This window comes from Rhodococcus sp. NFXS4 (assembly GCF_058139645.1).
This window is the reverse complement of sequence record NZ_CP192221.1, coordinates 1,302,713-1,360,383: the sequence shown is the minus strand read 5'-3', so window position 1 is coordinate 1,360,383 and position 57,671 is coordinate 1,302,713. Positions and strand designations below refer to the sequence as shown.

Annotated in this window: 48 protein-coding genes and 2 tRNA genes (1 of these 50 cut by a window edge); 19 read left to right on the top strand and 31 right to left on the bottom strand. The window is 68.6% G+C overall.

Annotated features, from left to right (window positions below):
- The 4 genes in view from J4E04_RS06265 to J4E04_RS06250 are tightly spaced (at most 53 nt apart) and all read right to left on the bottom strand, a layout consistent with a single transcriptional unit that may run on beyond the window.
- Positions 1 to 792: the 5' portion of an alpha/beta fold hydrolase gene (locus J4E04_RS06265; protein WP_490150176.1), read on the bottom strand. 75 nt of this gene lie to the left of the window's left edge; 792 of the gene's 867 nt are visible here — the first part of the coding sequence; the start codon lies at positions 790 to 792; its stop codon lies off the left edge, out of view.
- 53 nt (positions 793 to 845) lie between these two features.
- The gene (gene dmpG, locus J4E04_RS06260; RefSeq protein ID WP_490150175.1) at positions 846 to 1,892 is read right to left on the bottom strand and encodes a 4-hydroxy-2-oxovalerate aldolase; all 1,047 of its coding nucleotides are present in this window, start codon (positions 1,890 to 1,892) and stop codon (positions 846 to 848) included.
- Positions 1,889 to 2,836, bottom strand: coding sequence for an acetaldehyde dehydrogenase (acetylating) (locus tag J4E04_RS06255; protein WP_490150174.1), 948 nt, complete (start codon positions 2,834 to 2,836; stop codon positions 1,889 to 1,891). The genes dmpG and J4E04_RS06255 overlap by 4 nt, the downstream gene beginning before the upstream one ends.
- A 46-nt stretch (positions 2,837 to 2,882) precedes the next feature.
- Positions 2,883 to 3,689, bottom strand: a complete 807-nt coding sequence (locus J4E04_RS06250; protein WP_490150173.1) for a 2-keto-4-pentenoate hydratase — start codon at positions 3,687 to 3,689, stop codon at positions 2,883 to 2,885.
- Positions 3,690 to 3,736: 47 nt separating this feature from the next.
- Between J4E04_RS06250 and J4E04_RS06245 the strand changes: the two genes are divergently transcribed.
- Positions 3,737 to 4,495, top strand: a complete 759-nt coding sequence (locus J4E04_RS06245; protein WP_490150172.1) for an IclR family transcriptional regulator — start codon at positions 3,737 to 3,739, stop codon at positions 4,493 to 4,495.
- Positions 4,496 to 4,527: 32 nt separating this feature from the next.
- On the opposite strand, the gene J4E04_RS06240 is transcribed toward J4E04_RS06245, so the two are convergent.
- The 3 genes from J4E04_RS06240 to J4E04_RS06230 all read right to left on the bottom strand — a co-directional run bounded on the left by J4E04_RS06240 (position 4,528) and on the right by J4E04_RS06230 (position 7,767).
- Entirely contained in the window at positions 4,528 to 5,904 is a 1,377-nt protein-coding gene (locus J4E04_RS06240; RefSeq protein WP_490150171.1) for an MFS transporter, read from the bottom strand.
- A 70-nt stretch (positions 5,905 to 5,974) separates the two neighbouring features.
- A complete protein-coding gene (locus J4E04_RS06235) occupies positions 5,975 to 7,084 on the bottom strand; it encodes an alcohol dehydrogenase catalytic domain-containing protein (RefSeq protein ID WP_222638565.1) in 1,110 nt (369 codons plus the stop codon).
- A gap of 68 nt (positions 7,085 to 7,152) precedes the next feature.
- Positions 7,153 to 7,767 (bottom strand): cysteine hydrolase family protein, encoded by a 615-nt coding sequence (locus J4E04_RS06230; protein ID WP_490150170.1) that lies wholly within the window; start codon positions 7,765 to 7,767, stop codon positions 7,153 to 7,155.
- Between the two features lie 393 nt (positions 7,768 to 8,160).
- Here J4E04_RS06230 and J4E04_RS06225 point away from each other — a divergent pair, with 393 nt between their 5' ends.
- Positions 8,161 to 8,853 carry a GntR family transcriptional regulator gene (locus tag J4E04_RS06225; RefSeq protein WP_490150169.1) on the top strand — a complete coding sequence of 231 codons (693 nt, stop codon included), beginning with the start codon at positions 8,161 to 8,163 and terminating at the stop codon, positions 8,851 to 8,853.
- Here the strand turns inward: J4E04_RS06225 and J4E04_RS06220 are convergent.
- The 4 genes from J4E04_RS06220 to J4E04_RS06205 all read right to left on the bottom strand — a co-directional run bounded on the left by J4E04_RS06220 (position 8,843) and on the right by J4E04_RS06205 (position 13,723).
- Positions 8,843 to 9,607, bottom strand: coding sequence for a GntR family transcriptional regulator (locus tag J4E04_RS06220; protein WP_490150168.1), 765 nt, complete (start codon positions 9,605 to 9,607; stop codon positions 8,843 to 8,845). The genes J4E04_RS06225 and J4E04_RS06220 overlap by 11 nt on opposite strands.
- 131 nt (positions 9,608 to 9,738) lie before the next feature.
- Positions 9,739 to 10,680 (bottom strand): 3-carboxyethylcatechol 2,3-dioxygenase, encoded by a 942-nt coding sequence (locus J4E04_RS06215; RefSeq protein ID WP_490150167.1) that lies wholly within the window; start codon positions 10,678 to 10,680, stop codon positions 9,739 to 9,741.
- Positions 10,677 to 12,599 (bottom strand): FAD-dependent monooxygenase, encoded by a 1,923-nt coding sequence (locus tag J4E04_RS06210; protein WP_490150166.1) that lies wholly within the window; start codon positions 12,597 to 12,599, stop codon positions 10,677 to 10,679. The genes J4E04_RS06215 and J4E04_RS06210 overlap by 4 nt, the downstream gene beginning before the upstream one ends.
- A gap of 215 nt (positions 12,600 to 12,814) precedes the next feature.
- The gene (locus tag J4E04_RS06205) at positions 12,815 to 13,723 is read right to left on the bottom strand and encodes a LysR family transcriptional regulator (protein WP_490150165.1); all 909 of its coding nucleotides are present in this window, start codon (positions 13,721 to 13,723) and stop codon (positions 12,815 to 12,817) included.
- A gap of 79 nt (positions 13,724 to 13,802) precedes the next feature.
- On the opposite strand from J4E04_RS06205, the gene J4E04_RS06200 reads away from it, so the two are divergent.
- Together J4E04_RS06200 and J4E04_RS06195 are read left to right on the top strand one after the other, a co-directional pair.
- Positions 13,803 to 15,152 (top strand): aconitase X, encoded by a 1,350-nt coding sequence (locus tag J4E04_RS06200; RefSeq protein WP_490150164.1) that lies wholly within the window; start codon positions 13,803 to 13,805, stop codon positions 15,150 to 15,152.
- Positions 15,149 to 15,583, top strand: a complete 435-nt coding sequence (locus J4E04_RS06195) for an aconitase X swivel domain-containing protein (RefSeq protein WP_490150163.1) — start codon at positions 15,149 to 15,151, stop codon at positions 15,581 to 15,583. Before J4E04_RS06200 ends, J4E04_RS06195 begins: the two co-directional genes overlap by 4 nt.
- 159 nt (positions 15,584 to 15,742) lie before the next feature.
- Here J4E04_RS06195 and J4E04_RS06190 read toward each other — a convergent pair whose 3' ends face one another.
- The gene (locus J4E04_RS06190; protein WP_490150162.1) at positions 15,743 to 16,717 is read right to left on the bottom strand and encodes an NADPH:quinone reductase; all 975 of its coding nucleotides are present in this window, start codon (positions 16,715 to 16,717) and stop codon (positions 15,743 to 15,745) included.
- Between the two features lie 87 nt (positions 16,718 to 16,804).
- Here J4E04_RS06190 and J4E04_RS06185 point away from each other — a divergent pair, with 87 nt between their 5' ends.
- Entirely contained in the window at positions 16,805 to 17,320 is a 516-nt protein-coding gene (locus J4E04_RS06185; protein ID WP_374198292.1) for a PadR family transcriptional regulator, read from the top strand.
- Between the two features lie 617 nt (positions 17,321 to 17,937).
- On the opposite strand, the gene J4E04_RS06180 is transcribed toward J4E04_RS06185, so the two are convergent.
- Positions 17,938 to 18,013: transfer RNA gene (locus J4E04_RS06180), tRNA-Lys, on the bottom strand.
- A 92-nt stretch (positions 18,014 to 18,105) separates the two neighbouring features.
- Positions 18,106 to 18,327 carry a DUF3618 domain-containing protein gene (locus J4E04_RS06175; RefSeq protein WP_027505503.1) on the bottom strand — a complete coding sequence of 74 codons (222 nt, stop codon included), beginning with the start codon at positions 18,325 to 18,327 and terminating at the stop codon, positions 18,106 to 18,108.
- A gap of 112 nt (positions 18,328 to 18,439) precedes the next feature.
- Here J4E04_RS06175 and bcp point away from each other — a divergent pair, with 112 nt between their 5' ends.
- Positions 18,440 to 18,913, top strand: a complete 474-nt coding sequence (gene bcp / locus J4E04_RS06170) for a thioredoxin-dependent thiol peroxidase (RefSeq protein WP_285185942.1) — start codon at positions 18,440 to 18,442, stop codon at positions 18,911 to 18,913.
- On the opposite strand, the gene J4E04_RS06165 is transcribed toward bcp, so the two are convergent.
- Entirely contained in the window at positions 18,891 to 20,282 is a 1,392-nt protein-coding gene (locus J4E04_RS06165) for a dipeptidase (protein ID WP_328811518.1), read from the bottom strand. The genes bcp and J4E04_RS06165 overlap by 23 nt on opposite strands.
- A 31-nt stretch (positions 20,283 to 20,313) precedes the next feature.
- Positions 20,314 to 21,654, bottom strand: coding sequence for a hypothetical protein (locus J4E04_RS06160; RefSeq protein WP_027505500.1), 1,341 nt, complete (start codon positions 21,652 to 21,654; stop codon positions 20,314 to 20,316).
- 348 nt (positions 21,655 to 22,002) lie between these two features.
- On the opposite strand from J4E04_RS06160, the gene J4E04_RS06155 reads away from it, so the two are divergent.
- Positions 22,003 to 22,614 (top strand): TetR/AcrR family transcriptional regulator, encoded by a 612-nt coding sequence (locus tag J4E04_RS06155; RefSeq protein WP_027505499.1) that lies wholly within the window; start codon positions 22,003 to 22,005, stop codon positions 22,612 to 22,614.
- Positions 22,615 to 22,653: 39 nt separating this feature from the next.
- Here the strand turns inward: J4E04_RS06155 and acpS are convergent, their stop codons facing one another.
- A complete protein-coding gene (acpS, locus tag J4E04_RS06150; protein ID WP_027505498.1) occupies positions 22,654 to 23,046 on the bottom strand; it encodes a holo-ACP synthase AcpS in 393 nt (130 codons plus the stop codon).
- Entirely contained in the window at positions 23,043 to 32,243 is a 9,201-nt protein-coding gene (locus J4E04_RS06145) for a fatty acid synthase subunit beta domain-containing protein (protein ID WP_490150161.1), read from the bottom strand. The genes acpS and J4E04_RS06145 overlap by 4 nt, the downstream gene beginning before the upstream one ends.
- A 451-nt stretch (positions 32,244 to 32,694) precedes the next feature.
- Here J4E04_RS06145 and J4E04_RS06140 point away from each other — a divergent pair, with 451 nt between their 5' ends.
- From J4E04_RS06140 to J4E04_RS06125, 4 genes are all read left to right on the top strand, one after another.
- On the top strand, positions 32,695 to 33,378 hold the full coding sequence (locus J4E04_RS06140; RefSeq protein ID WP_328812414.1) for a DUF8548 family protein: 684 nt from the start codon (positions 32,695 to 32,697) through the stop codon (positions 33,376 to 33,378).
- A 12-nt stretch (positions 33,379 to 33,390) separates the two neighbouring features.
- Positions 33,391 to 33,475: transfer RNA gene (locus J4E04_RS06135), tRNA-Leu, on the top strand.
- 70 nt (positions 33,476 to 33,545) lie between these two features.
- Positions 33,546 to 33,959: a transcriptional regulator gene (locus tag J4E04_RS06130; RefSeq protein ID WP_204868612.1), complete on the top strand. Its 414-nt coding sequence runs from the start codon at positions 33,546 to 33,548 to the stop codon at positions 33,957 to 33,959.
- A 59-nt stretch (positions 33,960 to 34,018) separates the two neighbouring features.
- Positions 34,019 to 34,333: a DUF3817 domain-containing protein gene (locus J4E04_RS06125; protein ID WP_373428373.1), complete on the top strand. Its 315-nt coding sequence runs from the start codon at positions 34,019 to 34,021 to the stop codon at positions 34,331 to 34,333.
- Here the strand turns inward: J4E04_RS06125 and rdgB are convergent.
- The 7 genes from rdgB to clpS form a co-directional block, all read right to left on the bottom strand.
- Positions 34,323 to 34,934, bottom strand: coding sequence for an RdgB/HAM1 family non-canonical purine NTP pyrophosphatase (gene rdgB / locus J4E04_RS06120; protein WP_308115815.1), 612 nt, complete (start codon positions 34,932 to 34,934; stop codon positions 34,323 to 34,325). The two genes, J4E04_RS06125 and rdgB, sit on opposite strands and share 11 nt — an antisense overlap.
- Entirely contained in the window at positions 34,927 to 35,679 is a 753-nt protein-coding gene (gene rph, locus J4E04_RS06115) for a ribonuclease PH (RefSeq protein ID WP_027505493.1), read from the bottom strand. Before rph ends, rdgB begins: the two co-directional genes overlap by 8 nt.
- 72 nt (positions 35,680 to 35,751) lie before the next feature.
- Complete coding sequence (locus tag J4E04_RS06110; RefSeq protein ID WP_037185729.1) at positions 35,752 to 36,510, bottom strand: cyclic nucleotide-degrading phosphodiesterase; 759 nt, start codon at positions 36,508 to 36,510, stop codon at positions 35,752 to 35,754.
- Between the two features lie 91 nt (positions 36,511 to 36,601).
- Positions 36,602 to 37,246, bottom strand: a complete 645-nt coding sequence (locus J4E04_RS06105) for a rhomboid family intramembrane serine protease (protein WP_056448929.1) — start codon at positions 37,244 to 37,246, stop codon at positions 36,602 to 36,604.
- A 67-nt stretch (positions 37,247 to 37,313) separates the two neighbouring features.
- Positions 37,314 to 38,372, bottom strand: coding sequence for a P1 family peptidase (locus J4E04_RS06100; RefSeq protein ID WP_490150160.1), 1,059 nt, complete (start codon positions 38,370 to 38,372; stop codon positions 37,314 to 37,316).
- Positions 38,372 to 38,956, bottom strand: a complete 585-nt coding sequence (aosR, locus tag J4E04_RS06095) for an oxidative stress transcriptional regulator AosR (protein WP_056448931.1) — start codon at positions 38,954 to 38,956, stop codon at positions 38,372 to 38,374. The genes J4E04_RS06100 and aosR overlap by 1 nt, the downstream gene beginning before the upstream one ends.
- Positions 38,957 to 38,998: 42 nt before the next feature.
- A complete protein-coding gene (gene clpS / locus J4E04_RS06090; protein ID WP_027505488.1) occupies positions 38,999 to 39,310 on the bottom strand; it encodes an ATP-dependent Clp protease adapter ClpS in 312 nt (103 codons plus the stop codon).
- A gap of 60 nt (positions 39,311 to 39,370) precedes the next feature.
- Between clpS and J4E04_RS06085 the strand changes: the two genes are divergently transcribed.
- From J4E04_RS06085 to J4E04_RS06075, 3 genes are read left to right on the top strand one after another with little or no spacing between them, the layout of a single operon-like run.
- The gene (locus tag J4E04_RS06085; RefSeq protein WP_308115420.1) at positions 39,371 to 40,660 is read left to right on the top strand and encodes a nicotinate phosphoribosyltransferase; all 1,290 of its coding nucleotides are present in this window, start codon (positions 39,371 to 39,373) and stop codon (positions 40,658 to 40,660) included.
- Between the two features lie 2 nt (positions 40,661 to 40,662).
- A complete protein-coding gene (locus J4E04_RS06080; protein WP_056448937.1) occupies positions 40,663 to 41,217 on the top strand; it encodes an isochorismatase family protein in 555 nt (184 codons plus the stop codon).
- A 42-nt stretch (positions 41,218 to 41,259) separates the two neighbouring features.
- Positions 41,260 to 43,317: an ATP-dependent DNA helicase gene (locus J4E04_RS06075; protein WP_308115421.1), complete on the top strand. Its 2,058-nt coding sequence runs from the start codon at positions 41,260 to 41,262 to the stop codon at positions 43,315 to 43,317.
- 18 nt (positions 43,318 to 43,335) lie between these two features.
- Here J4E04_RS06075 and glgP read toward each other — a convergent pair whose 3' ends face one another.
- Positions 43,336 to 45,915, bottom strand: a complete 2,580-nt coding sequence (glgP, locus tag J4E04_RS06070) for an alpha-glucan family phosphorylase (RefSeq protein WP_490150159.1) — start codon at positions 45,913 to 45,915, stop codon at positions 43,336 to 43,338.
- A gap of 238 nt (positions 45,916 to 46,153) precedes the next feature.
- On the opposite strand from glgP, the gene J4E04_RS06065 reads away from it, so the two are divergent.
- The 3 genes from J4E04_RS06065 to J4E04_RS06055 are packed head-to-tail and all read left to right on the top strand — an operon-like array spanning position 46,154 to position 51,833.
- Positions 46,154 to 48,160 carry a maltotransferase domain-containing protein gene (locus J4E04_RS06065; protein ID WP_056448945.1) on the top strand — a complete coding sequence of 669 codons (2,007 nt, stop codon included), beginning with the start codon at positions 46,154 to 46,156 and terminating at the stop codon, positions 48,158 to 48,160.
- Positions 48,157 to 50,373, top strand: coding sequence for a 1,4-alpha-glucan branching protein GlgB (gene glgB, locus J4E04_RS06060; protein ID WP_490150158.1), 2,217 nt, complete (start codon positions 48,157 to 48,159; stop codon positions 50,371 to 50,373). Before J4E04_RS06065 ends, glgB begins: the two co-directional genes overlap by 4 nt.
- Positions 50,370 to 51,833, top strand: a complete 1,464-nt coding sequence (locus J4E04_RS06055) for a neutral zinc metallopeptidase (protein WP_490150157.1) — start codon at positions 50,370 to 50,372, stop codon at positions 51,831 to 51,833. Before glgB ends, J4E04_RS06055 begins: the two co-directional genes overlap by 4 nt.
- On the opposite strand, the gene J4E04_RS06050 is transcribed toward J4E04_RS06055, so the two are convergent.
- A complete protein-coding gene (locus J4E04_RS06050) occupies positions 51,830 to 52,711 on the bottom strand; it encodes a tetratricopeptide repeat protein (protein WP_056448951.1) in 882 nt (293 codons plus the stop codon). The genes J4E04_RS06055 and J4E04_RS06050 overlap by 4 nt on opposite strands.
- A 69-nt stretch (positions 52,712 to 52,780) precedes the next feature.
- Entirely contained in the window at positions 52,781 to 53,173 is a 393-nt protein-coding gene (locus tag J4E04_RS06045; RefSeq protein WP_082544701.1) for a DUF3817 domain-containing protein, read from the bottom strand.
- Positions 53,174 to 53,323: 150 nt separating this feature from the next.
- Here J4E04_RS06045 and mce point away from each other — a divergent pair, with 150 nt between their 5' ends.
- On the top strand, positions 53,324 to 53,800 hold the full coding sequence (mce, locus tag J4E04_RS06040; protein ID WP_056448954.1) for a methylmalonyl-CoA epimerase: 477 nt from the start codon (positions 53,324 to 53,326) through the stop codon (positions 53,798 to 53,800).
- A 70-nt stretch (positions 53,801 to 53,870) separates the two neighbouring features.
- Positions 53,871 to 54,839 carry a coiled-coil domain-containing protein gene (locus tag J4E04_RS06035; protein ID WP_056448957.1) on the top strand — a complete coding sequence of 323 codons (969 nt, stop codon included), beginning with the start codon at positions 53,871 to 53,873 and terminating at the stop codon, positions 54,837 to 54,839.
- 3 nt (positions 54,840 to 54,842) lie between these two features.
- Here J4E04_RS06035 and J4E04_RS06030 read toward each other — a convergent pair whose 3' ends face one another.
- From J4E04_RS06030 to J4E04_RS06020, 3 genes are read right to left on the bottom strand one after another with little or no spacing between them, the layout of a single operon-like run.
- Entirely contained in the window at positions 54,843 to 55,163 is a 321-nt protein-coding gene (locus J4E04_RS06030; RefSeq protein WP_082544702.1) for an Rv1322 family protein, read from the bottom strand.
- 23 nt (positions 55,164 to 55,186) lie between these two features.
- On the bottom strand, positions 55,187 to 55,891 hold the full coding sequence (nucS, locus tag J4E04_RS06025; RefSeq protein ID WP_027505475.1) for an endonuclease NucS: 705 nt from the start codon (positions 55,889 to 55,891) through the stop codon (positions 55,187 to 55,189).
- Positions 55,892 to 55,922: 31 nt separating this feature from the next.
- Positions 55,923 to 57,473, bottom strand: coding sequence for an adenylate/guanylate cyclase domain-containing protein (locus tag J4E04_RS06020; protein WP_490150156.1), 1,551 nt, complete (start codon positions 57,471 to 57,473; stop codon positions 55,923 to 55,925).
- Between the last annotated feature and the right edge of the window lie 198 nt (positions 57,474 to 57,671).

Genomic DNA, 57,671 nt, shown 5'->3' with positions numbered 1-57,671 from the left:
CCAGTGCCCGCATTGGCTGAAGATGTGGGCGTCCGCGTGCGGGATCACATTGAGCAGCTCCCACGTTCGCGACACCGGGATGACCACGTCCTGCACCCCGTGGATCAAGAGCACCGGGATCTCGAGCTTGCCGAGGACGTCGAAGTCGAGGGGCAATTCGGTGCGGTCCCGGTCGCGGGCGGCGACGACGTCGGCGAGTCGGTCGGACGCGGTGTCGTTCAGGGCGGACTGGTAGCGCAGTGTCACGAGCTCGTCGGTGACCAGTGAGGTGTCGACGACGAACTGCTCGAGGGTGTGACGGATGCCCTCCTCGCTGAGTTGAGGGTTCGAGTGTCCCTTCAGTGCTCCGGTCAGCTTCGCACCTCCCGTGCCCATGGAGACTATTCCGAGGAGACGTTCGGGGAAGTCGATGGCGAACTGGAACGCCAACCATCCGCCGAGTGAGTTCCCGACGATCCAGGTCTTCTCGATTCCGAGTGCATCGAGGACACGTACTGCGTGGCGGACCCACTCGCGGATTCCGTACTCGGTGCCCTCGGCGACGACGCTCTGGCCGTAGCCGATGGAGTCGATGGCGATGCAGCGACCGTGCTCGGCGAGTTGAGGGAGATTGAGCCACCAGTTCGCGGCGGCAGTGACGCCGGTGCCCGACCCGTGCAGGAACAGGATCGGTGTGCCTTCTCCGAGTTCGTGGTAGTGGGTGAGTTCGCCTGGGGCGGTGGGCAACCACTTGTCCTCGAGGCCGAAGAAGGCGTCGGTGGTGTACGAGGGAACGTCGACGGTGGCACTCATGGGGATCTCCTGTGTCGGTCGAAAGGGTCGGTTCGGTGCGCTGCGTGGGCGAGTCAGGCCCGTGCGGCGACGAGGTCGAGCGCGATGTCGGTGATCAGGTCTTCCTGGCCACCGACCAGGCCGCGCTCACCCACGGCGAGCAGGATGGCGCGGGTGTCGAGTCCGTACTGCCGCGCAGCGGTTTCGGCGTGCCGGAGGAAGCTCGAATAGACCCCTGCGTAGCCGAGGGTCAGGGTCTCGCGGTCGACCTGGACGGGGCGGTCCTGCAGGGGGCGCACGATGTCATCCGCGGCGTCCTGGAGGCCGAAGAGGTCGCATCCGTGCTTCCATCCGTGGAGGTCGGCCACGGCGATGAACGGCTCGATCGGGCAGTTGCCGGCGCCGGCGCCGTGACCTGCGAGTGAGGCGTCGACGCGGGTGACGCCTTCTTCGACGGCGACGACGGAGTTCGCGACGGACAGAGACAGGTTCTGGTGGGCGTGGATGCCGATCTGGGTGTTCGGGTCGAGGACGTCGCGGTAGGCCCGCACACGCTCTCGGACGCCGTTCATCGTCAGACGCCCACCGGAGTCGGTGACGTACACGCAGTGTGCGCCATACGATTCCATGAGGCGCGCCTGCTCGGCGAGCTGTGCCGGCTCCGCCAGATGCGACATCATCAGGAACCCGGAGACGTCCATGCCGAGTTCGCGGGCTTTGTCGATGTGCTGGGCGGAGACATCGGCTTCGGTGCAGTGTGTGGCCACGCGGACGGAGGTGACGCCCAGGTCGTGGGCTTTGGTCAACTCGGCCACCGTGCCGACTCCGGGCAGGAGGAGAGTGGTGAGCTTCGCGCGGTGGACAGCAGACGCCGCAGCTTCGATCCATTCCCAGTCGGTGTTGCTTCCGGGCCCATAGGTAAGGCTGTGGCCGGCGAGGCCGTCTCCGTGGGTGACTTCGATGGCGTCGACACCGGCGGCGTCGAGGGCGCCGGCGACGCGGGCGACGGTGGCGGGATCGATCCGATGTCGCATGGCGTGCATGCCGTCTCGGAGAGTGACGTCCTGGATGTAGAGGGCGGCGCCGTCGGCGGCGAAGGCGCGCGTGGTGGTCTCGGTCATCGGGCTGTCTCCAGTGCTGCGTCGGTGGCCATCTTCTCCGCGACCTGCAGGGCGGCGGAGGTCATGATGTCGAGATTTCCGGCGTACGCGGGCAGGTAGTGCGCGGCGCCCTCGACCTCGAGGAACACCGACACCTTCCACAGGCCCGGTCCCTTCTCGACACCGCCGGTGAGGGTGGCGACCGATTCGGCGTCGTCGAGGGCGGTGAACTGGACGTCCTGCTTGAGGCGGTAGCCGGGAACGTAGGCCGACACGTCGGCGACCATGTCGTGAATCGACCGCCGGACGGCGTCCTGGTCGGGATCGGTGACGAGGGCGAGGACGGTGTCGCGCATGATGAGCGGCGGTTCGGCGGGGTTGAGAACGATGATGGCCTTGCCGTGGGCTGCTCCCCCGACCTTCTCGATCGCCTCGGCGGTCGTCTCGGTGAACTCGTCGATGTTCGCGCGGGTGCCGGGTCCCGCGGACTTCGAGGCGATCGAGGCGACGATCTCGGCGTAGTGCACCGCGGTGACGCGGGAGATCGCTGCCACGATGGGAATCGTGGCTTGTCCGCCGCAGGTCACCATGTTGACGTCGGGAGCGTCGAGATGCTCGTCGAGATTGACGGCCGGCACGACGTACGGGCCCAGCGCGGCCGGGGTCAGGTCGATCAACCGCTTACCGTGGGGTCGCAGGGCCTCCGCGTTCGCGACATGCGCCTTCGCCGAGGTGGAGTCGAAGATGATGTCGATGTCCGCGAACTCGGGGTGGTCGATCAGGCCCTGGACACCGGAATCGACTGTGCTGATGCCCATTCGGCGTGCGCGGGCCAGACCGTCGGAGCTCGGGTCGATGCCGACCAGCACGGCGATCTCGACGTTCTTCGCGACTCTCCTCAGTTTGATGACAAGGTCGGTTCCGATGTTGCCGGAACCGATGACAGCGGCTTTGGTGGGCGCCATGGTGTCTCGTTTCGTCGTGGTTCTGGTGTCGGGTGGGACGTGCTGCTCAGGCCGTGAAGGTGGCGGTGACCGTCCCGATGCCGGAGATGGTTGCTTCATAGGTCGATCCGGCGGTGACCGGAACCATCGGTCCGAGTGCGCCGGAGAGGATGACTTCACCTGCCTGCAGGGGCGATCCGTAGGCCAGGCTGGTGTTGGCCAGCCACACCAGTGCGTTCCACGGGCTGCCCAGGCAGTCCGATCCCCGGCCGGTGGACACCTGGTCGCCGTCGGCAGTCATGGTCATGCCGACGTCGGCGAGTTCTGGTGCGGCGGTGCGGGTGACGGTGTCGCCGAGGACATAGAGGCCGGAGGAGGCGTTGTCGGCGACGGTGTCGGCGAGGGTGATGTCCCAGCCGGCGATTCGGCTGTCGACGATCTCGAAGGCTGCGGCGACCGTGTCGACGTAATCGGGGGCGTTGTCGACGGTGATCTCTCGGTCGATGGTGCTGGAGAGGACGAAGGCGATCTCGGCTTCGATCCGTGGCTGCAGCAGCCGGGTGGAATCGATCTGATCGTCGGCGGAGACGTCGAAGTCGTCGAACAGGACCCCGAAATCAGGGCGATCGACGCCCAGTTGCTTCTGCACCGCCGGAGAGGTCAGGCCGATCTTGCGGCCGACGATGCGGCGACCCGAGGCGATGCGCGCCTGCACGTTTCGCGACGCGATGCGGTACGCGGTGTCGACGTCATCGCTGGCGACGAGGTCGCGGACGGGGGCGCAGGGCGTCTTCGACGTCGACGCCTCAGCGAGACGGTCGGCGGCGACGGCGACGGGGTTCGGCATCGAGGTCACGGGGGGAACGGAAGTCATGAAGGGAACGCTATCGACGTGCCGCGCGCTGCACTAGGATCTGTCCCATGTCGCGGGATGTGGTGTCGGTGTTGCAGCGAGCGGCGTGGGTGCTCGACTCGTTTCCGGGGGGTACGGCACTGACGCTGACGGAGGTCGCCACCCGCACCGGACTGCCTCGGTCCACCGCTCACCGATTGCTGGTCGATCTGACGAACCTGGGCTGGTTGACACGCCGCGACAACACTTTCGAGCTCGGGTTGACCTTGTTCGAGTTGGGTGAGCGGGTGGGCCTGAAGCATCGCCTGCGCAGTGCCGCGCTGCCGTTCATGCAGGACCTCTTCGCGGTGACCGGGCAGACCGTGCATCTCGCGGTCAGAGACGGCGCCGACGCGGTGTACGCGGAGAAGATCCACGGGCATGCCGCGTTGCCCTTCCCCTCTCAGATCGGCGGCCGGATGCCGCTCACGTGCACCGCCGTGGGGAAGGCGCTCCTGGCCCCCGAAGATCCAAACGTTCGCGCCCGCATCCTGGCTGGTCCCCTGCGCCGATACACCACGCACTCGATCACCGACGCCGACGTGCTCGCCCGCGAACTCGACGGTGTCCGGCGCACCGGGGTGGCCACCGAGCGCGAGGAGGCCGCCCTCGGGGGGTGCTGCCTCGCGTCGCCGGTGATCTCTCTCGGCAAACCCGTTGCAGCGCTGTCGGTGTCGGTGCCTGCCGAGCTGTTCGAGCCGCAACTGCTCGCGCCCGCAGTGCGGACCGCAGCGCTGGCGCTGGGCCGAGTGCTCAACCGTGCGGACCCCCACGGGCGCGACGAGTGACCTCGCCGCGCTCGTGAGGGCCGCACATCGGGTCACTTGCTGACCAGTCCCGTCCGCTCGGCCGGCACGGTGGCCGAGCGTCCGCTGTCTGCCGCGAGTTGCAGCGAGGCGCCCTTGCGGCCCCAGCCGCCGGGCAGCAGGATCACCGACACCACGGAGATGATCGAGACCACGATCAGGTAGATCACGATCGACGCGCTCGAGTCGGTGGCTGCGTAGAGGGCGGTGGCGATGGTGGGCGCGAAGGCGGAGCCGACGACCTGGGAGAGGGTGTAGCCGATGGAGACTCCGGAGTAGCGGACGTCGGCGTCGAAGACCATCGAGAACAGTGAGCCCGTCACGCCGGCCGCCGGTGCCATCGCGATACCGAATACCAGCACCAGCGCCACCATGAACAGCCAGGGGTTGCCGGTGTTGATGAGAGCGAAGGCGGGTCCGATGACGATGCCCATCGCTGCGGCGCCGGCCAGGTAGAGCGTCTTGCGGCCGAAAGTGTCGGACATGGACCCGAACACCGGGTACAGGACGACCGCGACCAGTCCGGCGACGAACACTCCGGCCAGCGCCTGGGTGCGGCTGATCTCCGCCACCGACGTCGCGTAGGACACCAGGTAAGCCATGCAGATGTAGGCGAAGACGCCCTGGCTGAGATAGGTACCGGCGATGAGGAGGATCTCGCGTCGGTGCTTGCGGAAGGCTTCGACGATCGGCATCTTCGTCACCGCCTTCTCGTCGACGACCTTGGCGAAGTCGGGGCTTTCTTCGAGGGTGAGTCGAATGATCAGTCCGACGACGATGAGCACTGAGCTGACGAGGAAGGGGATGCGCCAGCCCCAGGAGAGGAATTGCTCGTCGGGCAGTTGGGAGACCGCGAAGAAGGCGAGGGTGGCGAGGCTGACGCCGGCGGGGGCGCCCATCTGGGAGAAGGACCCGTAGAAGCCCTTGCGGTTCTTCGGTGCGTGTTCGACGGCCATGAGGGTGGCGCCGCCCCATTCGCCGCCGACGGCGAAGCCCTGCAGCAGCCGCAGCAGGGTCAGCAGGATCGGTGCGGCGATGCCGATGCTGGCGTAGCTGGGGAGCAGGCCCATCAGGAAGGTGGCCACTCCCATGCCGACGAGGGAGAGCACGAGCATCTTCTTGCGACCCAGTCGATCACCGTAGTGGCCGAAGACCACTCCGCCGAGTGGGCGGGCGAGGAAGCCGACTCCGAAGGTGGCGAAGGACAGCAGCACCCCCATCAGGGGTGAGGCGTCGGGGAAGAAGAGCCTGGGGAACACCAGGGCGGCGGCGGTGCCGTAGATGAAGAAGTCGTAGTACTCGACGGTGGTCCCGATGAAACTGGCCATCGCCACCCGCAACGGGGAGCTCTTCGGCCGCGCCTCGGGGGACGCCGCAGGGTCGGCGATCATGAGTATCCAATCATTGAACGTCTAGAACGCTAGAAAGGGGCGTGCGGGACCGTTGGCCCCGCACGGCAGGTCAGGGAACGCTGATGAAATTGGTGAAGCCGCCGTGGCGGGCGGGGAGGCTGTCCAGTGCTTCGTTGATCTTCTCCAGCGGGAAGGTGTGGTGTTCGAGGACGGACAGGTCGAGCACGCCGGCGGCTGCGAGGTCGGCCATGTCCTGTGCTTCGGCGGTGGAGAACCACAAGCTGCCGAGGACGGAGATCTGGGAGCACATCATCGAGAACAGGTCCAGCGCGGGGCGTTCCATCATGCCGCCGATGTCGACGGCCGTGCCGCCTCGGCGCAGCGTCGCCAGGGCGTCGATGATCGATTCCGCCGGCGCTCCGGGTCCGACGGAGCTGATGACGATGTCGACGCCGTCGCCGCCGGTGCGTCCGCGCAGCCACTCGTTCACCTCACCGTCGCCCAGGGCGTGCACCTCGATGCGGTCGGGTGCGATGGCGCGGACGTCCTCGAGCAGTTCGGCGTTGCGCCCGGTGCCGTAGATCTTACCGACCCCCAGGGCGAGCGCGTTGAGGCAAGCGCCCAGTCCAAGGGTGCCGGAGATTCCGTCGATGAGAACGGTGGTGCCGGGTCCGGCGCCGGCCTTGCGGAGCGCGGAGAACGCGGTGCCGAGGTAGCCGAACCGGGCCGCTTCTTCGAAGCTGACCGAGTCGGCGATCTTGACCAGGTTGCGCTGCGGAGCGGTGAGGTACTCGCTCAGTCCGCCGTAGGGGTAGGCGTCGAACAACTTCTGGCCTTCGGGGCCGAAAGCGAAGTAGCCCATGAAGGTGTACTTGTCGCAGTTCTGGTCGATGCCGTTGCGGCAGGCGCGGCACGCCCCGCAGGACAGTCCCGGGTTGACGTAGACGCGATCGCCCACTGCGACGTCGGTGACCTGCTCCCCCACGGCGGTCACGACGCCGGAGGAGTCGAGACCGAACACCGCCGGCAGCTGCGGGAGGGGCAGGTAGGGGAACCATTCGGCGTAGGTGGCGAGAACGTTGCGGAGGTTGGGAACGATGTTGCAGGCCTTGACCTGTACCACGACGTCGGTCGCGCGGGGGGTGGGGATCGGCAGCTGTTCGAGCTGCATCGGCTGGTCGATCTCGTGGAGGCGAGCGGCGAGCATGGTGTCGGTCATGGTGGTGGCTCCTGTTGTGTAGTGACTGCGCCGTTGCGCAGTGCGGGTGATCGGGTCGGGGTACGCGCTCACGCGCTGGGCGCGGCGGCGGTCATTGCTGCGGCGAACTCGTCGATGGTGGTGATCTCGGCGAGCAGTCCGAGCGAGTCGATGCTCGCGGCGTGTGCTTCCTGGGACGCTGCGGAGCAGGCGTCCTCGACCACGACGGTGCGGTATCCGAGGTCGCTGGCGGTGCGCGCCGTTCCTTCGATTGAGAAATTCGTGGCCACCCCGGCGAAGGCGACGGTGGTGGCGTTCGCAGCGTCCAGGACCGAGGCGAGGGCGCTGTTCTGGAAGCCGCCGACGCGCTGGTGGGTGACGACGGTGTCTCCGTCGTGGGGAGTGAGTTCGGGGACGATGTCGGCCAGCGGCGACCCGTCCTGCAGGCAACCGGACTGCTGGACGATGCCCAGGATGGGCGAGTTGACCGTCAGGTCGGACAGGTCCGGCTTCCAGGCCACTCGCGTGAAGATCACGGTGCCGCCGGCGCCGCGGACGGTATCGGCCAACGCGGCGATCTTCGCGACGACATCGCGTTCGACGACCTGGGCGTGAAAGAAGTCGGCGAACGCTCCGTCGGGTCCGATGACGTCGCCCTGGCAGTGGACGACGACGAGAGCGGTGGTGCGGGGGTCGAGCTCCATGGGAGGTCTCCTGAGTGAGGCGGTCGCGGTCGACCGACGGAGCCTGCTGGACCATCGGTCGAACCCCGATCGGAGTGACCAGACGAACAGGACTGGAATGCTAGCGTTCCAGATCACGGTAACCGATGGTGACGTGGACCACAAGCCTTCTTCTGGCGATGGCCTGCTCGGTACCACCGAGGAGCGGCGGAAGTCGGCCCGGGAACGTGAGTGATGTGCTGTAGATAGCGCGGGTGTCGACACCGAAGGCCGGCAGCGCTGGAATGCTAGCCTTCGTAGCTGTGGCCGGTGCCACCGTCAGGTGACGCGGACGGTCACGGCGAGACGACCAGTGCGGCACCGAGACACGAATCGAGATCCGTGGGTCGAGCCCCCGCGCAGGAAGGAAATGCTGTGTCCACCAACGCTCACCTGTCCGGTGCGAGGCTGTCCACAGTCCTCTACGACACACTCAAGGGCCGACTCCTCGACGGTCGATACCGAGCCGGCGAGAAGATCGTCGTCGAGTCGGTGCGCCACGAGTTCGGGGTGAGCAAGCAACCGGTGATGGATGCGCTGCGTCGACTCTCGAGCGACGGACTGGTGTCCATCGTCCCCCAGGTCGGCATTCAGGTCGTCTCCTACACCCGCCACGAGGTGGAGGACTTCTTCACCTTGTTCGGCGGATTCGAGGGAACCATCGCCGGGGTGGCTGCGCTACGCCGCACCGACGAGCAGCTGCGTGCACTCGACGCGGTGTCCGAGGCGGTCGACGAGTTGATCGGCTCGCACGACGGTGCCGAACGTTCCCGCGGCTACCGGGCTCGCAACCGCGAGTTCCACGCCGTCATCCACGACATGGCGCACTCGCGGATCATGGCCGAGACCTCCCACCGGATGTGGGATCTGTCGGACTTCTTGATCAACACCGCCGGAGCGGACGACCCGCTGTCGAGCGCGCTGGTGGAGCGCCAACACGATCATCGCAGCATCACCGATGCCATCCGTATGGGTGACGCACGTCTGGCCCGGGTGACGATGGAACAGCACATCGTCGACACGGTGGCAGTGATCGGCACCGAAGAGCCCGGTTCGCTCACCGGGTGAGGTAAGTGGTGGGGGCGGGCACCGCGGGCGGCATCGACCTACCGCCTCGGCGGTAGCCGCCGTCGACGCCCGATCGATGCGACCGCTCAGGCTCGGCCGACGCCGTGATGTGGCCGACCATTGCCGCTCGCGCGACCTCGACACGTCGTTGACGGATCGCCGCCCGGATGACGTCGTGGTCGTGGTTACGGTCGGCGATCATTCCCGATGTGAGGGACGCACTTCCGCTCGTGCTGATGAGGAAGTCAGACAGATCCCACATCCGCTCACTCTGCTCGGCCATGATCCGCGAGTGCGCCATCCGGTGGATCACCAGGTGAAACTCGCGGTTGAGTTGGCGATACCGTCTCGCCCGCTCGGTATCGTCGGCGATCGCGTGCACACCCTCGATGGCCGTCCAGGCGGCGTCGAGTTCGCCCACTTGGGCGTCCGTGCGCCGTACGGCGGCCGCGGCAGCGATCTCGGACTCGAAACTGCCGAACAGCCGGAAGAAATCCTCGACCTCCACAGCGGTGTAGGACTGGACCCGGCACCCACTCTGCGGAACGATCTCCACGATTCCCGTGGCCTCGAGCCTGCGCATAGCGTCCATCACCGGCTGCTTGCTCACCCCGAACTCCACCCGCACCTCGTCGATCGAGATGCGCGATCCCGACGTGATCCGGCCGTCGAGAATCCGCTCCTTGAGTCGGTCGAGCACCACTCGGGCCAGGCCCGGCCCTGCCGGGCGTCTCGATCCGTCGGGCTCGCTCATCCGCTCACTCCTCGTCGCCGCGCGGCAATTCTAGAACTCTGGACGCAGGCCGGCGTCGCTCGGACTGCGAGAACCCGGTGCGGCAGGGCATGGGTGCCGCGGAGAACCAATCGATGCGGCACCCGCGGCCCTCAGGCTCCCACGACCGTGGTCAACCCGAACCCGGCGATGAGTTCGCGAATCGGCCGGTAGTAGCTGTAGGTGACGTCGAACCCGCCGCATGCGGACATGGCGGCGTATCCGGCGATCCAGGTACGGACCTCGTGGGAGGAGTTGCCGGCGACTCTGGTCATCTCGCTCGGTGACCACTGATCCAGTTCGGTGAGATCGCCGGAGGCGAGGATCGACATCAGGGTGCGGTCCCACTCGGGTGCCAGATCCTGGATGTTCGCGGTTCCGGCGGCGAAGTCGCGGGCGGCGTCGATCACGCGTTGCTGCCGGGCGGCGCGGGCTTCCGCCGTGATGGGACCGCCCTGACCGAGCAAGGCGCGCCGTTGCTCGGCGGTCGCGGTGGCCAACCGAGGGACCGGCGGGTCGTGCGAGAGCCCCCCGGACGCGATGAGCAGCACTTTGCGGTCGAGCGTGGAGACGTATCGTCCGATCGCCTCACCGAGCAGTCGGACGCGCTGCACCGGAGTGAACGGCGGCGCGACGGAGTTGACGAAGATCGGGATCACCGGCTTGGCGGCGATGTCGTCGTAGAGCAGTTCCATAGGTTGCACGGCGCCGTGGTCGACCTGCATCTCCAGCGACACGGCCAGGTCGATGCCCTGATCGATCACATACTCGGCGAGCTCACGCGCGAGGTCTTCGGGGACGTCGAGCCGGCCGGCCTGGCTGCCGTAATCGCCGATGCTCTCCGCGGCGTACCCGACGCAGAACGGCGGCATCAGGTTGTAGAAGAAGCCGTTGTAGTGATCGGGCGCGATGTTGACGACCACGTCGGGGTCGTACTCGTGGACGAAACGTCGAGCCTGACCGAAGGCGGTCTCGAGTTCGGCGGTCACCTCCGAGGGCAGCTCGGCGTGTTCGAGGAGGGGACTGTGGCTCATGGCAAGCAGCGCGACGGTCACGACTGGTTCCTTCCGGTCTCGACTCCGGCGAGCGCAGGCTCGGTGTCGGGTGCCGCTGGGGGAACGGTGATCGGCACCTGCGCGGTGCTGAACTGTGGGGCACCGGTGTCCTCGCCAGACGCGGTGCGTGCAGTGGACACGGCCAGCACTGCGTCGAGGGCCGCATCGAGTGCGGACGACGCCTCGGCGTCATCCCAGACCGGACCCTGGTGGCGCCAGGCGACGTATCCGTCCGGACGCACCAGAATGGCCCCGGCCTCGTGGATCTCGCTGACCGCGCGCCAGTACCCGTACGGATCCGCCGCTCCGGGCTCTCCGATCACCACAGTGCGCAGGTACGGCAGGTCCAGGTTTTCGGCGGCGTTCTTCCACGCCTGCCCGCCCAGTCCGGTGAGCAGCGTCATCATGCCCTTCCCGGTCACGTCGAGCGTCGACGTGCGGACGCCGTCCCGTCCGACCAACCAAGCATGGGGCAGCTTCGCGCCGGGTCGGGTGGTGGCCTGGAGGTAGAGCTGCTTGTCGCGGGCCCAGTGCTCGGGTTCGTCGGCCTCGACGACGGCGCCGGATTCGTAGCGTTGGTTCAGCTCGACGCCGTGGGCGTTGAACTCCGTGTTCTTCAGCTCCAGCGCCTCGTACAGACGATCGCGAAGCGCCACCCCCTCGGGCGTGCCCTCCTTCAGCTTGGCCAGACCGGCCGCCACGGGGTCGTCGGTGTCGGTGTCGAACCATTCCCGCAGTCCCGCATAGTCTTTCCTCGACTGGTTCGCGCGGGCCACGATCTGCCGACCGACCGGAACGCGCTCGGGTGAGTAACTGTCCAGCAGAGCCGTACCGGCGTGCCCCTTGACGACGAACGCCACCTTCCACGCGAGGTTGAACGCGTCCTGCATCGAGGTGTTCGAGCCCAGGCCACTGCTCGGTGGGTGGCGATGCACGGCGTCACCACCGCAGAACACTCGACGGTCCTGATAGTGCTCGGCGTACTGCTGATTGACGTACCAGAACGACCGGGAGACGATGTCGAGCTCCAGCTCGGGGTCGCCGACCAGGGTGCGGATGCGCTCGACGACGGTGGCGTCGGAGACGTCCGGCTCACCGGCGGCCATGTCGAACCCCCAGCCGGCGATCCACTGATCCCACGGGCGGATCGCGCGCAGAAGCCCCATGCCGATCTCGCCGAATCCGGCCTTGGAGTTCATGATCCAGTGCAGGATGCTCGGCCGATGCGCGACGTACTTGCTCAGATCCGCGTCGAACCGGATGTAGGCGGTTCCCGCGCGGGCCAGTTCGCCTTGGAACGGGAGCTGCAGCTGTTCGGCGATCTTGGAGCGCGCACCGTCGAACCCCAGCAGGTACCGAGCCCGTTGGGTGAACACCGACCCGGAACGGACATCACGGAAACGGACGGTGACGCCGTCGTCGTCCTGGGTGTGGTCGAGGTACTCGGTGTGGAAGCTGATGATCGCCCCGCGCTCGGCGGCGTTCTTGACCAACACCGGCTCCATCAGCGGCTGCGGGATGTCGAGCATCGAGCACGGGCTGCCGGCGAGGTAGTCACCGAAGCGCGGGTCGCCGGTGCCCCAGGTCTGCAACCGAACGATCTCCTCCCCCGCCAAGCTCGTGGTGAACAAGGTGTCGCCCATCTGGTCCCACGGTGTGGCGTAACGGCGCGCCTCGTCTTCCACGCCGAGGTCCCGCAGCACCTCCGCCGCACGCTGATTGGTGATGTGCGCCCGTGGTGAATTGGCCACCCACGGGAAGATCGACACCGCGTGGACACGCACGCCGTAGCTGGCCAACGCCAACGCGGCCACGCCTCCTGCTGGGCCGAGGCCTACAACCACTACATCGGTGTCGTAGCCGCTGCCGTCGGAGGGGAACGGGCGGAAGATCGGTTCGGGCAACTGTGAGTTCTGCATGGCACCTTCTCGACGTCGAGAGACCCCGGGGCCACAAACGGCCACGTCGGGTGATCGGGGTCACTGTAACTAGCATGCCAGTTGATTCTCGATATGGGAAGAGCGACCTCGGCCTCATGACAAGATTTTTGCATTTCTCCTGGACACAGCCATCGATGGCACCCCGCGCTCGCAAGGCTTGAACGCCAGTACCAGGCGTCTGGAACTCTAGAAGTTCACTCTGCGGCGGTTGGTTGCGGGACGAACTCGTCCCAGAACGCTTCCAGCAGCAGAGAGGTGCGGCTGTGGTGACGGGCGATGGCGATCGACCACCTCAGGGGCGGTCCGACGATGTCGAGTATCTGCACGTCCCGCCGATGCGCGGCGATGAAGTCGGGCACCACGGCGATGCCGATGCCTGCAGCGACGTAGTTCGGGACCTGAGCCGGCTCCGCCACTTCCAGATTGACCACCCGGTGCAGACCCCCGGCGGTGAAGACCTCATCGGTGACCATGCGATTGGTCTGGCCGGTCGGCGACTCGATCCACGTTTCCGACGCCACGTCCGACAGGTCGAGTCCCGAACGGCCGGCCAGGGGATGGTCCGGTGCCGCAATGATCACCAACGGCCCCTCGGCGAGAATCTCCAGGATGATCTTTCTGTGGGCATCGGCAGGCACTGCTCCCGGGAATCGGCCTGCGAGGAACGCGACGTCGACCTCGGACCGTAGGAGCCGTTCGACCAAACCTGCTGTTCCCACTGCATCGGAGAGCACATGCAGTGTCACATGAGGGTTCGCGTCGCCGAACCGCTTGAGTGCCGCAGGCAGGCCGATCGGCTCCGTCGACCCGATCGTACCCACTCTGAGAACGCCGTTCAGTCCGGATGCTATGTCCTGCAACGACGTCCGTGTCAGTTCGAGCTCGTCGAGGATGGCGCGCGCCCGCGGTACAAGTGCTTGTCCCGCGGGGGTGAGCCGCGCCGTTCGAGCCGACCTGTCGAACAGCTGCACCCGAAGATCGTGCTCGAGGGCTTTGATCGACGCGCTGACCGTCGACTGCACCGTCAGCGTCTGCGTTGCGGCGGCCGCAAAGGTTCCGGTCTCGACGACCGCCAGGAAGGTAGCGAGCAAACGCGAGTCCATCGTCACATCGTAGTTATCGATGATATCGATCGGTAATCATCGTTAGACGCAATAGCTGCGGTGCGGTCATGCTCATGCCATGACTAGAGACACAGGTCACATCGGCGTTCCGTCATCGATGATTCTGACCGAGCACCAACACTCCGTACTCGCCGGCGCTGAGGGCGAGGCGATGCGCAAGGTCATGCTCACTTTGGTTCACTACGGAGCCATCTTCGGTGCCCGCCGACTGGTCGCCCTGGACGGACCCGCGCACGTGGTCACCTCGATGGGCATGGCCGGACTCGATGCTGCCTTCGACCTCCTCGACACCCTGGTGGCCGCCGGTGTGAGGACCGTCCACCCCTTCACCGTCGACCCCCGCCCGTACGACCTGGACAACGTCGATTACACCGATACCGAACTCGGCGACCTCCGAGCTCTCTACCCCCATCAGGACCGCTACGAAAATCAACTCCGGGCACTCGGACTCGAGGACGACGACGCCTACTCCTGCACCGCCTACCTGCCGGAGACAGGTAACACCCCGCAGGAGGGGCAGATCCTCTCTTGGGCCGAATCTTCGGCAGTGGTATTCGCGAACTCTGTCCTGGGCGCCCGGACCAATCGCAACTCCGGACTGATCGAGCTGATGGGCGCGATCGCCGGTTATGCACCGGAGTTCGGTCTCCTCCTCGATTCCGGTCGCAAAGCGACCTGGAACATCGAGATCCGGACCACCTCACTTCCCTCCCCGACGCTCCTGGGAGCCGTGATCGGCGCGCGGATCACCGACGGTGTGCCGTACATCAGAGGCCTCGACGGTGAGCTCACAGCGCTCGGGTCCGAAGCCCGACGGGACTATCTCAAAGACTTCGGCGCGGCAGCCGCCGCAGCGGGGGCCGTGGGCCTGTTCCACATCCACGGGATCACCCCTGAAGCGCGACGCCTGGGCCCTGCTTTGTGTGTTCGCGACGCGCAGACCTTCGTCGTCGACGACACCGCTGTCGACGACCACGCACTCGCGACCAGTCCCCGCCCCGACCGCGTCGAGCACACGGACTCGGACGCCCGGACGGTCTTGATCGGGTGCCCCCACCTGTCCAAAGAACAACTCGTTACCGCAGCCCGCACCATTCTCGACGCCCTCGCTGCGGCACGACGCACCACGGTCTCGACCAGAACGATCCTCAGCACCGCCCCCACTGCGGCCAGAGCTTTTCGAACGGACCGGCCCGACATGTACGACCGGTGCCTGACCGCCGGCATCTCGATCTCCGCGTTCTGCCCAGCGCTGCACATGAATTGCCCGTCCGCCGCCGCGAAGACTGTCATCACCAACTCCCAGAAGCTACGCACGTACACCACCAGCTCCTTCTTCCGAGACGGCGACGTGCTCGACCACATCGTGCACGGAACCACGACACCCGCAACCGGATCCATCTCATGACCACCTTCGTGGGGCGTGTCGTCAACCCGGGAACTGTCCGGGGCGACTGCCTGGTCACACGCCGCGGGTTCAACATCCTCGCCTCGTACTTCCACGGAATCGCCCGCGCCGACCCCACCTCCCACGACCGCAACAACCCCGACCTCTATGGGCGCATTCTGGCCGGCAGCATCCTGTGTCTCAACCAGGCCGTCGGATCCACGACCGGCGGAATGATCTTGCAGTGCGCCGCCCAGCAGGGCATCGCTCCGGCCGCGATGCTCTTCGCCGACCACATCGACTCCATCTCGGCAGCCGGAATTCTGTTGGCCGACATCTGGAACGACAACCGCATCATTGCAATCGACCAACTGGGGAACGAGTTCCTCGAGGCCGTCAGCACCGGCTCGGTCGTCGAGATCGCTGCCGACGGAACCGTCACTCTTTCCTGACGGTCGACTGCCTCTCCACCCCGTCGAGAGACGACCTGATGACAGCACAACCCACCCCGCTCGGCACCGCCTCGACACGCGCCGAAGGGTTCCGCGTCAAGTACTGGAGGCTCTGATCATGCGCCCGGTGGGACGCCGCACATAAGCACCCGGGAGCCGTCACGGTATGGCGAGCGTGACGCGCTCCCTGCTTCCGTGGTCGACCAGGTCGTGAGCAGTCGCGATGTCTGCCAACGGCATCGGTGGCGCAACCGGAAATGACAGTGCACCGGACCCGGCCGCTGCTGTCAGATCGGCAGCGGCGCTCTCCTTCGCCTCTCGAGGGAAGTCGTCGCTCCCGAGTAGTCGAAGTGTCATGTTGCTGAACAACATCGGCCAGAACGGCAGCACCGGACGGTCCGACCGCGTCCCGTAGGCAGCGACGACCGTTCCGTTGCCCGCCACCGCGGTGTCGAGTTCGACGTTCTCCGACAGAGCCACTTCCACGATGCGGTCGACCGGCCCCGACGCGAACGCGCGGATCTGATCCGCGACATCGACATCACCGAGTGCGACGACACTGTCGTGTCCCCGCTCGCGGGCGGCGTCCACATCGCCGACGGTGCGCACCGTGCCGATCACGGTCGCACCGTTCCAGCGGGCGAGTTGAGCAGCCAGCGATCCCACCGCACCCAACACTCCCTGCACCAGAACAGTTTTACCTTCCACTGAGCCGTCCCCGAAGACGGCACGATGGGCAGTGATACCCGGAATGCCCAGACACGCAACGAGGGCGTCCTCGACACCGTTCGGCGCGCCGACGGCCTGCCACTCGGGAACGACGACGTACTGCGCCGCCGTGCCCAGAGCGCGATAGGACTGCGCGCCGAAGACCCAGACCCGCTCCCCGACACGGGAGGGGTCGACACCCGGCCCCACCTCATCGACGACACCGGCCCCGTCACTGTGCGGAACGACCCGGGGGTACGGCATGCCGGATCCTTGCCAACCGCGTCTCTTCTTCGTGTCGCCCGGATTGACGGAGGACAACGAGACCCTGACGCGCACCTCGCCGGCCGCCGGTTCCGACGTCGGCATCTCCCCCAGGATCAACACCCGCGAGGGCCCCTGCTCCTCGTACCACGCAGCGATCATGGGAACTCCCGAGTCGTCGTCGGACGAGGACGCTCCTACGTCGACCGCGACCCTACCTCGAAACGAGGTAGCTGTCATACTCGAGATGTGCTCGCGCTGACGATCCTCGGCTTCCTCTTCGAAGGCCCCCTGCACGGCTACGAGTTGAAAAAACGAGTCGTCGAATTGACCGGCCACGCACGCCCCGTCAGCGACGGCACCCTCTACCCCGCCATCACGAGAATGCACCGCGCCGGCCTCGTCGATCGAGTCGAGCACGCGGGCACAGGCCCGTCCCGCTACGTCCTGACCATCACCGACGACGGCCGACGCGAACTCCGCAGGAGGCTCGGTGAGCCGGCGGAGCAGGACATCACCGACTTCACCCGCTTCGCCGTCGTCCTGACGTTTTTGTCTCTGCTGGACGAGCCTGATCAGCGGCGTGCAGTCCTGCGTCGGCGCCTCGCCTTCCTCGAACTGCCCGTCAGCTTCTTCTACGACGGCGACCGCCCCCTGCGTGCCGAGGACGTCACCGACAACTATCGACGGGGACTTCTCACCATCGCGCGAGCCACGAGCCGAGCCGAACGCGCCTGGCTGCGAGAGGCACTCGAACTCGAATGACGAGCGTTCGGACGGTGTCACGGCCTCATGACACTCAATCCCTCACTGCATGACTCTGATCGCGGCACCTGCTGTCGAACGGCGCCGCGGTGCCCCGGAAATGCGACTCCACGACTGTCGAACTTTTCGCGCATGAAGGCGGTCGGATCCGGCGTTGCGGAGGCGAATACGTCGACGCCCGCCGCGGCCGCGTGAGGTACAGCAACTCCCGAGCGCGCGCGGGGCAGCAGACGAGGGCAGTGTCGGGCAGCACCCCGACACCGACTTCTATTCAGCTCGTGCTGCGCCCTGCCCACTCGAAAACGAAGCGACGACGGACGGGACAGAGTGCTCGCCGGCGTACCGGGCCATGACTTCAAGCCCCCGTACTCAGACCTTCGGCGGTCGCAATCTCGAACGGTGGTGGACGGCCATGGCTACACGACTCTTAATCCAACGGTCTATTGGACCCAGTGCAGACACGATGGCGACGCCCTGACCAGCAGTAATGCAGCGCCAGACTCTGCCCGGAGAGCCCGAACGCGTGAGTTTCGAGCTGAAAGTCATGAATAAGTAGTGGGTGGCACCGGAACCAGAAGAGCCCCTGATCAGCATAACTGCTGATCAGGGGCTCTTTGTGGTGCGCCCACAGGGACTCGAACCCCGGACCCAGTGATTAAGAGTCACTTGCTCTACCAACTGAGCTATAGGCGCATGGTCGGAGCGGCTCGCGCTCCTCGGTGCGTGAAAGACATTAACACCTGGCGCGCATGGAGTGAAATCGAGTCACTGACCTGCGCAGATGCTCAGCTGACGATCTTGCGGATCACCAGGATGGCGACGACGGCGCCGACGCCGATGAGCGAGAACTTCACGGCGGGCTCGTTGAGGGTGCCCACGACGCTGCGCTTGGTGTTCTCGACCAGCCGCTTCGGGTTGGCGCGCACGCTGAGCTCGTCCAGGGTCGACGCGAGCTGGTCGCGTGCGGCCTCGATGTCGCGCTCGATGTTGTCGGTGTTGCGTGCCACGAAAGCCCTCCCGGCTGGACGAAGATGCAGAACTTCTGCGGTCGCCTCAAAGCCTAGAGCACGACGCCCGGCGCGCCTGCCCGGCTCGGACGAGTCGGCTAAGTTTGGCATCGTGACCACGACCTCGAGACTGTCCGCAGGCGACGCTGCTCCCGCCCTGTCCCTCCCCGACGCCGACGGCAACACCGTGTCGCTGGCGGACTACGCCGGCCGACGCGTGGTCGTCTACTTCTACCCCGCCGCGGCGACGCCGGGGTGCACGAAGCAGGCGTGCGACTTCCGCGACAGCCTGGCGCAGCTCAACGATGCGGGCCTCGAGGTGATCGGGGTGTCGCCGGACAAGCCCGCCAAGCTGGCGAAGTTCCGCGACGACGAGGGCCTCACGTTCCCGCTGCTCTCCGATCCGGAGAAGTCGACCCTGCAGGCGTGGGGCGCGTTCGGCGAGAAGTCGATGTACGGCAAGACCGTCACGGGCGTCATCCGCTCGACGTTCGTCATCGACGCCGACGGCAAGGTCGAGGTGGCTCAGTACAACGTGAAGGCCACCGGCCACGTCGCCAAGCTCATCCGCGATCTGAAGCTCTGAGCCGCCACTGCTCGGGCAGGCGGCTCAGGAACGCTGCTTCGGCCACCGCGATGGTCTCGATCTCGCTGGGGTCGACGCTCTCGTTCGGTGCGTGAATGGTCGACAGCGGCTCCTCGACGCCCATGAGGACGATCTCCGCATCCGGCACCGCGCGCTGCAGCGCGGTGCACAGCGGAATGGAACCGCCCTGCCCGGCGAACTGCACGGGCTCGCCGTAGGCGTCGCTCAGCGCGGTCATCAGCGTGCCGTACGCGGGGCCGTCCGTACGGGCGGCGAAGGGTGATCCGACGGCATCCGGCGTGACCGTCACCCGCGCGGACCACGGCGCCGCATTCGTCAGGTGAGTGACGAGCAGATCACGCGTCTTCTCGGCGTCCATGCCGGGCGGTACGCGAAGTCCGATGCGCGCGGACGCGCGAGGCACCACGGCGGCGGCGCTTCCCACCACGGGTGGGCAGTCGATGCCCATGACGGTGACGGACGGCCGGGCCCAGAGATGGTCCGCGATGGACCCGCTCCCGGTGAGCTCCACACCGTCCAGCACGCCCGCATCCGTCCGGAAACGCTCGACCGGATACTCGGCACCGTCCCACACGCCGGAACCGTCCACCCCGTCGATGGTGGTGTCGCCGTTGACGTCGTGCAGCGTGGCGAGCATCGCCACGAGGGCCACCAGTGCGTCGGGCGCGGGCCCGCCGTACATCCCGGAATGCACTGCGCCGCGGAGTGTCTCGACGTCGACCCGCACGATCGCCATGCCGCGCAGCGACGTCGTCAGCGTCGGCGTTCCGACGGCGATGTTGCCCGTGTCGCCGATGACGATCACATCTGCGGCGAACAGCTCGGGACGGTCGCGCACCAGGTCCTCGAGGCCACCGGTCCCGGTCTCCTCCGAGCCCTCGCACACCACCACGATGCCCACCTCCGAGTCGGAGCCGAGCGCACGGAGCGCCGCGAGGTGCATCAGCACGTTGCCCTTGCAATCGGCCGAACCGCGGCCGAACCAGCGACCGTCCCGATCGGTCAACTCGAAAGGCGCGCTGTTCCACAGCGACTCGTCGCCCGCAGGCTGGACGTCGTAGTGCGAGTACAGCAGGACTGTCGGAGCACCGTCCGCAGCGCGGCGCCGACCGATGACAGCCGCCGATCCGTCGGACGTCTCGTGCAACTCCGTGTCTTTCACGCCGGCGTCGCGGAATGCGTCCCGCACCCACTCCGCGGCGGAGCGGCACTCGGACGGCGGCGCCTGCTCGGGATCGGCGATGGAGCGAAAGGCGACGAGGTCTGCCAGTTCGGCGCGCACTCTCGGCATGCTCGCACGCACGCGGTCTCGGAGCTCGGACAACTGCGCATCGGTACCAGAGGTCATGGAAAACAGTCTGGCACCTCGACACGTCGACCTACTGCGGGAACTCCTGGTTCAGCCACTGCCCGGTCTGCTGCCAGTGCTTCGCCCACGCCTCGTCCTGCAGCTGCTGCGGGGACTTGTTCGGATCCTGCTCGGGCACCGGGACGGTGAACTGCGGAGCGGGTACCGCACTGGGAGAGGACGACTGCTGCTGTGGCGGCGTGGTGGTCCACGGCGTGGGCGCCGGCGCAGCGGCGGTCGGCGACCAGGGTGCTGCCGACGGCGCGGTCCAGTCGGAGGCCGCGGCGTCTGCTGCGGCGTCCTCTGTCGGAACCGGCGCTGCCGGAGCAGCGGGGGCCGGCGACGCGGCCGGAGCAGCGGGAACCACCGGTGCCGCGACTGCGGGAGCATCTGCCACCGGGGACGCGGAGCCACCGTTCGGGGCCTGCTGCTCCGCGGCGGTGTTCTGGGGCACGCTGTCCGATCCACCGGACATCACGGCAGCGGTACCGATGCCCGCCGCGACCAGCGCTGCTGCGGCGGCAGCGCCGGCGAACCCGACGAAACGGCGCGAGCGGCGACCGGTGGGAGCGACGGACGCGGCCGTCACCACCGGGATGGCCTCGGTCCGAGCATCGTCGATCGGATCGACGACAGCAGGCGCCACGACGGCGGGGAACACCTCGGTGTCGGTGTCGGACGACGTCGTGGGAGGAACGGCCTTGTCGACGGGCGTGACCTCGTCGGCGGACGCGACTCGGGGGCGAGCAGCCGCGGCGGCGGCACCTGCCACACCGGCACGTGCCGCTGCGGACTTCGAGATCGGCGACGCGGACGCGCCCGACTTCACGACGCCGGACTTCCCCGCACCGGTCGCAGACCGGCGTACCGGCTTGGCCGGGACGGGACGCGTCGGGCGCAGAGGTGGGCGGGCTGCCGCTGCGGCGGCGGCGACAGCGGAGGGTGTGGTCCGCTGCCAGGGCGCGACATCGTCGGCAGGAGGAGTGGCGTCGTCGTCGAGTGTCGCGCCGGCGGCGGGCGTGTCCGCGACGACCGGGGTGGGAGAGTCGAAGACGGGAACACCGAACGCGAGTTCGAGGATGGGCGGAGCCACGTCGATGTCAGCGGCAGCGCCCGAGGTCACGACGGACATGACACAGGCGTCGGCGACGTCCACCAGGTCCCACAGCATCGGCACCGTCAGCCCGATCTGCTCGGGCGAGAAGTCCTCGAGGTCGATCGACTCGGCGACGCCGAGGTCCGACCCGTCGATGGGAGACAGCAGGGACGCCGTCACCGTGGACCCGTCCAGGTGATACAGCAGAACGGCGGAGACCACGGTGGTGTCACCACGGGTCTCGGGTGCGCTGCTGTTGCGGGGGGTGTCGTTCATGATGTGCCTCCTCTTCTCGAAGACGAACCGGAAGCCGACACAGCCGTCGTGACTCCCCCGAGACCGGCCTGAACGATCGACTACTTGCTCCGTCAGTGAACGATGCGTCTTGTAACAGTCTCTAAACATACCGTAAGTTCATATTGAATGCGGCCGAACGGTAGCTCACTGTTCGAGAACGGTGGGTCGACCGATACTGTTGGTGACGTGGAGTCGACCGACGGAGCACCGGGGCGCAGCACCCCGATCACCGAGGAGACAGCGCACGAACAGGGCCTTCACGACGAGACCGATGTCCGCGACGGGGCCGACACCAGCGAGAACGCGGACGAGAACGAGCCCGTCGAGCTGCTCCCCCGCCGCCGCCCCACCCAGGAGCGCAGCAAACGGAAGTTCGACGCGTTGTTGACGGCGTCGCGCGAACTGTTGACCGACGTGGGGTTCGAGTCGTTCACGTGCGAGGAGGTCGCGGCCCGCGCCGGGCTGCCCATCGGCACGCTGTACCAGTTCTTCGCCAACAAGTACGTCATCGTGTGCGAACTGGGTCGCCAGGATCTCGCAGGCGTGCGCCAGGAGTTCGCCGATTTCGACGGGGAGGTTCCGTCACTCGACTGGCTACGCTTCCTCGACGACTTCCTGGACCATCTCTCCAGCCTGTGGACGTCGGATCCGTCCCGACGCGAGGTGTGGTTGGCGATGCAGTCCACCCCGGCCACACGCGCCACCGGCATGATCCACGAGAAGGCGTTCGCCGCCCAGGTGGAGCGGGTGCTCGCACCGCTCACACCCCGCACCCCACGTGCCCGCCGCAACCTCATGGCCGAGGTGCTCGTGCACGTCGTCTACTCCATGCTCAACTTCTCGGTGCAGGACGGTCAGAGTCACGCCGACGCCGTCGCCGAGCTGAAGCGCCTGATGGGCGCCTACCTGTTGGTGGCAGAAAAGGAGAGCCGACGCTGATCGCGTCGGCTCTCCTCTTCTCCGTCATTCGTCTGACGATCACTCCTCGAGGATCGCCACCGCTCCCGCCATGTCGCCGTCGTGGGTCAGCGACAGGTGGATCTTGACCGTCGGCAGGAACTCCGCGGCCATGCCGTGCAGCTTGATCGACGGACGTCCCCACGCGTCGTTGACGACCTCGATCAGCGGGTACGGGTTGTCGCCGATCTGGGGCGCACGAGCGAAACGTGATGCGGCCCAAGCCTTCAGCACCGCTTCCTTCGCGGCCCACCGCGCGGCGTAGTGCCGCGCGGGATCCGCACTGCGCGTGGCGGCGTGGCGGCGCTCGCCGGCAGTGAAGCTGTCGCGGACCATGGTGGTCCCGACCTTCTCCATCTGCTCGGCGAACTCCGAGACCGACACCAGATCCAGACCGACTCCCAGGATGCTCACTCGGCCACCGTACGGTAGACGTCGTCCGCGCCGAGGCGAGAATCTTCGCTCAGCAGCAGATCGATCTCGAGCTCGTGCTTCGCATCGCTCGACGTGCCGTCGTGGCCCAGTCGGCGATCCTCCGGACGCTCGTACAGCGAGGATCCGCCGCACATCGCCTCCATCAGCCGCCGCTTGCCGGCCACCACACGTGCCTGCGCCTTCGCCGTGTACTCCTCGCGCTGCGCGGCCGGAACCGCCTCGAGGAACGCCTGCGGGTGCACCACGGCGATGATGCCGGACACATGGCCGAAGCCGAGGCTGGTCAGCAGACCGGCCTTGAACGGCAGCCGCTCCCCGAAGCGCAGCGGTTCGCGTACCCAGACCAGGTTCTCGAACTCGGTCATCGTGTCGTCGACGCAGTCGAGACTGCGGTTCGGCGGCACGACGCCCTCGGCCAGCACCTGGCAGAGACCGATCAGCTGGAAGGCGGCAGCGCCGCCCTTGCTGTGTCCGGTCAGCGACTTCTGCGAGACCACGAAGAGGGGGTTGCCCTCCGTGCGGCCCAGTGCTCGGGCCAGACGCGTGTGCATCTCCGCCTCGTTGGGATCGTTCGCGTTGGTCGACGTGTCGTGCTTGGAGACGATCGCGATGTCGTCCGCGGAGACGCCGAGTGCGCTGAGCGACAACGCCATCGCCGAGTCCTGACCGCCGCGGGCAGCGCCGAGGGCGCCGAGACCGGGAGCCGGGATCGACGTGTGCACGCCGTCACCGAAGGACTGCGCCCATCCGACGACACCGAGGACGGGCAGGCCCATCTCCAGAGCGAGGTCACCGCGAGCCAGCAGAATCGTTCCGCCGCCGTGCGACTCGACGAAGCCGCCGCGTCGACGGTCGTTGGCTCGGGAGAACCGGCGATCCGAGATGCCCTTGGCGTGCATCGCCGAGGCCTCCGCCGTCGCCGACATGTCGCCGAAGCCGATGATGCCCTCGGTGCTGAGGTCGTCGAACCCGCCGGCCACGACGAACGTCGCCTTGCCGAGCCGGATCTTGTCCACGCCCTCCTCGACCGAGACCGCCGCCGTGGCGCAGGCCGCGACCGGGTGGATCATCGCGCCGTAGGACCCGACGTACGACTGCACCACGTGCGCCGCAACGACGTTCGGCAGCGCTTCCTGCAGGATGTCGTTCGCACGAGCGTCGCCCAGCAGGGTGTCGATGTACAGCGAGCGCATCGACTCCATGCCGCCCATACCGGTGCCCTGCGTGTTGGCGACCAGCGAGGGGTGCGTCCAGCGCATGAGCTCGGACGGGGTGAAGCCGCTGGTGATGAACGCGTCGACCGTGCAGACGATGTTCCACAGCGCGACTCGGTCGATGGAGCTCGCCATGTCCGGCGAGATGCCCCACTTGGTGGCGTCGAATCCCGTGGGGATCTGACCACCGACCGTGCGCGTCAGCTTCATCTGACGCGGTACGCGGATCTCGGTGCCCGCCTTGCGCGTGACCTGCCAGTCACCCTCCGCGTTCTGGTTCACGACCGTCCGCTCGGGATCGGCACCGACGAAGGCGCGTGCCTCCGCCTCGCTGCCGACGACGAACGTCAGATCGTTGTCCAGGAACACCGAGGTGAGCAGCGGCGCGGTGTTGTTCACCATCGCGCCGTCGTCCTCGTACTGCCGGATACCGCAGCGTTCGACGACCGTGTCGTGGTACCGGTCGGCGATCTCCGCCTCGGGCACCAGATCGCCGGACTCGGCGTCGTACCACCCCGGCTTGGGATCGTTCTCCCAGACCACCAGGCCGGTGTTCCACGCGAGTTCGAGAACGCCTGCCGCCGAGAGCTTCTCGTCGACCTCCATCTCGAAGCGGGTGCGTGCGCTGCCGTACGGCCCGAGCTCGCCCGTTCCGACGATGACGACCATCTCGGACGGCTCGATGTCCAGAGCGGTCCACGCGGGTGCTGCGGGCTGCTCGTCGAGCCGCGGCGGCGCGGGAAGCGCGTCGACGGTGGCGAGTGCCTCGGCGACGGACTCGTCCGCGACGGCCTCGTCGGCCGCCTGCTTGGCGAGTGCGGCCAGATCGAGGCCCGCCTCGGCGAGGCCGCCGGTGAGATCGACCTCGAGCGGTGCCTGCGCGGCGGCGGTCCGGGACTCCTCGTCGCAGGTGGCGAGCAGCTGCTCGGCCATCTCCGCCGTGGACCAGGTGCGCACACCGGCCGCCTCGGCAGCGTTGGCCACCGGGTCGTTGTGACCCATGAGGCCGGTGCCGCGGACCCAACCGATACGGGCGTGCACCAACGTGACTCGCTCGGCCCAGGTGCGCTCCGCCTTCCAGCGGTTCACCACGGCGTCGAGCGCTGCCTTGGACTCGCCGTAGGCACCGTCGCCACCGAACAGTCCACGGTTCGGCGAACCGGGAAGTGTCACGTGCAGACGGGTGTCGACGTCGCGGTCGTGACCGATCTTCGACAGACCACCGATGAGACGCTCGACCGACCAGAGCAGGACGCGCATCTCCATCTCGGCGCGGGCACCGGCGTCGGACAGCTCGCCGGCGACCCGCGGTGCCGCGAAGGGGAACAGCATCGTGGGGGTGACGGCGGGCTTGACCAGCTTCTTCGCGCCACCGGCCGAATCGATCTGGTCGCTGCCGATCCACTCGATCAGGGCATCGACGTCGGCGTACGAGGCCATGTTCGCCGGGACCACCCAGAGGGCTGCTCCCGCAGTGGCATTCGTGCGGTAGAGCTCACGGTAGAACCCGACTCGGCTCTCGTCGAGACGCGAGGTGGTGAGGAACACGGTCGCACCGCCGGCGAGCAGTTCCCCGGTCACCGCAGCGGCGATCGAGTTCTTGCTGGCGCCGGTGACGACCGCGACCTGCCCGGTCCAGCGGGTGGACGCCTCGGTCGACTGCGCCGCAGCCGACGCGATGGCGCAGTAGGTGGCCGCCAGGTCGCCGCGCCCCTGGGCGTCAGCCTTCTGCTGCCACCAGCTCGCCTGGGACGCGACAGCCCTGCCGGTTCCGGCGAAGGTGTCGACAGCGAGTGCCTGAGCCTTCTCGTCCCCAAGCCACAGTCGGGCGAGATCCTCACGCGCACTGGCCCAGCGGTCGTCGATCAGCACCGCCTTGCGGGCGTCGAACGACGGAGCGACCAGACGCGGCCAGTCGGTGCCGAGCTCGGTGGACACCAGGTCGACCAGCTCGGCCTCGCTCGCGTCCGCCTCGGGCAGGGTGAGGTTCTCGGCGAATCCGAGCTGTTCGAGGACCAGTCGGGCCGCCGAGGCCAGCACTCCGCTGCGCCCGGTGATGTTCTCGGTGAACTCACCCAGGGCGGCCGCGTCGACGGTGCCACCGCCGCCGCTGCCCCCACTGGAGGGCATGGACACCTGGATGCCGCGTCGCTGACCGACCGCAGTCACGGCTGCGTCGATGACCGCGTCGACCGCGGCACCGTCGGCGACGGCACCGTCCGCGAGACCACCGAGGTCGCCGCCGCGGATCGATGCGCCGTCCCTGGTGCCGAGAGCGACCTCGGCGGTGACGTGGTGGGCCCACCCGTCACCGAGCTGCCACACCTTGGCGACGCGCTCCGCGATGGAGCCGGGACGACGTCCCGACGGTCCGAACACCTTGCGCAGGTGATCGTTCACCGAGTCGCTGAGCACCGGCCCGAACGGACGGTAGGTACGTGCCAGCTTGTTGACGGTGCCGGCGAGGGCACCCATGTCGGCGTCGGCCGCGCCGTCGATCGCGCCGAGCGACAGCTCGGAACCGAGATCGACGAGCAGCTGGTTACGCCGGGACGAGACGCCGTCGCACAGCGCCTCGATGGTGTCGGCGGGGCCGATCTGATCGATGCGGAGCTTGGTCCACAGAGCGATCAGCACGGTCGTGGCATCCGACGCCGTGAACGCGATGTCGTCGGGACGCGGCCCACCGGCCGGTGCCGCAGGAGCAGCGACCGGGGCGGCGACGGCTGCCGGGGCAGCCGCCGGATCTGCAGCGGGAGTCTCGGACTCGGGCTCGTCCACCATCTCCGGATCGGTGTCCGTGGAGAAGACGACGGCCGCGTCGCGCTCGATGTTGAGCACCTCGACGGGGTGGCCGATGCGACCGGGAAGCTTGAGCGTGTTGGTCGCCAGGTTGGCCACCGTGGGAACGGATCCCAGACCCACCTCGACGAAACGCTCGATGCCCAGTCCGCCGTCCGACTCGTCGGCGAACAGCAGGTCCTGCGTCTCGATCCACCGGACCGGGCTGGCGAACTGCCATGCCAGCAGCTCGGTCAGGATCACGCGGCACAGATCGGCCGGGCGGGCGGCCCAGTCGTCCCACCGACCCAGGACGTCGGCCAGCGGCTCGGACGGCACCAGGTCGGCGATCTCCTGCACGAAGTCACGATCGAGCGTGAACAGACGCGGAACCAGGTTGGGGATGTAGCGGCCGACGAGGATCGACGGGTCGATCGTCTCCGGGAGCAGCTCGAGGAGACGAGCCCGGAAGTCGTCCACACCGCCGCGCAGAACGGTGGAGTGGAACGGGACGTCGATGCCGGGGACCAGGATGAAGGCCCGCTTGCCGCCGAACTCGGCACGGCGACGGTCGATCTCGCGCTCGAGCTCCTCGAGACCCGCGACGGTGCCGGCGATGGCGTACTGGGAGCCGCGCAGGTTGAGGTTGACCACCTGCAGGAACTCGCCGGTGCGCTCACCGATGGACTCGACGAATCCGATGACGTCGTCGTCGGCGAGGCCGACCTGGGACGGACGGATGGCGGCCATGCGGTACTGGCTGCGGCCCTTCGCATCACGCGGGACCAGCTGGTGCATGGCGGAGCCGCGCTGGAAGACCACTTCGAGGACGGCCTCGAGCGGCAGGACCCCGGCGACGGCGGCGAGAGCGTTGTACTCACCGACGGAGTGGCCGGCGAGGAACGAGTCCTCGACGAACGCGCCGGACTCGCGGAGCTCAGCCACCTGGGCGACACCGAGCACGGCCATCGCGACCTGGGTGAACTGGGTCAGGTGCAGGACGCCGTCGGGATGACGGTGGGTCACTCCCCTGGCGCGCAGCTCGGTCGGGTTGTCCCGCACGACAGCGAGAATGGAGAAGCCGAGGGCAGCGCGGGTGTGCTTGTCCGCACGCTCCCAGATCTCACGGGCGGCCTTCGAGCGAGCCCGTGCGTCGAGTCCCATGCCGGGCTGCTGGATGCCCTGGCCCGGGAACGCGTAGACCGTCTTCGGTGCGGCGATGCGGCCGGTGGCCATCATGACCATGTCGCCGTCGACCTTGCAGGAGACCTCGACGATCTCGGAACCGGCCTCGTAGCCGACGCGATCGACGCGGACGTCGATCGAGGCGCCGGGACGCACCATGCCGAGGAAGCGCGTGGTCCACGCCGTGAGGCGACGCGGCGGAGTCGTCGCGGCCGGATCGACGGCGGTGACCACCTGCTGCGCGGCAGCCGAGAGCCACATGCCGTGCACGATGGGATCGCCGAGACCGGCGAGACGTGCTGCGGCGTCCGAGGTGTGGATCGGGTTGTGGTCGCCGGAGACCTGAGCGAACGCACCCATGTGACGCGGAGCCGTGATGGTGGTGTCGCGGCGACGGCGGCGCGGGGTCTCGACCAGCGCGTCGGTGACCGACCCGCCGGCGCGCGGCGGATCCGACAGCGTGCCGGTGCCGGTGCGGCCACGGATGGCGAACCGCTCGACGAGGGTGGCGACGACGGGAGCGTCGAGGCCCTCGCCCAGCATGGCGCCGATCTCCACGGAGACCTCGACCACGCGGCCGAGATCGGTGTCGACGACCTCGCCCGACTGCGCCTTCACCACCAGGATGCTGTGGTGGTCCGGGAGCGTGCCCATGAGATCGATGCGGTGGTCGAGGTGCACCAGGTCGAGCATGCCCTCGATGACGGAGCCGGCGTCGGCGGTACGCGCCGAGCCGAGCACGGCGAACACGGCGGGCCAGCACGCTCCGACGAGGACGTCGGGCACGGCCGAGTGGCCGACGCCGTAGTCCGCGGGGAGGCCGGAGCCGGTGACACCCGCATGGTCGGCGACGAGGTCGGGCGACCAGGCGATGTTGAGGCGAGCAGCGCCGCCCTTGACCGTCGGGAGTTCCTGTCCCGCAGCGACTCCGAGCAGTGCGGACATCGACGACTCGGCGTCCGCGTCGGTGACGAGCGGCGCTCCGCCGTCGACCGCCGAGGCGGGGACGGTGATGCGGATGTCGACGCTCTTGCCGGGCGAGAGCGGGACCGAGAGGAGCACCTGGTCCGAGCCGGCGACGGTCAGCGTGGCGCCGGTACGGGCGTGGGTGGCGGCCTCGTCGGACACGACGTCCCACTCGGACAGTGCACCGAGTCGACGAACGGGGTTGGGCGCGAGGCGCGATGCCCAGGTGATGTCCGGAGCGGCGAGCACCATGCCCACGAGACCGCCCGCGATGTCGGGATGACGGCGGGTGGCGACGGCGACGGAGTCCGCGCCGGAGCCGAGCAGGCGATCCGCGGTGGCCTTCTCGAAGCGGTTCAGCAGATCGCCGACCGGCTCGTTCAGCCGGTCGATGCCGGCGACGGCCACGGTGCCGGGGATGACGCAGACCTGGTCTGCCGAGTACCGCGCGTCGTGGGCCTGCCACAGCGAGTCACTGCGCCACCAGCGGCGAACGTCCTTGTCCACGACGGGAACGAAGTTGACCGGCTTGCCGGGGATGCGGCACAGCGAGATGAAGAACGGCACGTCGGCCGGGTGCAGCTCGACCGTCGAGGCATCGGGGTAGGCCGCGACGAGTGCCCGCAGGGCATCGGCGGGGCGATCGAGGATGTCGTCCTCGGCGAAGAGGGTGGGAACGGGGCCACGGTCGACGGGGTGCAGGCGGGCCTCGGCGCGCTGGAGCATGTCGCGGAAGCGGACGCGCCACGTGACGTCGAGCCACGGAGTGTCGGTGTCGATGTCGTGCCCGACGGCGAGCTCGAGGTAACGCTCGAGCCAGCGCAGGTACGTCATGGACGCGACGTCGCCGAAGTACGGCTTCGCGGTGGCGTCGAGAGCGGCGATGATCTCGTCGCGGCGGGCGGCCACGGCCTCGTCGTCGCCGGCGACCTCGTCGAGCAGACGACCGGTCCGCGAGGCGGCGTTGTCGATCTCGTGGATGTCCGCGCCGAGCTGGCTGCGGCCGGAAGCCATGCCGCCGATCGCGGTGCCGGCACCGACCCAGTCGGGCGTTCCGGGGGTGTCGACGAGGAGCTGCTTGACCTCGGGGGACGTTGTCGCCTCGAGCGTGGCCATCGCGGCGGTGCCGACGAGGATGCCGTCGAGCGGCATGGCCGGGAAGCCGGCGGCCTCCGACCAGCGTCCGGTGAGGTAGTCGGCTGCGCGCTCGGGAGTTCCGATGCCGCCGCCGACGCAGATGACGATGTTGTCGTGCGACCGCAGCTCCGCGTAGGTGGCTACCAGCAGGTCGTCGAGGTCCTCCCACGAATGGTGGCCACCGGCGCGGCCACCTTCGATGTGGACGATGACCGGGTAGTCCGGAACCTCGTTGGCGATGCGGATCACGGCGCGGATCTGCGCCACCGTGCCCGGCTTGAAGCAGACGTGGCTGATGCCGACCTCGGTCAGCTCCTCGATGAGCGCGACGGCCTCGTCGAGCTCGGGGATGCCCGCGGTGACGACGACGCCGTCGAACGGCGCACCCGCCGTGCGGGCCTTCTGCACGAGGCGCTTGCCGCCGAGCTGCAGCTTCCACAGGTAGGGGTCGAGGAAGAGCGAGTTGAACTGCACGGAACGGCCCGGCTCGAGGAGTTCCTGCAGCTCGGCGACGTGGCCGGCGAAGATCTCCTCGGTGACCTGTCCGCCACCGGCGAGCTCGGCCCAGTGGCCGGCGTTGGTCGCGGCGGCGACGATCTTCGGGTCGACGGTGGTCGGGGTCATGCCCGCGAGCAGGATCGGCGACCGACCCGTCAGCTTGGTGAAGGACGTCTCGACGGCGGTGTACCCGTTCGGGAGGGTGACCACGGACGGGGCGAAGTCGCTCCACGGCCGGTCCACCTCGGGTGCGGCGCCGGGAGTGAGGAGGTTCCGGTGCCCGGTGCGGGTCGACGCGGCGACGACGCCCACGCCGTGGCCACTGATGTTCGATGCGGTCAGGCGGGTGAGGGCGTCACCGGGACCGAGGTCGAGGATCCACGAGGCGCCGGCGGTGACCACGGACTCGGTCGCGGCGACCCAGTCGACGGGATCGACCAGGATGGCCTGCGCGAGTGCGCGGGCACGGGAGACGTCGACGCCACAGCGCTCGGCCCACTGGCCGACGACGTCGACGGCCTCACCCATCTGTGGGTGGTGGAAGCCGACCTCGATGTCGAGGGGTTCGAAGACGGGAGCGAAGATCGCGCCGCCACGCTTCTTGGCGTCACGCTCGCGGGTCTCGGTGGCCGAGATCTCCTCGCAGCGCTGCTGCACGCGGACGAGCTTGGTGTACGGACCGCTGAGGACGACGCGGCGGCGACCGTTGCGGATGGCGACGACGGCGGACGTCGTGGCGTCGTCGCCCGCGACCTCGTCGACGATGGCCTGCAGACGGACGGGGTCGACGGCGGAGACGGCGATCATGGGAGCCCGCTCGCCCGAGCCGATGAGGGCACGGCGGCGGCCGACGAGACCGGCTGCGGCACCGATGAGCTGCGCGACGGCCAGCAGTTCGGCGTCACTGCGTCCGAGATCGGCGACAGCCGCCTCGGCGAGGACACCCTGCGAGTGGCCGATGACGGCGGAGGGCGGAGTGGCGGTCCAGTCCAGTCCCTGCACCGACAGCGCGCGCAGTGCGGCGATCTGGGTGAGGAGGACGCCGGGGACGGAGACGGCCGCGGAGGCGAGGGCCGCGGTGGACGGACCGGCCGACGGATCGTCGGCGAGCTCCTGCTCCAGCATCCAGGCGATGGGATCGAAGCCGAGGGGCCGCACGACCAGGAGCTCCTGCGCCACGGGCGCGAGGATGTCGGCCGCGGTGTTGACGAGATCGGTGATCTGCGGCTCGAGTGCACAGTCCCGGGTCAGCTCGTCGAGGGTGGGCAACCAGGGCGCACCCTGGCCACCGAAGGCGAACGCGTAGGGCTCGCCCGCGACGAACCGCTCCGCGAGCGACTCCGCCCGATCGGTGGAGCGCTGGCGGTTGGGGGGAGTGCTCTCGTTGATGGTCACGCGTGCGTGTCCTCTCCTACCTCGGATCGCGAGGTGCTGGGTACTTCTGACGCTGGGCTCGTTCGACGTGGCTGGGTTGTTCGACGTTGCTGGGCCACCGGCGACACGAGACTCCGGGAGCCCGAGACGGTGGGCAGTCGTCATCGACGGACCACTCGCATCTCGTGGGCTCAAGGATGACACGGAATCATGAGGAATTCCTCACGTTCTGTTTGACGTCCTAGTGCTACCCGCGGGTACGTCGTGATCGTGGCCAGAAACGGCGGCTCAACTGACCCGAAAGTAGGGTCGATCGCTGCAGACCAGGGCGGTTTCCGCGGGCGAGGAACCTGAGGGATTCCTCGTGTTCATCGTTACCAATTCGTTATACGAGCGGACGGGCGGTTCCTGTCGGACCGTCCGTCTACCTTCCTGATCGCACACGTCGTGCACCCAGACCGGGGGGACTCACATGACCGACACCATCGCAGCGATCATCGACCGTTCGACGCAGACTGCCACCGCTACCGCCGTCGACGCGGTGATTCCACGGGAGACCTGGCCGTTCTGGTTTCCGGGGTGGGCCGGGGACGTCGAGGCCGCTCTCCTCGACGCCGTGTTCTCGTCGAGAGCGACGTATGGCGGTCCCACCACGGGAGTGCGCCGGGTGATCGCCGCGTGGCGGCGCTCGCGATGCGGCGCGGTGGACGATCTCCGCGCTCTCACCACGCTCGATGCCGACGTCGTGGACAACCGGCAGCGGGTTCCGGGGAATCACTCGACCAAGGCCGACGCCGCGCGGGCCGTCGCCGCCGCACTGCTCGCAGTCGGGGTGACCAGGGCGACGGACGTGGACGGGTCCGAGACGCAACACGACGCGTTCGTCTCCGTCGCAGGTGTCGGCGAGCTGTCATGGGAGTGCTTTCTCGGCGCCCTCGGCGTCGCGTCACCGCTGAGCGACGCCGGGGTCGACGACTTCCTGCGCGTGACACTCGCCGTGACCGTCGACGGAGTCGAGGACCGGAACGCCGTCCTGGACGCGGTCGCAGGTGACCTCGACACCGACCGCGCGACGCTGCAGCACGCGGTGTGGCGCTACCAGCGTTCGCTCGTCCGCAGGCCGCGGACCCGCGAGGTGCCGGCCGAGGTCGTCTAGACTCACCTGCACGCGCGAGTGGCGGAATTGGCAGACGCGCCAGGTTTAGGTCCTGGTGTCTCAGGACGTGGGGGTTCAAGTCCCCCCTCGCGCACCAGCAGGTGAGTCCCACCACGACCTCTACGACGCGGTGTCGTTGACCGTGCGCGGTCCGGTACCGTCGTGGTGTGGATCAGAGCCGGGACACCACCTCGAGGACGCGCCGACCAGCACTCATCGTGCTGGTCATCGTCGCTGCCTGCGGATGCCTGGCGCTCGGGTACTGGCAGTGGGAACGATTCGAATCGTCGTCCGGCACGGGTCAGAATCTCGGTTACGCCTTCCAGTGGCCCCTCTTCGCCGCCTTCGTCGTGTTCGCCTACCGACGGTTCGTCCAACTCGAGGACACCGTGGACGAACCGGTGGAGTCCACGGTGATCACCGAGATCCCCACCGATCTCCTCCCGCAGCGCCCGACAGCTCGGGCGACCCGCGTGTCCGACGACACCGCCGACGACGAGGAGACTCGTCAACTGCGGGAGTACAACAGCTATCTCGCGGAGTTGGACGCCGGCCGCGAGAACGACAGGAGCACTTCGTGAGCACCGCAGAACCTCGTCCCGCCGCTCGAAGCACCGGGGGTCGGCCGACCGACCGGCGGATCGAGCCCGCACTTCTGCGCTATCGCGTTCTCGCCTACGCCACCGGCGTCTGGCTGCTGGTGCTGACCGCGGAGATGGTGGCCAAGTACGTCTTCGGCGTCGAGAACCTGCCCGGGTGGATCGCGATCGTGCACGGCTGGGTCTACTTCGCGTACCTGATCGTCACGCTCGACCTCGCCGTGAAGGTGCGCTGGCCCGTCGGCCGCACCATCGGCACGCTCCTCGCCGGCACCGTGCCGTTCCTGTCGTTCGTCATCGAGCACCGCCGCACCCAGCAGGTGAAGCGGGACTTCACCGTCCGACCTACTGCGTGAGCGCGGTGATCTCCGGGAGCAACCGGCGCAGCGCGACGCCGCGATGGGACGACGCGTCCTTCTCCGCAGGCGTCATCTCGGCAGCGGACTGCCCGGCACCGTCCGGAACGAAGATCGGGTCGTAACCGAATCCACCGCTTCCGGCACGGGTTCTCGACACACTCCCCCGCCACTCGCCGCGGACCACGTGCTCACGTCCGTCCGGCAGCACCAGCGCGCAGGCGGAGACGAACGCCGCACCGCGCCGCTCGTCCGGCACGTCGGCCAGTTGCGCCAGCACCAGCGCGGTGTTCGCCTCGTCCTGGCCGTGCTGTCCCGACCATCGCGCCGACAGCACTCCGGGCATGCCGTTCAGCGCGTCGATCGCGATCCCCGAATCATCTGCCACACAAGGCATCCCGGTCGCGGCAGCGCCGTCCCGAGCCTTGATCAGAGCGTTCTCCTCGAAGGTCGCCCCGGTCTCGGGAGTCTCCGGGTACTCGGCGACCTCGTCGAGCCCCACCAGTTCCACGCCGCCGACCTGCGCGGCATCGAGCACCCGCCGCAGTTCGGCGAGCTTCTTCGCGTTGCGGCTGGCGACGAGGAGCCGTACGTCAGGCACCGGGCAGCTCACCGGGGTAAGGGGCCGCGAGAGCCTCCTTCTGGATCGCGAAGATGCGCTCGCAGCCGGCGAGGGCATTGTCGAGCATGGCGTCGAGGGTGGACCGCGGGAAGGTCGCGCCCTCGCCGGTGCCCTGGATCTCGACGAGTGTTCCGGTGTCGGTGGCCACGACGTTCATGTCCACCTCGGCGCGGGAGTCCTCCTCGTACGGCAGGTCCAACCGGACGCGGCCGTCCACCACGCCGACCGACACGGCAGCGATGGCGCAGGAGATGGGCTGCGGATCGGCGAGCTTGCCGTGAGCCGCGAGATAGGTGACTGCATCGGACAGTGCCACGAAGGCACCCGTGATCGCCGCGGTGCGCGTCCCGCCGTCGGCCTGCAGCACGTCGCAGTCGAGGGCGATGGTGTTCTCACCGAGAGCGGCGAGATCGATGCAGGCCCGCAGCGAGCGCCCGATGAGTCGGCTGATCTCGGACGTGCGTCCGCTGACCTTGCCCTTCACCGATTCGCGGCTGTTGCGGGTGTGCGTCGCGCCGGGAAGCATGGCGTACTCGGCGGTGAGCCAGCCGAGCCCGGATCCCTTGCGCCACCGCGGCACCCCCTCCTCCACGCTGGCGGTGCACATCACCCGGGTGTTGCCGAACTCGACCAGCACCGATCCTGCCGGGTGCGAGGTGAAACCGCGGGTGATGGTGATGGTGCGGAGTTCGTCGTCTGCTCTGCCGTCTTCACGTGTGGACACGCCTGCCACCCTAGTCGGGTCGCCGACACGGCCCGGGGACGGACTGCCGCGCCCCGAGGGACGTGCGAGCGGTCAGACCTCGACGACGTAGCCGGGTGAGACGGCATGCACCGGACCACCGAACTCGGCCTTCGCCTCCGCGACGACGTCCTCGCGTGACGTCCACGGCGGGATGTGGGTGAGCAGCAGTTCCGAGACCTCCGCCATGGCCGCCAGCCGGCCGGCCTCGGTACCCGAGAGGTGTACGCCCTGAGGGCGATCCGCGGCGTGTGTCCACGACGCCTCGGCCAGGAGCACGTCGGCCCCGGTCGACAGTTCGACCACCGCGTCGCACATTCCGGTGTCCCCGGTGTAAGCCAGGACGGTTCCACTCTCGGTGGTGATGCGCATGCCGTAGGACTCCGGCGGGTGGTACACGCGTCGCGGCTCGATGGTCAGCGCACCGAACGTCACCACGGAACCGTCTCGGAGGTACCGCAGATCGAGGGTGTCCGACATGTCGTCGATCCGGCCACCGCTCTCCGCGGACGCCACGCCCAGACGGAACGCCATGTCCGACGGCCCGAGGACCACGGCACGGCCCTCCACCGCAGTGGGGCCGTACCGGCGCCAGACCAGCAGTCCGGGGACGTCGAGGCAGTGATCGGCGTGCAGGTGCGACAGCAGCACGTGCACGTCGGCGGGGTTCACGTACTTCTGCAGGGCACCGAGAACACCGGGCCCGAAGTCCATGACGAGCGGAGCGGTGTCGGGCGCCTCGATGAGATATCCCGATGCCGGCGAGTCCGGACCCGAGACACTGCCCGAACAACCCAGAACCGTGAGACGCATGGGTGTCATGCTGCCACGCGCGGTGAGAGGTCCGAGAGAGTTCGGCGACACACCGTGTCGTGAGATGTCCGAAGGGTGCGCACGGCTCCTGTCACCGGTGCAGGGTGGGCGACGGCGGGAGCGTGCGCGCGGCGCGTTGCCGACGTGCGGCACCGGCGAACATCCAGGCCGCCAGTACTCCCGCGAGTGCGCCGAACAGGTGGCCCTGCCACGACACGTCCTCCTGCGTCGGGAGCACCCCCCACAACGCGCTGCCGTAGACGAGCAGCACCAGGACCCCGACGAGCAACTGCCCGAGATCGCGGGCGAAGACGCCGCGCACGATGAGGTAGGACAACCACCCGAACACGATGATCGAGGCGCCGACGTGCAGGGACGCGGTCTCGCCCGTCAGCCAGGTGCCCAGCCCACCCACGATCCACACCACCGCGGTGACGGCCAGACCGCGCGCGATGCCCGAGAGCATCAGCACGAATCCCAACACCAGCAGCGGAACGGTGTTGGCGAACAGGTGGTCCCACCCGTGGTGGAGCAGAGGGGCGAAGGCGACGCCCTGGAGACCGTCGACCGATCGGGGGCCGATGCCGTGCCGGTCGAGGGCGAGACCGGACGCCACGTCCACCGCCTCGATGACGTACAGAACGGCGACGAAGCCACCGATCACCATGGCGGCGCTCGCCCAGCGCGAGCGTCGCGGCTGCGTGGCCGGCTGCGCGCCGGAGGTTCCGAGGGTCATGGCGTTCCCGATCGTGAGGCGAGAGGTGATGTCCGGTTTCGACGATACTCGAGAGTGCGGGTCGGGCTCACGCGCCGGAACTCGGGAACACGTCCCGATAGGCGGGAACCCCGGCCACCGCCGTCGCGGCGAGGATCGCCCGCGCGATGGCGCGCTCGACCACCGGGGCGACCGCCGCGCACACTCCGTCGAGCACGGCCAGATCAGGCATCATCATCGGCATGTCCACCTCGGCGGGGCGGGCAGCCGCCCGTCCCGTCGCGATGGCGAAGATCGTGTCGCCGTCCAGCGGCGAGTGGGCCGGTCGGATCGCGCGTGCGAGCCCGTCGTGTGCGGCGACGGCCACCCGCCGGCACTCCGACTCGGTGAGCTGCGCGTCCGTGGCGACGACGCCGATGGTCGTGTTGAGGGAGGTGTCCTTCGGCGCGAGCTCGGCGGCCGCCCGCACGTCGTCCGCACTCGGGGTTCGCAGGCCCACCTCCGGGACGGACGCCGCACTCCACAGGACACCCGTCGCGGGGTCGAAGACCGATCCGACGGGATTGACGACCATCAACGCGCTGACCACCAGACCCGCCGCGGCGCCGGTCTCGATCCGTGTCGACGCGCTGCCGACGCCGCCTTTCAGGAGCCCGGCCCGCGCGCCCGTCCCCGCGCCGACGCATCCGAGCGCGAAGTCGGCGGACGCGGCTGCCGCAGCTGCTCGTCCGAACTCCGCGTCCGGTCGCACGGACCAGTCCCCCATCGGTAGATCGAAGATCACGGCCCCCGGCACGATCGGGACGACACGGTCGTCTCGGCCCATCCGCACGCCGCGCCGATGCTCCTCGAGGTGGCGCATGACTCCGTCCGCCGCCGCGAGACCGTAGGCGGAACCGCCTGTCAGCAGCACCGCGTCGATCTGCTGCACGGCGTGGGACGGATCCAGCAGGTCGGTCTCGCGGGTACCCGGCCCGCCGCCGCGGACATCGACGGCCGCGGTGACCGGCGCGTCCGTCATGACGACGGTGCAGCCGGTCGCGCGTCCGACGCCGTCGTGGTGCTCGTCGGACAGCGTGACCTCGGGATCCAGCACGTGGTGGTGTCCGACGGTCAGTCCGGCGACGTCCGACAGCAGGTCGCGCATCACGGCATGAGTACCTGGACCAGCGAGTCCTGCATCCAGGTGAGCCAGTGGTAGACGTCCAGGTGCGGTGCTCGCGGATCGTCCTCCTCGAGTTGGTCGGGGGTGTCCGCATCGATGCCGAGGGTGGTGCCGAGGGCCAGCCGGACGTCGTTCAGCCCGGTCAGCCAGGAGTCGGCCTGCTCGCGGGTGAGAACGATCTTGCCGCCGCCGTTCGGCAGCGTCGACAGGATGGTCGCGCCTGCGGCGCGCTTGATGTCGATGATGTCCGGCTCGTACAGGCTGCGGAGGGCGCCGTTGAGGTCGGCCTGCTCGGCGAGCGCGTCGGACTCGGCCGTGTCTGCGCCCTCGGGCCGGTGGAAATCGGGAAGCAACCGCGCGAGCGTGGGGTCCTCGGGAGCGGAGGTGTTGCCGGATCGCATGCCGGTGAGCTCGGCCAGGTCGTCGGTCGGCGCCTCGGCGCCCCGTCGCTCCAGCAGCCCCACCACCGACTCGACGAGCGACCGCAGGACGGCCACCTCGCGGCCGTCCATCTCCGACTTGAACTTGACGCCGCCCAGCGCGTTCTTCCGGGTCCACATGCGCACGACGACGGTCCTTCCAGAGTGGGTGAGACGAGTGTTCGAGAGTCAGACGTCGTGCTGCATGGTGGCCCACAGGCCCGCCGCGTGCAGCTTCTGCACGTCGATCTCCATCTTGTCGCGGGGCCCGCTCGAGACGACCGCCTTGCCTTCCGAGTGCACCTGCATCATCAGCTCCGTCGCCTTGTCCTTGCTGTAGCCGAACAGCTTCTGGAAGACGTAGGTGACGTAGTGCATCAGGTTGACCGGGTCGTCCCAGACGATGGTGACCCAGGGTGTGTCCGTCGCGGTGTCCTCGGACACCTCCACAGCCTCGTCGGGCGTGGCCTGCGGAAGTGTCGCGGTGAGATCCGAAGCCATGCCGCCCAGGATACGGCGTACATCGGTCGCCCCGTGACACGGTGACCGCTCTAGGGTGCAGTGGTGACCTCCACTGCGCTGTTCACCGATCAGTACGAGCTGACCATGCTGTCGGCCGCCCTCCGCGACGGTTCGGCGCATCGCGCCTGCACCTTCGAGGTGTTCGCCCGGCGGCTTCCCGACGGGCGGCGGTACGGCGTCGTCGCGGGCACGGGCCGCTTCCTCGACGCTCTCCGCGACTTCCGCTTCGGCGAGGACGAACTCGCGTCGTTGTCGTTCCTCGAGGCGGACACCCTCGACTGGCTCCGGAGCTACCGGTTCGGCGGAGACATCGACGGTTACCGCGAGGGCGAATTGTTCTTCCCCGGCTCCCCCGTTCTGTCCGTGCGCGGCACCTTCGCCGAGTGCGTGATCCTCGAGACGCTCGCACTGTCGATCTACAACCACGACAGCGCCATCGCCGCCGCGGCCACCCGCATGGTCTCCGCGTCCGACGGCCGGCCGCTCATCGAGATGGGCTCTCGACGCGCCCACGAGGAAGCGGCGGTGGCCTCGTCGCGCGTCGCGTACATCTGCGGTTTCGCGGCCACGTCCAACCTCGAAGCGGTCCGCCGCCACGGCATTCCGGGCGCCGGAACCAGTGCGCACGCCTTCACTCTGCTGCACACGGGCGTCGACGGGCCGGACGAGGCCGCGGCGTTCCGCTCGCAGATCGCCGCCCTCGGTGTGGGCACCACGCTGCTGGTGGACACGTACGACATCACCGCCGGCGTCGCGACGGCCATCGAGGTCGCCGGGCCCGAGCTCGGCGGCGTGCGCATCGACTCGGGCGATCTCGGTGTCCTGGCGCGGCAGGTCCGTCGGCAGCTCGACGACCTCGGCGCCACGCGCACCCGCATCGTCGTCTCGGGCGATCTGGACGAGTACGCCATCGCCTCGCTGCGGGCCGAGCCCGTGGACACCTACGGCGTCGGCACGTCCGTCGTCACGGGATCGGGCGCACCGACCGCCGGCATGGTCTACAAACTGGTCGAGGTCGACGGCATCCCCGTGGCCAAGCGCAGTTCGCACAAGGAGTCGCGCGGTGGACGCAAGCGCGCCGTCCGCCTGGCCCGCAGCACGGGCACCGTCGTCGAGGAGCTGGTGACGAAGGCCGGCGCGCCGTTGCCCGCGACCGATCCGTACACGGTGCGGGAGCTGTCCGTACCCATGGTGCGCGGCGGCGAGATCGTGCACACCGCCACGGTCGAGGACGCACGCACGCTGGTCGCGGAGGGCCTGCGATCACTGCCCTGGGAGGGACTCGGTCTGTCCCAGGGAGATCCGGCCGTGCCGACGGTATTCTCCTGACCGTGGCCACCGCACTCGTCGTCGTCGACGTCCAGAACGATTTCTGTGAGGGCGGCTCGCTGGCCGTCGAAGGCGGGGCGCGAGTCGCCGCCGCCGTCAGCACGCTCGTCGCCGGCGCGAGCTACGACGCCGTCGTCGCGACACGTGATCACCACATCGACCCCGGCGCCCACTTCTCCGAGACCCCGGACTACGTCGACAGCTGGCCGCGGCACTGCGTCGTCGGCACACCCGGCTGCGACTTCCACCCCGATCTCGACCTCACCCCGATCGAGGCAGTCTTCTCGAAGGGCGAGTACGACGCGGCCTACTCCGGTTTCGAGGGTGCCGACGAGTCCGGCACAGGCCTCGCGGAGTGGCTCCGCGCTCGGAACATCGACGCCGTCCACGTCGTCGGCCTGGCCACCGATCACTGCGTCCGCGCCACGGCCCGCGACGCCGCGCGCGCCGGCTTCGAGACGACGGTGCTGCTGGACTACTGCGCCGCGGTGAGCCCCACGACGGTGCCGGCAGTTCTCGCGGAACTCGCCGACGAGGGTGTACACGCCGACCGCTGACCGAGAGCCCGACGCGTCGGCACACCGGCGTAACCTCGCACGGTGCCGCCGAAGTCGAAGTCCGAGTTACCCACCGTTCCGAGTCTGCTCAGCACCGCGGTGACGGCGCTCGGCGGCACCGAGCGCACGGCCCAGCTCACCATGGCCTCGGCCGTCGCGCACAGCATCGACACCGGCGAGCACCTCGCGGTGCAGGCGGGCACCGGCACCGGCAAGTCGCTCGCCTACCTGGTTCCGTCGCTGCGGCACGCCGTGACGTCGGGGAAGACCGTCGTCGTGTCCACGGCGACCATCGCGCTGCAGCGTCAGCTGGTCGACCGCGACCTGCCGCGTCTGTCGAAGGCTCTCACCACGGCCCTCGCGCACGAACCGACATTCGCGATCCTCAAGGGCCGCGGCAACTACCTGTGCCTCAACAAACTGCACGGCGCACCGTCCGACGCCCCGGAGGAGGAGCTGTTCGACGCCTTCGCCGTGTCGCGGCTCGGCCGTGAGGTCAAGCGCATCACCGAGTGGTCCTCGGACACCGAGACCGGTGACCGCGACGAGCTGAACCCGGGCGTGTCCGATCAGGCCTGGCGGCAGATGAGCGTGACCTCCCGCGAGTGTCTGGGGAAGTCGCGCTGCCCCTACGGCGAGGACTGCTTCGCCGAGCTCGCTCGGGTGGACGCGGCGCGCGCCGACGTCGTCGTCACCAATCACGCGATGCTCGCCATCGACGCGATCACCGGCATCTCGGTGCTGCCCGAACACGACGTCGTCGTGGTGGACGAGGCGCACGAGCTCGTGGACCGGGTGACGTCCGCGGCGACGGCGGAGATGTCCGCGACCGCGGTCGGCGCCGCCATGCGTCGCTGCGGGAAGCTCGTGGAGGACGAGATTCTCGACCGACTGGCCGGCGCCGCAGAGGGTTTCGCCGCGTTGCTCGACGAACTCGAGGGCGGACGCTGGGAGGAGTTGCCCCCCGGCGCGTCCCAGACGATCGCGAGCATCCGCGACGCCGCGTGGGCCGTGCGCACGGCCATCGGGCCGGCCAAGCAGGGCGGCGCCGCCGCGGACCCCGACGCGGCGGCCGCGCGGACCGCGGCTCTCGCCGCCATCGACGACGTGCACGACACCGCGGTGCGCATCCTCGAGACTTACGAGGAGAGCGATCCCGCGAAGCGGCGGGACGTGGTGTGGTTGGCCGTCGACGAGTTCCGCGGCGTCGTGAAGCGGGTGGTCCGGGTGGCACCGCTGTCCGTCGGCGGACTGCTCCGGACCCGGCTGTTCGCGGAGTCGACCGTGGTCCTCACCTCCGCGACGCTCACCGTGGGCGGCTCGTTCGACGGTCTCGCCGTCAACTGGGGTCTGCCGGCCGCCAACCCCACCCGCGTCGACGCGGCCCTCGCGACCGGCACCGAGGCACCGTCCGACGCGGACACGTTCCGGTGGAACTCGCTCGACGTGGGATCGCCGTTCGACCACGGCAGGGCCGGCATCCTCTACATCGCCAAGCACCTCACCGCACCGGGGCGCGACGGTACGTCGCCGAGTCAGCTCGACGAGATAGCGGGGCTCGTGCGCGCCGCGGGTGGCCGCACTCTGGGCCTGTTCTCGTCGATGCGGGCGGCGAAGGCCGCGGCGGCCGAGATGCGCGAACGGCTGGACACCCCCGTGCTGTGCCAGGGCGACGACGCCACCGGCGCCCTGGTCGAGCGCTTCGCGCAGGACGAGGCCACGTCACTGTTCGGCACGCTCTCCCTGTGGCAGGGCGTCGACGTCCCCGGTCGGTCACTGACCCTCGTGATCGTCGACCGCATCCCGTTCCCGCGACCCGACGATCCGCTGCTGGTGGCGCGGCAGCGCGCCGTCGAGTCGCGCGGAGGCAACGGGTTCCTCGCCGTCGCCGCGAACCACGCGGCGCTACTGCTGGCCCAGGGTGTCGGCCGACTGCTCCGCAGCGTCGACGACAAGGGCGTCGTCGCCGTGCTCGACTCCCGACTGGCCACGGCGCGATACGGCGGCTACCTCCGGGCGTCGCTCCCACCGTTCTGGGAGACGACGGACCCGGAGATCGTGCGCAAGGCGCTGACGCGCCTCACCGCCACCCAGACCTGAACCTGGACCCGCAGGGACCTACATCGGGGACGGACCCGCCACCCGACCGAGCTCGGCGTCTCCCGCGAGCAGCGGATGGTGCGGCAGGACCCGCACCGTGTATCCGACCGACCCGGAGAGCGGCAGCGTCGTGTCGGCGAGGAACCGCTCGCCGCCCGCGGCCGATCCCTGGTGCAGCATCGGGACCGTCACGACGTCGCCGAGCTGCTCGTCCTGATCGACGTGGCCGAACACGGCCTGCACGGACACGTCCGACGGGCCGAGTCCGCCGAGCCCCACCGTCGCGGACAGGGTGAGTGTCGAACCCAGCACCGGGGTGTCCGGCAGCCCGTCCGCCTCGACGTCGGTCACCGTGACCGCGGGCCACGCCGCATCGACGCGGCGCCGATAGTCGGCCATGGCCTTCGCACCGGCGTAGTCGTCGGAGATCGCCGCCGCACCCGCCCGGGTGGCGGGACCGTAGTACTGCTGCGTGTAGTCGCGAACCATCCTGGACGCCAACACCTTCGGGCCCGTGACCGTGAGGGTGTGCCGCACCATCTCGACCCAGCGCGCCGGCAACCCGTCGTCGCCCCGGTCGTAGAACTTGGGGAGCACCGACTTCTCGAGCAACTCGTACAGCGCCGCGGCCTCGAGATCGTCGCGGCGGTTCTCGTCGACGACGCCGTCGGCGGTGGGGATGGCCCAGCCGTTCTCCCCGTCGTACATCTCGTCCCACCATCCGTCCCGGATGGAGAGGTTCAGTCCACCGTTGAGAGCGGACTTCATGCCCGAGGTGCCGCACGCCTCGAGCGGCCGCAACGGGTTGTTGAGCCAGACGTCGCATCCCCAGTAGAGGTAGCGGGCCATCGACATGTCGTAGTCGGGCAGGAAGACGATGCGGTGCCGAACGTCGTGCTGATCGGCGAATCGCACGATCTGCTGGATCAGCGCCTTGCCACCGTCGTCCGCGGGGTGCGACTTGCCGGCCACCACCAGCTGTACCGGGCAGACCGGATCGAGCAGCATGGCGCGCAGGCGCTCCGGTTGCCGCAGCATCAACGTCAGTCGCTTGTAGGTGGGGACACGGCGCGCGAATCCGACCGTGAGCACCGACGGGTCGAACACGTCGTCCGTCCACGCGAGTTCGGCGTCGGTGGACCCGCGCTCGAGGGCCGAGTGGCGCACGCGGCGGCGCACTTCCGCGACCAGATCGGACCGCAGCGCCGAACGCGTCTCCCACAGGTCCGATGCGGAGACCTCGGCCAGCTGCTCCCAGCCCTGCGCCTCCTCCATCGTGCGGGTTCCCACCGTGCGCGCCGCGAGGTCGAGCCACCGCTGCGACGCCCACGTCGGTGCGTGCACGCCGTTGGTGACCGAGCCGATGGGGACGTCGGACGCGTCGAATCCGGGCCAGAGTTCGTCGAACATGCCGCGACTGACGATGCCGTGGAGCTTGGAGACTCCGTTCGCGCGCTGCGCCGACCGCAGCCCCATGTGGGCCATGTTGAACACCGCGGGGTCGCTCTCGCGGCCGAGTTCGAGGATGCGTTCCATCTCGATGCCGGGCAGCAGCGACGACTCCGCCGTGCCGTCTCCGAAGTAGAGGCGCACCAGTTCCGCGGGGAAGCGGTCGATACCGGCGGGCACGGGAGTGTGCGTCGTGAAGACGGTGGACGCTCGCACCGCGGCGAGCGCGGAATCGAAGTCCAGCCCGCCCGCGTGCAGTTCACGGATGCGCTCGAGACCGAGGAAGCCGGCGTGGCCCTCGTTCATGTGGAAGACGCTGGGCGCGGGAAGCGAGTGGTACTCGGTGTAGGCACGCACGGCGCGGACGCCGCCGACCCCGGCCAGGATCTCCTGCTTCACCCGGTGGTCCTGATCGCCGCCGTAGAGACGATCGGTCACGCCGCGCAGCTCGGGATCGTTGTCGGCGATGTCGGAGTCCAGCAGCAGCAGCGGGATGCGTCCGACCTGGGCGATCCAGATACGCGCGCGCAGCACGCGGTCGCCCGGCATCGCGACGTGGACGAGCACCGGGGAATCGGACTCGTCGGTGAGCAGTCGCAGCGGCAGACCCTGCGGGTCGAGGGACGGATACCGCTCGGCCTGCCAGCCGTCGGCCGTCAGCGACTGGCGGAAGTACCCGGAGCGGTACAGCAGGCCCACGCCGATGAGGGGCAACCCCAGATCGGACGCGGCCTTGAGGTGATCGCCGGCGAGGATGCCGAGACCACCGGAGTAGTTGGGCAGCACCTCGGAGACGCCGAACTCCATCGAGAAGTACGCGATGCCCACCGGCAGATCCGCACCGGAGTCGACCTGCTGCTGGAACCATCGGGGTTGCGCCAGGTAGAGGTGCAGATCGGCGACGAGATCATCCACGCGCTGGACGAACGCGTCGTCGTTCGCCAGGTCCTCGAGGCGGGACGAGCGCACCTCGCCGAGGATGCGCACCGGATCGCGGTCACCACTGACCCACAGGTCCGGATCGATGCTCTCGAACAGCTCCAGGGTCGGCGGATGCCACGACCATCGCAGGTTGACGGACAGTTCGGCGAGTCCGGAGAGTCGGGCCGGGAGCTGCGCGCGGACGGTGAATCTGCGGAGTGCTTTCACGATTCCGAAGACTACTGCGGGCGACCGCCGCGCACCGTGGTTCCGCGTTTGCCGAGGAGCCGTTCGGGTACTTCTCCCGGTGGCGTCCGAGACTGCCGCGTGCCTCGTCCGCAGGTCGCGTCGGTGCTCTCGGTCGGTTTCGAGAAAGACCGGGGCATCTCGTCTACGGTTGACTTCGAGCTCAGCCCGACAACCCGACATCGACAGAACTGCGACAACCAGCAGAAAAGGGGCTTCGGTGACAGGCCGTATCGGCATCGACGACGTACTACCCAACACATCGTCCGGTAAGTATCCCGCCAAGGCCGTTGTGGGAGAGACATTCCCGATCACGGCCGCGGTGTGGCGCGAGGGGCACGACGCCGTCAACGCGACGTTGGCGGTTCGCGGGCCCGGCCAGGGCAAGTCGGTCCACATCCCGATGGTCCCCGGCGAGCAGCCGGACATCTTCCACGGTGTGTTCACTCCCGACGCCGAAGGCTTCTGGATCGCCCGCATCGAGGGCTGGGGTGATCCGATCGCCACCTGGATGCATGCGGTCGAGGCGAAACTCGGCGTGGGCCAGGGGCCGGCCGAACTGGCCAACGATCTCGAGACCGGCGCACGCCTGTTCGAACGCGCCGCGAAGAACGTCGGTCGCTCGGAGAAGCCCCTGCTCGAGAACGTCGTGACGGCGCTGCGGAGCGACGCACCGCTGCCGTCACGCGTCGCACCGGCGTTCACGCCCGAGGTGCGCGAGATCCTGCACGAGACGCCGCTGCGCGAGCTGGTGACGCGCGGCGAGGCGATCAACGTCTGGGTCGACCGCCGCGAGGCACTCGTCGGATCGTGGTACGAGCTCTTCCCCCGCTCCACGGGCGGCTGGAACGAGGACGGCACTCCTCGCCACGGCACGTTCGAGACCACCATCGGCGCGCTCCCCCGCGTGGCGGCCATGGGCTTCGACGTCGTCTACTTCCCGCCGATCCATCCGATCGGCAAGGTGAATCGCAAGGGCCGCAACAACACTCTGACTCCGGGACCCACCGACGTGGGCTCGCCGTGGGCCATCGGCTCGTCCGAGGGCGGCCACGACGCGGTGCATCCCGAGCTGGGGACGGTCAAGGAGTTCCGCGCACTCGTCACGGCCGCGCGCAAGCTCGGCCTCGAGATCGCCCTGGACCTCGCCCTGCAGTGCGCCCCGGACCACCCCTGGGCCGCCGCACATCCCGACTGGTTCACCGTGCTCCCCGACGGCACCATCGCCTACGCGGAGAACCCGCCCAAGAAGTACCAGGACATCTACCCGGTCAACTTCGACAACGATCGCAAGGGCATCTACGCGGAGGTGCTGCGCGTCGTCAAGTTCTGGATCAGCCAGGGAGTCAAGATCTTCCGGGTCGACAATCCGCACACCAAGCCACCGGACTTCTGGGAGTGGCTCATCGCCGAGGTCAAGAAGACGCACCCCGACGTGCTCTTCCTCGCCGAGGCGTTCACGCGTCCCGCGCGGCTCTACGGTCTCGCGCGACGCGGTTTCACGCAGTCCTACACGTACTTCACGTGGCGCACGGCCAAGTGGGAGCTCACGGAGTTCGGACAGGAGATCGCCGCCAAGGCCGATCTGGGTCGACCCAACCTGTTCGTCAACACGCCGGACATCCTCCACGAGAGCCTGCAGAAGGGCGGCCCCGGCATGTTCGCGCTGCGTGCCGCTCTCGCCGCCACCCTGTCCCCCACGTGGGGCGTGTACTCGGGATACGAACTCTACGAACACGTTCCGGTGCGCGAGGGCAGCGAGGAGTACCTCGACACGGAGAAATTCGAGTTGCGCCCCCGCGACTTCGAAGGCGCACGGGCTCGCGGCGAATCGCTCGAGCCGTGGTTGACCATGCTCAACGCCGTCCGCAAGGCGCACCCGGCGTTGCAGCAGTTGCGCAACATCCACTTTCACCACGTCGACAACGACGCGATCATCGCCTACTCGAAGTTCGACGCGGTGACCGGTGACGCGGTGCTGGTCGTGATCAACCTGAACCCGTTCGGCGCCGAGGAAGGCACCGTCTGGCTCGACATGCCGCAGATCGGCCGCGACTGGCAGGAGCACCTGACGGTCACCGACGAGGTCAGCGGTCAGCAGTTCCAGTGGGGCCAGGCCAACTACGTCAAGCTCGAGCCGTGGCGGTCGGTCGCCCACATCCTGGCGCTGCCGCCCGTCCCGTTCCCCGCCCGCACCGAACTCGCCTTCCGGAAGGAGATCTCATGACGGAACGCACCACCCCCGGCGCGAGCACGGACACCCTCGCCGCTCCCGGTGATCACGACCTCTCGCTGCTCGCCCGCGGGCAGCACCACGACCCCCACTCCGTTCTCGGCGCGCACCCCATGCCGGGCGGCACCGCCATCCGGGCGTTGCGTCCCAACGCTCTCAGCGTCACCGCGGTCATCGGCGGGAAGGACCACGAGCTCACACACGTCGCGCACGGTGTGTTCTCGGCCCTGGTGCCGGTGGAGGACCTCGCGGACTACCGGCTCCGCGTCGAGTACCCGGGCGGTCACCAGGTGACCGTCGCCGACGGCTACCGCTTCCTGCCGACCCTCGGCGAGCTCGATCTCCATCTCTTCGGAGAGGGGCGCCACGAACGACTCTGGGACATCCTCGGAGCGCATCTGCAGAGCTACACCACGCCCGACGGACCCGTGAACGGCACCTCGTTCGCGGTGTGGGCCCCGGGCGCCGTCGGCGTCACCGTCGTCGGCGAGTTCGACGGCTGGGGCGGACAGACCTGGCCGATGCGCGTGCTCGGCACCACCGGTGTGTGGGAGCTGTTCGTCCCCGACATCGGCGCCGGCACGCTGTACAAGTTCCGGGTACACGGCAAGGACGGCTCGGTGAAGGACAAGGCCGACCCGATGGCCTTCGCCACCGAGGTCCCGCCGTCGACGGCGTCGGTCGTGAACCAGTCGTCGTACGAGTGGTCGGACGGTGACTGGATCACCGCCCGCGCCGAGCTGGAACCGCACCGGGCGCCGATGAGCGTGTACGAGGTGCATCTCGCCTCCTGGCGCCCCGGACTGAACTATCGCGAACTGGCGGAACAGCTCTCGGCTCACGTACGCGAGACCGGCTTCACCCACGTCGAGCTGCTGCCCGTCGCCGAACACCCCTTCGGTGGATCGTGGGGATACCAGGTCACCTCGTACTACGCACCGACGTCGCGCTTCGGCTCCCCCGACGACTTCCGCGCCTTCGTCGACCTCCTGCACCGTGACGGCATCGGTGTCATCGTCGACTGGGTCCCGGCGCACTTCCCCAAGGACGACTGGGCCCTCGCGCGGTTCGACGGCTCCCCGCTCTACGAGCACGGCGACCCGCAGCGAGGCGAGCAGTTGGACTGGGGCACCTACGTCTTCGACTTCGGTCGTACCGAGGTGCGCAACTTCCTCGTCGCCAACGCGCTGTACTGGATCGAGGAGTTCCACATCGACGGGCTCCGCGTCGACGCGGTCGCGTCGATGCTCTACCTGGACTACTCGCGCCCCGAGGGTGGGTGGAGCCCCAACATCTACGGCGGTCGCGAGAATCTCGAGGCCGTGGCGTTCCTGCAGGAGATGAACGCGACCGTGCACAAGCTGCACCGCGGCGTCGTCACCGTGGCCGAGGAGTCGACCTCGTGGCCCGGCGTCACGCGTCCCACCAGCGTGGGCGGCCTCGGCTTCTCCATGAAGTGGAACATGGGCTGGATGCACGACACGCTCGGGTACATCGGGCGCGATCCGATCCACCGCGCGTACCACCACCACGAGGTCACGTTCTCCCTGGTCTACGCCTGGAGCGAGAACTTCGTGCTGCCCATCAGCCACGACGAGGTCGTGCACGGGAAGGGCACGCTCTGGTCCCGCATGCCGGGTGACGACTGGGCGAAGGCCGCGGGTCTGCGCGGCATGCTCGCCTACATGTGGGCGCATCCCGGCAAGCAACTGCTGTTCATGGGCCAGGAGTTCGGCCAGACCGCCGAGTGGTCCGACGAGCGCGGCCTCGACTGGTGGGAGATCGGCGACGAGGGAAGCGGCTCGCTGCACCGCGGTGTGCAGCAACTGGTCGGCGACCTCAACCGCACGTACGTCGCGGGCCCGGAGTTCTGGACACAGGACGGCTCGCCCAGCGGCTTCTCGTGGATCGACGCCAACGACACCGCGAACAACGTGCTGAGCTTCCTGCGCTTCGGCGACGACGGCTCGGTCACGGCCTGCCTGTTCAACTTCTCCGGTTCCCCGCACGGCGACTATCGTGTTGGATTACCCGAGCCGGGCCGATGGGTCGAGATCCTCAACACCGACGCGGAGGTCTACGGCGGTTCGGGAGTGGGCAACCTCGGTGAGGTCACCGCGACCGAGCACTCGTGGCACGGTCGTCCGGCATCCGCTCGGGTCGCCCTTCCGCCCTACGGAGCGATCTGGCTCAGACTGGAGAGATGATGCGCGGGGCTCGCGTCCGGTTCGGCTGGTCCGCGAGCCTCCTCGCACTCGCCGTCACCACTGCGCTCACCTCGTGTGGCGCGGTGGTGACGGGCTCCCCCGTCTCCATCTACGACGACCCCTTCACCGTCGCCGGTCTCCCCGTCACGGACGGCCCGTCCGGCCCGAGACCCGGTGTCTCCCATGCCCAGCTCGACGTCGACGGCGCAGCCGGAACGGACGTCGACCTGCTCGCGACGGATGCCGTGGACGACATCCAGAAGTTCTGGCGCACCACGTACTCGACGCTGTTCCGCGGATCCTTCCAGCCCGTCCGGTCGCTGGTGTCCTGGGACGCCACCGCCGACGCCGGCGAGGGTCCGCTCTTCTGCAGCGAACCGACGGACGGACTCGCCAACGCCGGATACTGCTCACTCGACGACAGCATCGGCTGGGACCGTGGTCTGCTCATGCCGGCCATGATCGACGCCTTCGGACCCATGTCGGTGGTCATGGTGCTCGCCCACGAGTATGGCCACGCCGTGCAGACGCAGTCCGGCCTCGTCGGGGACGACGACCCGACCATCGTCGCCGAGCAACAGGCAGACTGCTTCGCGGGCGCCTTCATGCGCCATGTCGCCGAGGGCGACTCGACCCACTTCACGCTCAACACCTCGGACGGGTTGAACGACGTCCTCGCGGCCACCGTGGCCGTTCGCGACGTCGACCCCGGTGATCCCGACTCGGTGCACGGCTCCGCGTTCGAACGGGTCACCGCCGCCCAGATCGGCTTCACCGACGGCGCCGGGGCCTGCACGCGCATCGACGAGAAGGAGGTCGAGTCGCGGCGCTCGACCCTTCCCCAACAGTTCGACAGCCCTCTCGACACCGGCGAGCTCCCCGTCACGCAGGACTCGCTCGAGCAGTTCGCCGCGACGTTCGAACAGGTGATGCCCACCACGGATCCCCCGACGGTCGACTACTCCGGCGCCGACACCGGGTGCGCGGACGCGCTCACCACCGAACCGGTCTCCTACTGCCCCTCCACCAACACGATCGGTATCTCGGTCGACGCGCTGGCCGATCGCGGACGTCCCACCGAGGTGAGCGAGGACGACATCGTGCCGCTCGACGTCACCGGTGACTACGGCGCCTATGTCCTCTTCGTCTCCCGGTACGTGCTGGCCGTGCAGAACGAGGCCGGCCAGGGCCTGACGGACGCCCGAGCCGCGCTCCGGTCGGCGTGCCTGTCGGGAGTGGTCACCGCAGCGCTGAGTCCCTCCGACACGGCCGCGGCGCAGAGGTCGACGGTGACACTGTCACCGGGCGACCTCGACGAGGCGGTCTCGGGTCTGTTGTCGGACGGGCTCGCCGCGAGCGACGTGGACGGTCGCACGGTCCCCAGCGGCTTCGCGCGCGTCGACGCGTTCCGCTGGGGCGTGCTGGGCGGCCGGGAGGCGTGCGACGGCCGCTACTCCTAGTAGAGGGCGGACGCCAGCTTGCGTCGAGCGGTGACCACCAGCGGATCCGCCGGGTCGAAGAGCTCGAACAATTCCAGCAACCGGGCGCGAGCACGGGCGCGGTCGTCCTCGCGCGTGCGCCGGACCAGCTCCACGACACGAGCGAACGAGTCCTCGGTCCGCTGCTGATACAGCAACGCGTCGGCCGCCTGGAGACCGAGATCGACGTCGTCCGGCGCCGCGTCGGCCTGCTCGACGATGTCGTCCGGCAGCCCCTGGACGCGTGCCAGGAATCGGACCTGACGCACGCCGTTCAATGCCTGCTTGTTGGCCGGCTCGGCGTCGACGATCTCCTGGAAGGCCGCCTCGGCACCCGCGAGGTCACCCTCGGCGAGCGCGGCCTCGGCTGCGTCGAAGCGCGGGTCCTCGGGCTCGGGGGCCGGTTCGTCGGCGTTCGGGACACCGGTCAGCTTCCCCTCGACGGCGCGGGCGATGGCCGCCAACCACTCACGCAGGCTCTCCTCGGGCTGCAGGCCCTGCAGATCCGCGAGGGGCTGGCCTGCTGCGACGGCGACCAGCGTGGGAACGGCCTGCACGCCGAAGGCCTGCGCGATGCGCGGATTGACGTCGACGTCGACGTTGGCGAGCACCCAGGCGCCGTCACCCTCGACCGCGAGGGCCTCGAGGGACTGCGTCAGCTGCAGCGACTGCGGGGAGCGCGGCGACAGCAGATTGACGATCACGGGGACCTGGCTCGAGCGCACCAACACCTCGGCCTCGAAGTCCACCTCCGTCACCGTGACGGAGACCGCGAGACCGTTGGCGGCGGTGGGAGACGGCGGCGCGGACGCGGCCTGCGCCTTGGCCTTGAGCGCCGAGAGGTCGACCGCGCCGGACATGGCGGCGGCTGCCGCGGCCGACGGACGTACTGGTGGGCGAGATCCGGGTCGAGTCACGAGGTTATTTTGTCACTCCGCCGCGGCCCGCGGCGATGCGGCTCCGGCCGATCGAACCAGACGTCCGGTCCTCGACGCCCACACCTCGAAGACGATGGTGCCGAAGGGCGGGATGCTCGCGAGGAGTGCGAGCACCGTGACGCCCTTGCTCCACCGCAACGCGAGGGCGGTCAGCACGGTGATCACGAGGTACAGGACGAAGACCGCGCCGTGCAGCATGCCCGGGATCCGGACACCACTGTCGATGTTGGGGTCGGGGACGTACTTGACAGCCATGCCGATGAGCAGCGCGACCCAGGTGACGGCTTCCGCGACCGCCACGACGCGGAACCACCGCACGATCGGCGGCTGCGAGACCGTGGAGGACGCGGCAGGTGCGGTGCTGGAGAGCTGGTTGTCGGCCATGTGTCCATTCTGCCGCAGTCGGTGAACGGTCCTCGACCATCGGCGGCGTCGCCTTGGCCACACAGAGTTGGCGGTCGTCCAGAGATGCCGACGATCGATTGTGACCCAGACCACGCCCGAACTGCCGGAAAAAAGGTCTAACGTCAAAGTATGACGACCACCGACGAGCACACGACGGCGACCGCGGACGCGGTGACGGCAGGCCTCGTGACGGCCATCGACCACGTGGGGATCGCAGTGGCCGACCTCGACGTCGCCCTCGAGTTCTACCGGGACCACTTCGGGATGACGGTGACCCACCGCGAGGTCAACGAGAGCCAGGGTGTCGTCGAGGCGATGATCTCCGTTCCCGGTGCCGCCGACGGCGCCGCGCAGATCCAGCTCCTCGCTCCCCTCGACGAGACGTCGACCATCGCCAAGTTCCTCGACCGGAACGGTCCCGGCCTGCAGCAGCTCGCCTTCCGCGTCCGCGACGTCGAGAAGACCGCGGCGTTCCTCCGCGAGCGTGGTGCCCGGTTGCTGTACGACGCTCCCCGCCGCGGTACCGCCGATTCCCGGATCAATTTCGTGCACCCCAAGGATGCCGGCGGCGTCCTCGTCGAACTGGTCGAGCCCGCCGCGAGCTGACCCCTCCCCGGAACCCGTCGTGATCAGCACCCGACGGCCGAAACGGGGCGCGTGACGGTAGGTTGTCCGCATGGCACCAGAGAACGTCAGCGGTAGCAGCTCCCTGCCCTTCAGCGTGGTCCGCAAGGGGTACGACAAGGACGAGGTCCAGCGGTACTTCGAGCGGTTCGATGCCGAGCTCCGCGTCATCGCGACCGATCGCGACGCGGCGGCCGCGCAGGCCCGCGATCTCGCGGTCCAGCTCGAGGACGCCCGCGACGAGATCGACGATCTCCGTAAGGACATCGATCGGCTCTCGGTCCCCCCGACCACCGCCGAGGGCATGAGCGATCGCATCTCTCGCATGCTGCGACTCGCCTCGGACGAGGCGTCCGAGGTGCGCGCCAAGGCCGAGGCCGACGCTGCCGAACTCGTGTCCGTGGCCGAGCAGGACGCCACCCGCATGCGCGGCGAGTACGAGGGCCTGGTCGCCGAGCTCAAGGACCGACGGTCCGCACTCGAGACCGAGCACGAGCAGACCATGGCCGAGGCACGCACAGCCGCCGCCCGCATCGTCGAGGAGGCGCAGGCCGAGCGTGATCGCCTCGCCGCCGAGGCCGAGAAGAAGCGCGCCGCGGTGCAGGAGGACTTCGAGATCACGATGGCCGATCGCCGCACCAAGGTGATGAACGCCGTCGACGAGCTCGAAGCCGACTCCAAGGCCGAGGCGGATCGTCGGCTCGCCGATGCCACCGCCGAGGCCAAGCGTCGGCTCCAGGCCGCCACCGAGCAGTCGGAGCGCCGCATCGCTCACGCCAAGGAGCTCGCCGAGGAACTGCGAGTCCTGCGTGGCCGGGTGCTCGCTCAGCTGCTCGGCATCCGCGGCCAACTCGATTCCGTGCCGGCCATGCTCGCCTCGGTCAACCGGGAGAGCGAACTGCTCGACGCACCGTTGGCGCCGGACGATCTCGAGATCGACGAGTCACTCCTCGACGATGCACCGGCCGAGACGTCGACCGAGCGCTCCTCGAACGGCCAGTCGAGCTCGACCCAGTCCTGAGAGTCAGGACCACCTGCGGGTGAGCCCGCGGGTACCGCGTCCGGACCAGCAACCCGTGTGCCAGTGCCGCCTGTCGTCGGGTCCGCCGAGTTTCTCGGCGGGCCAGACGACCACGTGCGCCACACCGGGCATGATCTCGTGGTCGCAGCCGGGGCACCGATAGGTCTTGGTCGCACGAGCGCCGGGAATCGGGCGCACGACGTACTCCTCGTCGCCGTCGAAGGACGGGCCGCGCTCCACTCGCGCCGTGGCGTCACCGAACGTCGGCGCGGGTCGCCCAGGTCGGCCCGACCGGCCGGCTCGTTGGTTGTTGCGTCTCGGCACTCGACCGATGGTAGGCGACCGCGTCAGAAGAGCGTGAACGCGGACGATTCGATTCCGCGGAGCGAGTCGTAGTCCAGTGTGAGGCAACGAATCCCGCGATCCTCCGCGAGCGTCTTCGCCTGCGGCTTGATCTGCTGGGCCGCGAACACGCCCCGCACCGGAGCCAGCAGTGGATCACGGTTCAGGAGTTCGAGATAGCGAGTCAGCTGCTCGACACCGTCGATGTCTCCTCGACGCTTGATCTCCACCGCGACCGTCGCACCGTCCTCGGCGCGGCACAGAAGGTCCACGGGTCCGATCGCCGTCGGGTACTCCCGGCGTACCAGGGTGTACCCGTCACCGAGCGTGTGCACGTGCTCGGCGAGCAGTTCCTGCAGATGGGACTCGACGCCGTCCTTGGTCAGACCCGGATCGACACCCAGCTCGTGGCTGCTGTCGAGTTCGATGTCCTCGATCGTGATGCGCAGTTCCTCGCCGGCCTTGTTGGTCACGACCCACAGCTGTCGGTCCGCGGGCACGACGTCGCCGTCGGCAGGGAGAGCCTCTGCAGGGTTCTCGACCAGCCAGCAAGGCGGCGTCATCCAGTTGAGCGGCTTGTACGCCCGATCGTCCGCGTGGACGCTCACGGATCCGTCGGACTTGACGAGCAGTAGACGCTTCGCCCACGGCAGATGGGCCGTCAACCGGCCGACGTAGTCGACCTGACACCGAGCAATGACCAGACGCACCGGGCCACCCTATCGACCGTGTGGGCCGCCGTCAGGCAGGGGTCGCGAGCTGCGTCTCTTCCGACCGCCCCCGCAACGTCACGCTCTTGCCGAACGACCACTCGTCACTCGACTGATTGTGGGCGTGCTCCACCGTGCGTGCCGACGCCACCAGACGCCCGTCCGCAGACTTGGCGAGCTCGGACAACCGGGCCGCCTCGTTCACCGGATCACCGATGACCGTGTACTCGAATCGTTGCTTCGCACCGATGTTGCCCGCGACGGCTCGCCCGGACGCGATACCGATGGCTGCCTGGCAGTCCGGGACGTCGTTCTCGAGTCGCCGCATGATGGCGCGAGCCGCGCTGAGGGCCTCCCCGCAGTGATCGTCGAGATCGCCGGGAGCACCGAAGATGGCGAGCGCCGCATCGCCCTCGAACTTGTTGACGAAACCGTGATGCTTGTCCACCTCGTCGACCACCACGTCGAAGAAGCGGTTCAACAGATCCACCACCTGCGCCGGGGGCTGGGAGGCCGCCAGCTCCGTGGATCCGATCAGGTCGATGAAGAAGACGGCGATGTCGCGCTCCTCGCCGCCGAGCTCGGGATTGCTCTTCAGCGCGGCCTCGGCGACCTCCATGCCGACATGGCGACCGAACAGGTCCCGGATCTTGTCCCGCTCGGCGAGGCCCTCGGCCATGCGGTTGAAGCCGCTCTGCAGTTCGCCGAGCTCGGTGCCGTCGTAGACGGACACCCGTGCGTCGAGGTTGCCGCGTTCGATCTCGACCATCGCCGAGCGCACGTTGTCGATGGGCGCCGTCGTCGCCAGACCGCCGAGCAGCGTCAGCGCGAAGCCGAACAGGAACGTGATGCCGCCGAGCGCGAGGATGGCGACCGCGAACTGGTCGGCGGTGGTGTCATCGCGGATGAACGAGGCGATGGCGATGACCATGAGTCCCGCCACTGGGACGCCGGTACCCAGGAGCCACGAGAGGATGGAGCGCCCCATCACCCCGGCGATACGGATACGGCGGAGATCGCCGGCCTCGAGAGCACGCGCCGCCGCCGGGCGCAGAGCGAACTCCGTCAGCAGGTAGCTGAACGCGCAGACGGTCGCACCACCGAACGCGATGGTGAACGCGACCTTGGGGATGGAGTTGGGATCGATGATGCCGTCGGCCGTCGTGACGATGACGAGCCCGCCGATCCAGAGACCGATCTGCAACCGGGTGAGCCGCCACGGCATCGCCAGCGTGCGCTTCTGTTCCTTGCGGGTGGGCACGCGGTCCTCGATGGCCCAGCGCAGTCCCTTGACGGTCCGCTTGGTTCCCCACCCCACTCCGATGAGGAACGCGACCACGAGGTAGCACGGGATGAGGATGAAGTTCACCCACCAGTACTCACGGGGCGTGACGACGTCCGGCCCCGGCACGACCACGCTGATGAGTGCACCCACGATCACGGCGCCGATCGCGTTGGCGCCCAGCAGGAAGACGGTGAGCAGAATCTGCACCCGGATACGCCGGCGACGCGGTGATTCCTCGGTGTGCCCGAGCAGCGGGGAGCCCAGAGGCGATATCGAGCGTCGTGGTTTCTGCGGCATGGTGGATACGAGACTATCCCGGCGCGCGTAGGACGGGACTCTGCTTGATCGGACTGTGTCCGGACACCGATACCCGGGAATGCAGAAAGCCCCCCGACCGGTGGTCGGGGGGCTTTCTGGGAAGGGTTGTTCGGCGGTGTCCTACTCTCCCACACCCTGTCGGGTGCAGTACCATCGGCGCTGGAGGGCTTAGCTTCC

Bases quoted from the DNA above. Each gene is read 5' to 3' on its own strand.
- mce (WP_056448954.1), top strand. From the start codon at position 53,324: ATGACGACCACCGACGAGCACACGACGGCGACCGCGGACGCGGTGACG.
- J4E04_RS06045 (WP_082544701.1), bottom strand. From the start codon at position 53,173: ATGGCCGACAACCAGCTCTCCAGCACCGCACCTGCCGCGTCCTCCACG.
- J4E04_RS06160 (WP_027505500.1), bottom strand. From the start codon at position 21,654: ATGAACGACACCCCCCGCAACAGCAGCGCACCCGAGACCCGTGGTGAC.
- J4E04_RS06190 (WP_490150162.1), bottom strand. From the start codon at position 16,717: ATGATCGCTGCGTGGTACGAGGAGCAGGGGCCCTCGCGGGTGTTGATC.
- J4E04_RS06100 (WP_490150160.1), bottom strand. From the start codon at position 38,372: ATGCGCGACCTGCTGTCGGACGTCGCCGGACTGACCGTCGGACACCAC.
- J4E04_RS06205 (WP_490150165.1), bottom strand. From the start codon at position 13,723: ATGGACTCGCGTTTGCTCGCTACCTTCCTGGCGGTCGTCGAGACCGGA.
- J4E04_RS06220 (WP_490150168.1), bottom strand. From the start codon at position 9,607: ATGAGCGAGCCCGACGGATCGAGACGCCCGGCAGGGCCGGGCCTGGCC.
- J4E04_RS06245 (WP_490150172.1), top strand. From the start codon at position 3,737: ATGTCGCGGGATGTGGTGTCGGTGTTGCAGCGAGCGGCGTGGGTGCTC.
- J4E04_RS06255 (WP_490150174.1), bottom strand. From the start codon at position 2,836: ATGGCGCCCACCAAAGCCGCTGTCATCGGTTCCGGCAACATCGGAACC.
- J4E04_RS06105 (WP_056448929.1), bottom strand. From the start codon at position 37,246: ATGACCCTCGGAACCTCCGGCGCGCAGCCGGCCACGCAGCCGCGACGC.
- J4E04_RS06055 (WP_490150157.1), top strand. From the start codon at position 50,370: ATGATGCGCGGGGCTCGCGTCCGGTTCGGCTGGTCCGCGAGCCTCCTC.
- J4E04_RS06140 (WP_328812414.1), top strand. From the start codon at position 32,695: ATGACCGACACCATCGCAGCGATCATCGACCGTTCGACGCAGACTGCC.
- clpS (WP_027505488.1), bottom strand. From the start codon at position 39,310: ATGGCTTCGGATCTCACCGCGACACTTCCGCAGGCCACGCCCGACGAG.
- J4E04_RS06020 (WP_490150156.1), bottom strand. From the start codon at position 57,473: ATGCCGCAGAAACCACGACGCTCGATATCGCCTCTGGGCTCCCCGCTG.
- J4E04_RS06230 (WP_490150170.1), bottom strand. From the start codon at position 7,767: ATGGAGCTCGACCCCCGCACCACCGCTCTCGTCGTCGTCCACTGCCAG.
- glgB (WP_490150158.1), top strand. From the start codon at position 48,157: ATGACGGAACGCACCACCCCCGGCGCGAGCACGGACACCCTCGCCGCT.
- J4E04_RS06210 (WP_490150166.1), bottom strand. From the start codon at position 12,599: ATGCAGAACTCACAGTTGCCCGAACCGATCTTCCGCCCGTTCCCCTCC.
- J4E04_RS06200 (WP_490150164.1), top strand. From the start codon at position 13,803: ATGACTAGAGACACAGGTCACATCGGCGTTCCGTCATCGATGATTCTG.
- J4E04_RS06110 (WP_037185729.1), bottom strand. From the start codon at position 36,510: ATGCGTCTCACGGTTCTGGGTTGTTCGGGCAGTGTCTCGGGTCCGGAC.
- J4E04_RS06250 (WP_490150173.1), bottom strand. From the start codon at position 3,689: ATGACTTCCGTTCCCCCCGTGACCTCGATGCCGAACCCCGTCGCCGTC.
- J4E04_RS06165 (WP_328811518.1), bottom strand. From the start codon at position 20,282: ATGACCTCTGGTACCGATGCGCAGTTGTCCGAGCTCCGAGACCGCGTG.
- J4E04_RS06050 (WP_056448951.1), bottom strand. From the start codon at position 52,711: ATGTCCGGCGCGGTCGACCTCTCGGCGCTCAAGGCCAAGGCGCAGGCC.
- dmpG (WP_490150175.1), bottom strand. From the start codon at position 1,892: ATGACCGAGACCACCACGCGCGCCTTCGCCGCCGACGGCGCCGCCCTC.
- J4E04_RS06235 (WP_222638565.1), bottom strand. From the start codon at position 7,084: ATGACCGACACCATGCTCGCCGCTCGCCTCCACGAGATCGACCAGCCG.
- J4E04_RS06240 (WP_490150171.1), bottom strand. From the start codon at position 5,904: ATGATCGCCGACCCTGCGGCGTCCCCCGAGGCGCGGCCGAAGAGCTCC.
- J4E04_RS06195 (WP_490150163.1), top strand. From the start codon at position 15,149: ATGACCACCTTCGTGGGGCGTGTCGTCAACCCGGGAACTGTCCGGGGC.
- J4E04_RS06035 (WP_056448957.1), top strand. From the start codon at position 53,871: ATGGCACCAGAGAACGTCAGCGGTAGCAGCTCCCTGCCCTTCAGCGTG.